38 protein-coding genes are annotated in these 45,723 nt (G+C 55.3%); 13 read left to right on the plus strand and 25 right to left on the minus strand.

The features are described from left to right. Positions 1-47 precede the first annotated feature (47 nt). The 3 genes from prmC to rpmE are packed head-to-tail and all read right to left on the minus strand — an operon-like array spanning position 48 to position 2,266. The gene (prmC, locus tag RE6C_RS19070; RefSeq protein WP_008659161.1) at positions 48-938 is read right to left on the minus strand and encodes a peptide chain release factor N(5)-glutamine methyltransferase; all 891 of its coding nucleotides are present in this window, start codon (positions 936-938) and stop codon (positions 48-50) included. A 3-nt stretch (positions 939-941) separates the two neighbouring features. After that, complete coding sequence (prfA, locus tag RE6C_RS19075; protein WP_008659163.1) at positions 942-2,024, minus strand: peptide chain release factor 1; 1,083 nt, start codon at positions 2,022-2,024, stop codon at positions 942-944. Further along, a complete protein-coding gene (gene rpmE / locus RE6C_RS19080; RefSeq protein ID WP_007328932.1) occupies positions 2,021-2,266 on the minus strand; it encodes a 50S ribosomal protein L31 in 246 nt (81 codons plus the stop codon). Before rpmE ends, prfA begins: the two co-directional genes overlap by 4 nt. A gap of 499 nt (positions 2,267-2,765) precedes the next feature. Between rpmE and RE6C_RS19085 the strand changes: the two genes are divergently transcribed. Continuing rightward, complete coding sequence (locus tag RE6C_RS19085) at positions 2,766-3,758, plus strand: DUF1559 family PulG-like putative transporter (RefSeq protein WP_039962613.1); 993 nt, start codon at positions 2,766-2,768, stop codon at positions 3,756-3,758. Positions 3,759-3,877: 119 nt separating this feature from the next. On the opposite strand, the gene RE6C_RS19090 is transcribed toward RE6C_RS19085, so the two are convergent. Beyond that, positions 3,878-4,327 (minus strand): DUF805 domain-containing protein, encoded by a 450-nt coding sequence (locus RE6C_RS19090; protein ID WP_008659168.1) that lies wholly within the window; start codon positions 4,325-4,327, stop codon positions 3,878-3,880. Between the two features lie 390 nt (positions 4,328-4,717). Here RE6C_RS19090 and glgX point away from each other — a divergent pair, with 390 nt between their 5' ends. Then, on the plus strand, positions 4,718-6,919 hold the full coding sequence (gene glgX / locus RE6C_RS19095; RefSeq protein WP_008659170.1) for a glycogen debranching protein GlgX: 2,202 nt from the start codon (positions 4,718-4,720) through the stop codon (positions 6,917-6,919). Positions 6,920-7,106: 187 nt separating this feature from the next. Next, positions 7,107-10,172 (plus strand): FG-GAP-like repeat-containing protein, encoded by a 3,066-nt coding sequence (locus RE6C_RS19100; protein ID WP_008659172.1) that lies wholly within the window; start codon positions 7,107-7,109, stop codon positions 10,170-10,172. A gap of 68 nt (positions 10,173-10,240) precedes the next feature. On the opposite strand, the gene ispH is transcribed toward RE6C_RS19100, so the two are convergent. Then, positions 10,241-11,191, minus strand: coding sequence for a 4-hydroxy-3-methylbut-2-enyl diphosphate reductase (ispH, locus tag RE6C_RS19105; RefSeq protein WP_039962600.1), 951 nt, complete (start codon positions 11,189-11,191; stop codon positions 10,241-10,243). Positions 11,192-11,432: 241 nt separating this feature from the next. Here ispH and hpnC point away from each other — a divergent pair, with 241 nt between their 5' ends. The 4 genes from hpnC (at position 11,433) to RE6C_RS19125 (ending at position 17,465) form a co-directional block, all read left to right on the plus strand. Next, positions 11,433-12,401, plus strand: a complete 969-nt coding sequence (gene hpnC, locus RE6C_RS19110; RefSeq protein ID WP_008659175.1) for a squalene synthase HpnC — start codon at positions 11,433-11,435, stop codon at positions 12,399-12,401. Continuing rightward, a complete protein-coding gene (locus tag RE6C_RS19115; protein ID WP_039962603.1) occupies positions 12,401-13,417 on the plus strand; it encodes a phytoene/squalene synthase family protein in 1,017 nt (338 codons plus the stop codon). Before hpnC ends, RE6C_RS19115 begins: the two co-directional genes overlap by 1 nt. Beyond that, positions 13,414-14,865, plus strand: coding sequence for a hydroxysqualene dehydroxylase HpnE (gene hpnE / locus RE6C_RS19120; RefSeq protein WP_008659178.1), 1,452 nt, complete (start codon positions 13,414-13,416; stop codon positions 14,863-14,865). The genes RE6C_RS19115 and hpnE overlap by 4 nt, the downstream gene beginning before the upstream one ends. 86 nt (positions 14,866-14,951) lie before the next feature. After that, on the plus strand, positions 14,952-17,465 hold the full coding sequence (locus tag RE6C_RS19125; RefSeq protein ID WP_008659180.1) for an FAD-dependent oxidoreductase: 2,514 nt from the start codon (positions 14,952-14,954) through the stop codon (positions 17,463-17,465). Here the strand turns inward: RE6C_RS19125 and fliO are convergent. From fliO to RE6C_RS19170, 9 genes are all read right to left on the minus strand, one after another. Then, the gene (gene fliO / locus RE6C_RS19130; protein ID WP_039962605.1) at positions 17,434-18,135 is read right to left on the minus strand and encodes a flagellar biosynthetic protein FliO; all 702 of its coding nucleotides are present in this window, start codon (positions 18,133-18,135) and stop codon (positions 17,434-17,436) included. The two genes, RE6C_RS19125 and fliO, sit on opposite strands and share 32 nt — an antisense overlap. Continuing rightward, a complete protein-coding gene (gene fliN, locus RE6C_RS19135; RefSeq protein ID WP_007326461.1) occupies positions 18,132-18,557 on the minus strand; it encodes a flagellar motor switch protein FliN in 426 nt (141 codons plus the stop codon). Before fliN ends, fliO begins: the two co-directional genes overlap by 4 nt. A 16-nt stretch (positions 18,558-18,573) precedes the next feature. Next, complete coding sequence (locus tag RE6C_RS19140) at positions 18,574-19,131, minus strand: hypothetical protein (RefSeq protein WP_008659181.1); 558 nt, start codon at positions 19,129-19,131, stop codon at positions 18,574-18,576. Positions 19,132-19,140: 9 nt separating this feature from the next. Next, a complete protein-coding gene (locus RE6C_RS19145; RefSeq protein ID WP_008659182.1) occupies positions 19,141-19,896 on the minus strand; it encodes an OmpA/MotB family protein in 756 nt (251 codons plus the stop codon). Further along, positions 19,896-20,657, minus strand: a complete 762-nt coding sequence (locus tag RE6C_RS19150; RefSeq protein ID WP_007326458.1) for a motility protein A — start codon at positions 20,655-20,657, stop codon at positions 19,896-19,898. The genes RE6C_RS19145 and RE6C_RS19150 overlap by 1 nt, the downstream gene beginning before the upstream one ends. An 18-nt stretch (positions 20,658-20,675) precedes the next feature. Continuing rightward, positions 20,676-20,921, minus strand: coding sequence for a flagellar FlbD family protein (locus RE6C_RS19155; protein WP_007326457.1), 246 nt, complete (start codon positions 20,919-20,921; stop codon positions 20,676-20,678). Positions 20,922-21,264: 343 nt separating this feature from the next. Further along, positions 21,265-22,704 carry an aldehyde dehydrogenase family protein gene (locus tag RE6C_RS19160; RefSeq protein WP_008659184.1) on the minus strand — a complete coding sequence of 480 codons (1,440 nt, stop codon included), beginning with the start codon at positions 22,702-22,704 and terminating at the stop codon, positions 21,265-21,267. 64 nt (positions 22,705-22,768) lie between these two features. Beyond that, the gene (locus RE6C_RS19165) at positions 22,769-23,911 is read right to left on the minus strand and encodes a phenylacetate--CoA ligase family protein (RefSeq protein WP_008659185.1); all 1,143 of its coding nucleotides are present in this window, start codon (positions 23,909-23,911) and stop codon (positions 22,769-22,771) included. 163 nt (positions 23,912-24,074) lie between these two features. Continuing rightward, the gene (locus RE6C_RS19170; RefSeq protein WP_008659186.1) at positions 24,075-25,316 is read right to left on the minus strand and encodes a carboxypeptidase-like regulatory domain-containing protein; all 1,242 of its coding nucleotides are present in this window, start codon (positions 25,314-25,316) and stop codon (positions 24,075-24,077) included. Positions 25,317-25,532: 216 nt separating this feature from the next. Between RE6C_RS19170 and RE6C_RS19175 the strand changes: the two genes are divergently transcribed. Then, complete coding sequence (locus RE6C_RS19175) at positions 25,533-25,934, plus strand: hypothetical protein (RefSeq protein ID WP_008659188.1); 402 nt, start codon at positions 25,533-25,535, stop codon at positions 25,932-25,934. Positions 25,935-25,978: 44 nt separating this feature from the next. Here RE6C_RS19175 and RE6C_RS19180 read toward each other — a convergent pair whose 3' ends face one another. Both RE6C_RS19180 and mnmG read right to left on the minus strand, forming a co-directional pair. Next, positions 25,979-27,067, minus strand: coding sequence for a class I SAM-dependent methyltransferase (locus tag RE6C_RS19180; RefSeq protein ID WP_008659190.1), 1,089 nt, complete (start codon positions 27,065-27,067; stop codon positions 25,979-25,981). Beyond that, a complete protein-coding gene (gene mnmG, locus RE6C_RS19185; RefSeq protein WP_008659191.1) occupies positions 27,064-29,067 on the minus strand; it encodes a tRNA uridine-5-carboxymethylaminomethyl(34) synthesis enzyme MnmG in 2,004 nt (667 codons plus the stop codon). Before mnmG ends, RE6C_RS19180 begins: the two co-directional genes overlap by 4 nt. A 9-nt stretch (positions 29,068-29,076) precedes the next feature. Here mnmG and RE6C_RS19190 point away from each other — a divergent pair, with 9 nt between their 5' ends. From RE6C_RS19190 to RE6C_RS19200, 3 genes are all read left to right on the plus strand, one after another. Continuing rightward, on the plus strand, positions 29,077-31,404 hold the full coding sequence (locus RE6C_RS19190; protein WP_008659192.1) for a hypothetical protein: 2,328 nt from the start codon (positions 29,077-29,079) through the stop codon (positions 31,402-31,404). 21 nt (positions 31,405-31,425) lie between these two features. After that, on the plus strand, positions 31,426-32,496 hold the full coding sequence (locus RE6C_RS19195; protein WP_008659195.1) for a glycosyltransferase family 9 protein: 1,071 nt from the start codon (positions 31,426-31,428) through the stop codon (positions 32,494-32,496). A 166-nt stretch (positions 32,497-32,662) separates the two neighbouring features. After that, the gene (locus RE6C_RS19200; RefSeq protein ID WP_008659197.1) at positions 32,663-33,571 is read left to right on the plus strand and encodes a glycosyltransferase family 2 protein; all 909 of its coding nucleotides are present in this window, start codon (positions 32,663-32,665) and stop codon (positions 33,569-33,571) included. Between the two features lie 118 nt (positions 33,572-33,689). Here the strand turns inward: RE6C_RS19200 and RE6C_RS19205 are convergent, their stop codons facing one another. The 8 genes from RE6C_RS19205 to RE6C_RS19245 all read right to left on the minus strand — a co-directional run bounded on the left by RE6C_RS19205 (position 33,690) and on the right by RE6C_RS19245 (position 42,661). Next, on the minus strand, positions 33,690-34,493 hold the full coding sequence (locus tag RE6C_RS19205) for an FkbM family methyltransferase (RefSeq protein WP_008659198.1): 804 nt from the start codon (positions 34,491-34,493) through the stop codon (positions 33,690-33,692). A gap of 54 nt (positions 34,494-34,547) precedes the next feature. Continuing rightward, complete coding sequence (locus RE6C_RS19210; protein WP_008659199.1) at positions 34,548-35,243, minus strand: FkbM family methyltransferase; 696 nt, start codon at positions 35,241-35,243, stop codon at positions 34,548-34,550. A gap of 65 nt (positions 35,244-35,308) precedes the next feature. Beyond that, complete coding sequence (locus RE6C_RS19215) at positions 35,309-36,259, minus strand: alpha-1,2-fucosyltransferase (RefSeq protein ID WP_008659200.1); 951 nt, start codon at positions 36,257-36,259, stop codon at positions 35,309-35,311. Next, a complete protein-coding gene (locus tag RE6C_RS19220; RefSeq protein ID WP_039962609.1) occupies positions 36,259-37,092 on the minus strand; it encodes a glycosyltransferase family 2 protein in 834 nt (277 codons plus the stop codon). The genes RE6C_RS19215 and RE6C_RS19220 overlap by 1 nt, the downstream gene beginning before the upstream one ends. Before the next feature lie 128 nt (positions 37,093-37,220). Beyond that, positions 37,221-37,958 carry an FkbM family methyltransferase gene (locus tag RE6C_RS19230; protein WP_236618346.1) on the minus strand — a complete coding sequence of 246 codons (738 nt, stop codon included), beginning with the start codon at positions 37,956-37,958 and terminating at the stop codon, positions 37,221-37,223. 513 nt (positions 37,959-38,471) lie between these two features. After that, positions 38,472-40,211, minus strand: coding sequence for a protein kinase family protein (locus RE6C_RS19235; protein WP_008659206.1), 1,740 nt, complete (start codon positions 40,209-40,211; stop codon positions 38,472-38,474). A gap of 694 nt (positions 40,212-40,905) precedes the next feature. Next, complete coding sequence (locus RE6C_RS19240; protein WP_008659211.1) at positions 40,906-42,264, minus strand: Trx7/PDZ domain-containing (seleno)protein; 1,359 nt, start codon at positions 42,262-42,264, stop codon at positions 40,906-40,908. A gap of 166 nt (positions 42,265-42,430) precedes the next feature. Continuing rightward, the gene (locus RE6C_RS19245) at positions 42,431-42,661 is read right to left on the minus strand and encodes an FmdB family zinc ribbon protein (RefSeq protein ID WP_007333463.1); all 231 of its coding nucleotides are present in this window, start codon (positions 42,659-42,661) and stop codon (positions 42,431-42,433) included. A gap of 127 nt (positions 42,662-42,788) precedes the next feature. On the opposite strand from RE6C_RS19245, the gene RE6C_RS19250 reads away from it, so the two are divergent. Continuing rightward, positions 42,789-43,523, plus strand: coding sequence for an NAD(P)H-hydrate epimerase (locus RE6C_RS19250; protein WP_008659214.1), 735 nt, complete (start codon positions 42,789-42,791; stop codon positions 43,521-43,523). A 39-nt stretch (positions 43,524-43,562) separates the two neighbouring features. Next, entirely contained in the window at positions 43,563-44,246 is a 684-nt protein-coding gene (locus RE6C_RS19255) for an ankyrin repeat domain-containing protein (RefSeq protein ID WP_008659215.1), read from the plus strand. 88 nt (positions 44,247-44,334) lie between these two features. On the opposite strand, the gene odhB is transcribed toward RE6C_RS19255, so the two are convergent. Beyond that, positions 44,335-45,648, minus strand: a complete 1,314-nt coding sequence (odhB, locus tag RE6C_RS19260; protein WP_008659216.1) for a 2-oxoglutarate dehydrogenase complex dihydrolipoyllysine-residue succinyltransferase — start codon at positions 45,646-45,648, stop codon at positions 44,335-44,337. Positions 45,649-45,723 lie beyond the last annotated feature (75 nt).

The following is a 45,723-nucleotide window of genomic DNA, read 5'->3' on the forward strand; positions in this document are numbered from 1 at the left end:
TGGATTGCCGTCGGCGACTTGTTTAGAGAGCCTCAGCGCGGAACGGTTCAGGCTTTTTGCATCGAGAGGATGCGTTCGTGACCGGCGAGGTCTTTGATCAGGTGGATCTCTTTGTAGCCACCGTTTTGCTCGGCCAGCGTCTTGCAAGCACCCGCGATCATGGGGCTGAGTTCGATGATCAGTTGGCCGCCATCGTTCAAACGCTCGACCGAATCGGTGAGCAACCGGGCGATGATTTCGGTTCCATCGGGACCGGACAACAACGCGCCGCGAGGTTCGAATTCGCGGACTGTAGTTGGCAGTTCGTCGTACTCGGATTGGCTGATGTAGGGCGGGTTGCTGCAGATCACGTCGAAGGTTTGGTCGGATTCCAGCCCATCGTACAGATCGCTTTGCAACAACGTGACTCGATCGGAGAGCTTGAGGTTCTCGACGTTCCACTTGGCGATGTCGAGAGCGGTCAAGCTGATGTCGACGGCGGTGACTTGCGTCTTTGGCAGTGACTTGGCAATTGCAACCGCGATCGCCCCGCTGCCGGTTCCGATGTCCAGCACCGTTGGGTTCGGCCGGTCAGACATGCGACCTTTGATTTGGTCGATGGCTTCGATGACCAAGTGTTCGGTTTCGGGCCGAGGTACGAGGACGTTTTCGTCGACCCGAATTGAGATCGAATAAAATTCGCGATAGCCGACCAGTTGGGCGACGGGGGCGCCTTCACCGCGTCGCCGGACGAGTTCGCGAAAGGCGACGCGTTGTTCTTCTTCGGGAACTTGGTCGAACTGGGTGTAGAGTTCGATGCGTTGACAACCACGCGCATGGGCGAGCAGAATTTCCGCATCCAATCGCGGCGACTCGCTGCCCTTTTTCCGGAAGAAGTCCGTGGTCCATTCCAGCAGACGCATGACGGTCCACGGAGTGTCGTTGCTGGTTTCAGCCATAAATTAGTCAATCATGTCGCCGCGGAGTTGATCGCGATCATATTCGATCAACGCTTCGGTAACAGGATTGAGATCGCCCGCGATGATTTGATCGAGTTTGTAAATCGTTAGGTTGATGCGGTGATCGGTCAACCGATTTTGCGGGAAGTTGTAGGTTCGAATGCGTTGGCTTCGGTCGCCGGAACCGATCAATCCCTTGCGAGCCTCGGCTTGCTTGGCCGCTTCTTCTTCGCGTTTCTTTTCGTAGATCCGAGCCTTCAAAACCCGAAGGGCTTTGGCCAAGTTCTTGTGTTGGCTTTTCTCGTCCTGGCATTGCACGACGATGCCTGTTTCGTGGTGAGTCAGTCGCACGGCCGAGTCGGTTTTGTTGACGTGCTGACCACCGGGGCCGGATGCACCGAAGAAGTCCTTGCGGTAATCGTCTGGTTTCAGATCGATTTCGACATCTTCGGGTTCTGGCATCACCGCGACAGTTGCGGCGGAGGTGTGCACACGACCTTGCGTTTCCGTTTCGGGAACACGTTGGACGCGGTGGCCGCCGGATTCGTACTGCAGGTCACGGAAGACGTTGTCGCCTTCGAGGGTCAACGTGACATCTTTGAAGCCGCCCATTTCAGTGGGGCTGGCATCCATCAGTTCGGTCTTCCAACCCACTTTTTCGGCGTAGCGGGTGTACATTTCGAACAGATCGCGAGCGAAGAGCGCGGCTTCATCGCCACCGGTGCCGGCGCGGATTTCCATCACGCACCGTGTACGGTGAGAGTCTTCGCCGCCAACGGTCAACGAAAGCAGGTCTTCCCAGATGGTTTCGCGCTCCTTCCGAAGCGTATCCATCTCGGCTTCTGCCATTTCACGTTCGTCCGAATCCTCGGCATCAGCGACCATCGTCACGCACTGATGGATTTCATCCGTCAGGCGTTTGAAAGTTCGGTATTGATTGGCCAAGCGGTTCAGTCCGCCGTGTTCTCGTGCCGTCGCGCTCATGCGAGCACCATCGGAGAGAACTTCCGGGTCGGACATGTCGCGTTCGAGTTTCTCGAAGCGCGCCAGTTTTTCCTCGAGGATATCGCGGATAGATCCGCTCATTTGGTGGCTTTCTTAGCCTTCTTCTTTTGCAACGATCCGTAGGTACCAGCAGCAAATTTCTTCTGGAACTTGTCGATACGACCGGCGGTGTCAACGTATTTCAGTTTGCCGGTGTAGAACGGGTGGCACTCGCTGCAAATGTCGATTTTCAGCTCGGGACGCGTGCTGCGGGTGGTGAAAGTGTTGCCGCAACCGCAGGTGACGGACGTTTCTTGGTAGTTGGGGTGAATGCCGTCTTGCATGACGTTCAAACTCGAGCCAATGAGGGTGTTACGACGGTGGTTTTCGACAGAACCGTCGGTCAAGTGAATTCGCTGTCGGTCGAATCCCAGATATTACGTTAAACCAGGTGAAATGTTCAAGGGCGAGGGGCTCAAACACGGGCGAAATCCCCTTCGTGCGGTTGGTGTCGCCAATTGCACGCCGAAAGAGGGGGCTGCGTTTTGAGTATTCTGGCCGCGAAGGGTTTGATAATGCGAGTCGATCGCATTAGAGTCCCCGTTCACCTTCAAAAGCTAGCCAGCCATTGAAGAACGCGACGATGCCTCCGAGTCTCTGACAAGCCAAACGAATTCAAGTTTCGTTGATCGATTGCTTGGCAGATTGCTCCTTTCATCGGCCGCGAATTCTCGCCAGCCATGCTTGTTCTTCAACGAAAACCTGTTTTCGGGACAATTGCATGCGCTCGCTCGCACCATCGAAGCTCATCACCGCCCCCTCGATGAATCACCCCCCGCAACGATGCGGTTTGGGTTCACTTTGGTGGAACTGTTGGTTGTGATCGCCATCATTGGCGTTCTGGTCGGATTGTTGCTGCCCGCCGTTCAAGCCGCTCGCGAGGCCGCTCGTCGGATGAGCTGTGGTAACAATCTCAAACAAGTCTCTCTCGCCATTCACAACTACGAGTCGGCCTACAAAAAGCTGCCGCCGGCTTGGACGAACCCTGGTCAAGGATCGGGATGGTCGATGCAGGCTCGCATCCTTCCGTTTCTCGAGGAAGCCGCTTTGTCGGAAGGAGTCGACTTCAGCCGGGATTACGGCGAGTCCTATTTGACGATCGATGGCGTCCAGGTTCCCACGTCGTCTTTTCGGGTCCCTGCCTATCAGTGCCCCAGCGACCCGCGGGATAACCCTCGCTTTGGATCGTCCGGTCCACAGTATTACAAGCTGAACTACGCCACCAACGAAGGTGTTTGGTTCGTGCTGGATGAATCCACGAATCAGGTTGGCGATGGAATGTTCGTTCCCGGTCGCTACCTCGGTTTTCGCGATTGCTTGGATGGGACCAGCAACACAATGGCTTTGGCGGAAGTCAAGGGTTGGACACCGTATGCTCGTGACGCGAAACACACCGGAACGATGACGATGCCAATCGACACGGACGAGATTTGTGCTTTGGGTGGCGATTTCAAAACCGAAACGGGGCACACAGAATGGATTGATGGCCGCGTGCACCAAGCCGGTGTCACGACCGTCTTTTCACCGAACAAGAAAGTTCTGTGCGAGATCTCTGGTGTGGAATACGACATTGACTTCACGAACATGCGAGAAGGCAAGTCGCCTCCGGCAGGTGTTCGCACCTACGCCGCGGTCACTTCTCGAAGTTATCACCAGGGTGGCGTTCATGTGTCGTTGCTGGATGGTTCGGTTCGCTTCATCACCGATTCAGTCGAACTTGAACTTTGGCAATCGATGTCAACACGAGCAGGGCACGAAGTGATTCAGATTCCTTGATCGTCGGGGAAGGATTCGTTTCCCTTGGTCAGAGAGAGGGAGGGCGAAAATGCCTGGACCATCTCGCCTGAAACGATCATGTGCATCCGGCGGAGAAGAGTTGAACCAATCGTCGGGCATCACATGGAAAATGCAAGGAAAACCATTAAGACGGCGATCAGCAACACGATAAACAGCACCAGACCGATGACCTTGCCAGCGGTGTCGAGTGTTTTGGTGTCCGCATAGCCTTCCGGATAGACCATGCAGCGCAGGAAGACAAGCAGGTTGACCAGAGGAATGATCGTCGCAAAGGCCCAGAATCCACTGCTGCCTTGATTGATCATTCGGTACCACGACAGGGCAATCGTGGCCACTCCCGCAATCAGTGTCAGCGGGACTTCAACCGAAACCACCCCGGCCTCGGTCATTGAGTAAGCGACTGAGGCGAGAATCCACTGGACCGCTGTGATCCCAAAATAGCCGAGTGCAAAAGCCAATCGGCCGATACCACCGTACCGCATGCCGGCGATGGCGTGCGAGTCTTCGGAAATTTCGATGGTCGTTTGGTACGGGTTTTGTTCGTTCATGAATCTGTCCAGTGTGTCAGGGCGGAATCCGGACCTGTATTTGTACACAAGGGGAGATCGATAACAGGGCCGCCTGCGGGAGGTCGTGTTTGTAACTCTGCCGCCTGAATGCACGATATCATGGTGCAGTCACACGATTTCAAATTTCCTCTTTGGGAGACGTTTAAGAGCGACTGAAATGAAAGGTTGTCAGATTCAGTCAAGTCTTTTGGCTGAGACCGGAATAGTGTTCTGATCTGCATCATAAGTGGTGCCGGAACAGCTTGCCTTGATGAATCGATCGATTCGTTTGATGCAGGGAGTTTCGTCCAAGGTCAGATTTGATCCGTGGTGGTGGGTTTCGCCTGCCGATTCGTGATCGAGTGCTAGGGTTGAGCGGACAACTGGAAAATGCCTGACCGGTTCGTCACAAGTGGGTTCAGCGAACTTCGCCGAGCACACGATGGTCTCGAAGGACCACGACAGCCGAATCAGGCCAGCGACTCAAGGAGCGATCTCTACATGCTGATGCGACAACCGTGCCCCGATCTTCAGTTCGCCTACTCCCCGCCATTCGGAGCGACGCTCACGGAGAAGGGAGTGCAGTTCTCGGTCTTCAGCCGTTCCGCAACCGAAATGCGGTTGTTGCTGTACAACAAGGTGACCGATCGCGAACCAGCCCAAGTCATCGACTTCGATCGGGGAACCGACCGTTGGGGTGATGTATGGAGCTTGCACGTACCGGGCCTCGAAGCAGGTCAACTTTATCACTTCCAAGCCAGCGGGCCCTGGGAACCTGAAAACGGTCACCGGTTCGATTCCACGGCTCGGTTGATCGACCCGTATGCTCAGGCATTGGCGGGCACCTACCAAAAGCAAACTGATGGCGTTGTGCGTCCGCCGAAGTGCGTGGTCGTCGATGGGACATTTGATTGGGAAGGTGATCGTCACGTTCGTCGTGACGTCAGCGAATCGATCATTTATGAAATGCACGTTCGGGGTTTCACCAAGAGCAAGACCGCCAAGGTCAAAGCTCCTGGCAGTTATCTCGGCGTGATTGAAAAGATCCCGTACCTAAAATCATTGGGCGTCACTTCGGTTGAGTTGATGCCTGTGCACGAGTTCCCCATCAGGGACCCACAGGGCAAAAAACTTTCGCGGCCGAACTACTGGGGATATGACCCGATGGCGTTCTTCGCGCCTCACCGCGGTTACGCACACGACTCGGCTCCTGGTGCTCAGGTCAACGAGTTCAAACAAATGGTCAAAGCTCTGCACTCCGCAGGGATCGAAGTCATTCTCGACGTGGTGTTCAACCACACCTGCGAAGGCAACGAACAAGGACCAACGCTGTCGTTCAAGGGACTTGAAAACCAAGTCTATTACATCCTTTCGGAAGGCCAGCATTACTGCAACTACAGCGGTTGCGGCAACACGATCAATGGGAATCACCCTGTCGTTCGCGAGATGATTTTCCATTGCTTGCGACACTGGGTTCACAACTATCACATCGATGGCTTCCGGTTCGACCTCGCCAGTATTTTGAGCCGCGATAGGAGCGGGAACTTGATTCCCAATCCGCCAATGGTGGAGCTGATCGCCGAAGATCCAATGCTGGCCGACACCAAAATCATCGCTGAAGCATGGGACGCCGCGGGAGCCTACCAAGTCGGTAGCTTTGGCAACCACCGCTGGGCGGAATGGAACGGTCGATACCGCGACGATGTGCGAGGTTTCTGGCGTGGTGATGCTGGAACGCTTGGTCCCCTGGCGACTCGATTGGCGGGCAGCAGCGATTTGTATCAACACGCAGGGCGTCCGCCGTCTTGTAGCGTGAACTTGGTGACCACACACGATGGTTTCACCATGAACGATTTGGTTTCATACAAAGAGAAGCACAACGAAGCCAACGGCGAAGACAACAACGACGGTGACAACCACAACATCAGTGACAACTATGGTGTGGAAGGCCCGACGCGAAAGAAGGCGATCAGCACGATTCGCAGCCAGCAAGTTCGCAACATGTTGGCGACGTTGTTGACCAGCCAAGGCGTGCCAATGATCGTCAGTGGTGACGAAGCCCGCCGAACGCAGAAGGGCAACAACAACGCGTATTGCCAAGATACCGATATCTCGTGGTTTGATTGGCGACTGGTCGAAAAGAACGCTGACTTGGTTCGTTTCGTCAGTGCGTTGATTGAGTTCCGTAAGAACCAGCCAACGATTCGTCGCCGTGAATACTTGACCGGGCAACCGGTTGATGGACGCAAGGTGCCGGACGTGTCTTGGTATGGGCCGTCGGGTGAGCCATTGAATTGGGATCAAGGTGAGTTGGCGATGGCAGCGTACATTGCCGCCCCGAGCCGGATCGATGATCCGGAGGGTCTGGGACGAGACGTGATTTTGATGTTCAACAGTACCGGTGATCACCGCGAATTCCACTTCCCGGCAATTGCTCGGGGAACCCAGTGGAATCTGTTCGTCGATACCGCCGCAGCACCACCAGAAGACATCTACCCGGATGTCGATGGTCCGATGCCTCCGAACAATCGAATCGTCGAAGTCGGCCGTCATTCGATGCGGATTTATGTCTGCAACGCGGCACCCAAGTAGTCCGTTCAAGGACGCAGGATGAAATTTGAATCCACCTTCCGCGGTTCAGTGCCGGGAAGGTTGGAGGATTGGCCGCCAGTCGGCCCCACTTCTCTTCGATGCTTATCTCAAGCTTCTCAGTGATCCGCGGCGGGAGAAAACCCGTCGCGGATCGCTTCGTTTGTGGCCGTTCGGCTATGATCGAGGCATGCAGCCATTGATACTTTTGACGAACTTTGCCAAGGCGACTTTCTCGCGACCGACGACGCTTGATCGTCGCTGTGGCGGTGGGTGCTTGGCGCTGTTGTGTCTTTGCTGTTGGATCGGCTGCAAGCCTTCTACACCGGCCAATTCGTTCGTTTCAGATGATGAGTCGAAATCCACCGTCAGCCAACCATTGAGCCTACGGGAACAGATTGCACAGCAGGTTCGGGATGGCCGACTGTCGGAAGCGATCAAGCTATTGGATGAATTGATCGCAACCAAACCATCTGACGAGATTGCACTCGCGTCGCAGGCCGCCAGCTTGGCTTTTGAAGCGGGCGATGCGAGCGAAGCGATGAGGCGTTTGCGGGAGTTGATTCAAGCTCATCCTCAGAATGTCGAGTTGCGCAGGGACTATGCCGGGCTGCTGGCTCAACGTGGCTATCGGTTTGACGCGAACGAGCAATATCGATTGCTCGCGGGACGCGTTGTTCTGAGTCCTCCTGAATTGATCGGGTTGATCTATCCGCATCGGCCTCAGGTCAATTTCGAATCCAAGCCGGATATCGCCGACCAAGACGCCGTGGATCGCAAGGGAGTGCTGAGCGTTGTCGCCGCGCTGCGCAGTCGTGGCGATTTGCAGGAAGCCATCGAGGTGTTGGCGAACAGTGCGGAAGTCAAACGCGATGATCCGGCTGCCGTTGCAATGCTTGGTTGGTTGTATGCATCGGCCCAGCAAGAATCTTCTTGGATTGATTGGGCGATTGAGGCCAACGTCAAACGGCTTCGTCGTTACCCGGCCTATTGGTTGGCGTGGGGCACCGCACTGCGCGATGGCGTGCTCTCATCGCAAACGGAAGTGACGCAAGCAGATTTTGATCGCCGCAATGACTTCGCCGCTCGCTGTTTCTTGGAAGCGATCCGTCGCGAACCGCACAGCCAAGTGGCATGGGATAGCCTTTCCGCCGCATTGGATGTTTTGGGCGCAGAAGCGGGGGCTAATTCCGCGAAGCAACGTACGCTCGAGGATGCTCGCGAACGACTTGACGAGCGATTGCTGCAGTTGGACGAGACGCAGTGGCTCGCGAATCAACTCTGGAATGCACAATCCAACCCGATGTCTCGACAGGAACAAGCGGAGATGTTCGACCGTTTGGCAGACATGCTTTGGAAGCAAGGTTGTCTCGGAGAATCGCTGGGTTGGAAAACGCTTTTGGCATCCATGCATCCGATAAAGGACTGGAGCACCCTCAGACGAACAACGCAGGAAACGTTCGCGAAACACCCCAAAGGGATCGACGAGCAAGTTTTGTTGGTGGGATTGGAGCCCAAACAATTTGCAGACCAAAGTTCCGTTTGGATGGAAGCACTGGCCAAGCGATCTCGCAGCGAAACTCCGGCCGGCAGCGAATCGCCAACCAGAGTCGAGTCGACCCAAGCTCGTTTGGTGAATGTGGCATCGGAGATGGGCATCCATTTTCAATGGTTCAACGCGGTTGATCCCGTCGAGTCGGAATTTCGATTGCACGAGCCGTTGGGTGGCGGAGTAGCTTGTTTGGACTTTGATGCCGATGGACGAGTTGATTTGTATTTTAACCAAGCTTCTGGCGAGGCAACCAAGCGTGCGGGCGTGAAGGCCAATGCCTTGTATCGTCATCTGGATGGGATGTTCACTGACATCGTCGATGCGTCGATGAGCGGCGATCGCGGATATGGGCACGGGGTGACCGCTGGCGATTGGAATCAAGATGGTTGGCCGGATCTCTTGCTTGCCAACTTTGGTGAAAACGCATTGCTGATCAACCAAGCAGACGGGACGTTTGAAAAACACCTGCTCTCGGAATTGAGCGAAACTGAATCGGTTTCTTCAGAATCGTTCACCCTTTCCGCGGCCATCGCTGATGTGACCGGTGACAATCTGCCAGATATTGTCGAGATCAATTACGTCGATGATCCTGCGGTTCGGAAGCCAATCGAAAGAAACCCGGATGGGACACCGGTGAAGTTGCCCGGTCCATTGCATTTCCAACCGGCGTTGAGCGAGGTGTTTGTTTCAGGCGGAAAGGGTGCCGGACGGCGACAATCATTGGGTGATTCAGAACAAGCTCGCAGCACCGGCATGGGGGTGATGATTGCCGACATCGATCAGAAGCCGGGCAATGAAATTTTTGTCGCGAATGATCAACGAGCCAACCATCTTTGGTTTCATTCTGGCGAGGCAAACGGAGAGCAATGGTGGCAAAACCAAGCCGCGATACGAGGCGTCGCCGTTGGACCTGGTGGAGACAAAAACGCTTGCATGGGCATCGCGATGGCGGACTTCAATGGTGATCAGAAACTGGATTTGCACGTCAGCAATTTCTACGACGAATGGGCCAACCATTTTTGCCAAACCAGTGTGGGCATGTTTGCTGATCGTGCAGTCGCGTTTGGAATCGATCAATTGACGTCACGCACAACAGGATTTGGCGTGCAGGCCTTGGACTACGACAACAACGGCTGGATTGATTTGTTGGTCGCCAATGGGCACGTCGAGGATTTGACTGAACGTGGGACACCCTTTGGGATGAAGACGCAATTGTTGGTCAATCAAGGCAACCGTTTTGAGCTCGCGAAAATGGACGATCCTGATGGCGAATGGGGGCGTGAACGTCTTGGTCGTGGTGTGGCGACGTGCGACTTTGATCGCGATGGGCGTCTGGACGCGGCGGTGACGTACGCGGATTCCGCAGCAGAACTCTTGCGAAACGAAACGGAGGCCGTTGGCAACTACGTCCAGTTGCGACTGATCGGTACCCGATCCGAGCGGGATGCCATCGGGGCTCGCGTCGAGTTGACCGCGGGTGACCGGGTTTGGACAAGTGCGGTCACGGCGGGTGATGGCTACGCTTGTCGCAACGAAGCGATCTTGCATCTTGGCTTAGGTGACGTTGCCACGTTGGATTCCATCACCGTGCAGTGGCCAAGCGGAGAAGTTCAGCGATGGGAAGCTATCGAGAGCAAGCCCATCAATGTCAATCAACGCATTGGCATCGTTGAGGGATTGGAAGAACCGTTCGAAGATCGGTGACAGAGAATTCAGCGGCTTCTGTTTCGCTCGTTGAGCTGGGCTTGAGCCTCTGCCATTGATTCAGGCACTCATTTTGCCGCGGCTTGTTCAGCCGCGAAAGCTCGCAAGGCTTTGGGCAATGGGAATTGCACGTCTTCTTCTCGGACGACTTGTGTGTCCACTGATGCATCGAAGTTTTCTTTCAGCCAATCGATGGTCGCCTGAACCACCGATTCGGGAGCACTTGCACCAGCGGTGATTAGCACTCGGTCGTCGTCAGAAAACTGATCGACCGCGAGGTCTTGTGGTCCATCGACCAGCATCGCACGTTTGCCTTGTTCAGCCGCCAGTTCGCGAAGTCGTTGACTGTTGCTGCTGTTTTGGCTGCCGAGGACAACGATGATGTCGGCATCTTCGCGGAGCAGTTTGACGGCTTCCTGCCGGTTTTGGGTCGCGTAACAGATGTCGTCTTTCGGCGGCGAATGAATTTCAGGGAACCGTTCGCGAAGTCGTCGGATGACACGTCCGGCATCATCGACCGACAGGGTTGTTTGGGTGAGGTAGGCCAGTTGAGTGCCTGGTGCGAATTCCAATCGATCGACGTCGGATTCATCTTCGACCAACACGATCGCTTCGGGTGCTTCGCCCATCGTGCCGAGCACTTCATCGTGACCTTCGTGTCCGATCAAGATGATTGTGTACCCGGCTTTGGCATACTTGATCGCCTCCAAGTGCACTTTGGTAACCAATGGACAGGTAGCATCGAGTGCATGCAACTTGCGAGCTTGGGCAGCCTTTCGAACCTCCGGCGACACGCCGTGCGCAGAGAACAGCAACACGCCGCCTTCGGGGACTTCGTCGATCGTATCGACAAAGACAGCCCCTTTTTCGCGAAAAGTCTTGACCACGAACTGGTTGTGGACGATCTCGTGATAAACGTAGATCGGTGGACCAAATTTTTTCAGTGTCAGGTCCAGCGAATCAATTGCCATGTTAACCCCGGCACAGAAACCTCGGGGAGCCGCCAAAATGATTTTCATGGGTGTCAATTTTTGAGGTCGCTGACGGCGTCAAGACGCGATCGCTCAGCGGGTTTGTTCTTGAGGAGTTGGTCATCCGCTAGAATAACCGCAGAAGCCCCAAAACGTCCAACGGCCCAACTTTTGTTGACTTCAATCAGGTACCTCGTTGCCCCCAGCCACTGCCTTCGACCGCACGGATGAGCCCAATCGAGGATCAGGTTGCGCAGAATCAGATCGCTCGGAGTCGCGACACACCGAGGTGGGGCTTTCGGATGGAAATCGCACCTTCATCATCCACGGCGAAGACGGACGCGGATGTTTCCGGGATGGTTTAGCGGATTCGCGGGCCGAATGTCGGGCGATCGCGAAAGCGAGTCGGGAGAATTTTCTGGTGGCGACCTGTTTGCTACCGCGGGCCATTCGGCAGCCTTTCTACGATTTATATGCCTTTTGCCGCACGGCGGACGATCTTGCCGATGAGTCGGGCACGCCAGAAAAAGCCGTTTTCGCGTTGGCTGAGTATCGACGGGCGGTTGCGGCGATGTATTCCGACGAACGACAAGATGGACAAATTGCCGGCATCTTTGTGGCGTTGGCGGACACGGTGCGCCGTTACTCGATTCCGCGACAGCTGCTGGATGATCTCTTGGACGCTTTCGTCCAAGATCAATCGATCGTGCGTTACCGCGACGAAGAGCAATTGCTTGATTATTGTCGCCGGTCGGCCAATCCGGTCGGGCGAATGATTCTACGACTCGCGGATGCGGATAGCGATGAAAACGTGTTGTTGTCAGACGAAATTTGCACGGCGCTGCAGTTGGTGAATTTCTGGCAAGATGTTTCGCGGGACCGGCTGATCGGTCGGGTGTATATCCCTGAGTCGATCATGCATCGGTTTGGATTCGAAGACGAAACCATCCGCCGGGGATTGGATTCGGGGAAGACCACTCCAGAGGAAGTTCGTGTTGCGATTAAGTTTTTGTGCAAGCGAACGCAAGAACGCTTTCACCGAGGGATGCCTTTGGTGGATCAGGTCCCGGGTTGGCTGAGTGCGGACTTGAAGCTTTTCGTTGAGGGCGGTCTGGCAACCGTCGACGCGATCGAGGCAATTGATTTTGATGTCTTGCGAGTTCGGCCGGTTGTTCGTCGTTCGACGCAATTGCGATTGCTCGGTCGAGCGATGTGGCAACGGTGTTGGTCAGGACGTGTCGGTGGGGGAACATCGTGATGACATCTGATCGCAAACAACTGATATCCAGCTACGCAGCGGTGCGACGAATCTCTCGTCGCTCGGGGAGCAGCTTTTACCGATCGTTTTGGTTGTTGCCACGGGCGAAGCGGGATGCGATGTCCGCTTTGTATGCTTTCGCACGTGTGACCGATGACTTAGGAGACTGCGACGAACCGCTTGCTTTACGAAGGAGATGGCTGCAGTGGTGGCGACAAACCACCGCGATGAATTTGATTGGAGAAGGCAGCCAGCCGATTCGATTGGCAGATGGTGTTGAGGACATGTCATCTACTTCGTCAGTCGATCTGGTTCGACACGCCACGGAGATCATGCCAGCACTGCGACATGCGGCAGATCGTTACCAAATTCCGTCTCGCTATTTGCTGGAGATCGTCGATGGTGTGATGGCGGACCAGCAGAAGAATCGGTTCGATACGTTCGAGCAGCTTGAGCACTATTGTTACCTGGTCGCCTCGGCGGTCGGGATCGCGTGTCTGCATATTTGGGGCTTCCGTTCGCCGTTGCCGATGCAGGCCGCCGTGGATTGTGGTTTGGCATTTCAGTTGACCAACATTCTGCGAGATGTCAGTGAAGATGCTGCTCGCGGCCGGATCTATCTTCCACGCCAGCACTACGAGCAACATGGTTTAGAGGAAGATGACCTGTTGAACCCGAGGAAAGACGCGAGACTGCGGTGTTTGTTGCTGGACGAAACCCGTCGCGCGGCGGAGTTGTTCGGGTCGGGATGGCGTGTTTGGGATTCTTTGCACGATGATGGTCGCCCAATGTTCAGCATGATGTGGCGAACGTATCGGAAACTTTTGCAGCGAATTATTGACGATCCGGATGCGGTGGTTTCACGCCGTGTTTCGCTCGGAATGTGGGATCGAATCGGCATTGTGTCTCATCATTTTGTAGGACCTTTGTACCGAGGTTTGCCCGTGCCACCATTGGAGTTAATGGCGGTTAAAGACGCAATTTCGACTTCGACTCGTGGTGACGAACCGGTATGACGTGTCGTGTTGTCATTGTCGGAGGAGGAATTGCTGGACTATCCGCGGCCGAAGCACTTTCGCGGTCCGGTATTTTTCGCCGCGGTGAATTGCAGGTCGTGGTGGCGGAATCGCGACGTGAAACGGGAGGGAGAGCGGGATCGTTCGTTGAGTCAAGTTCTGGTCAAACGGTGGACTACTGTCAGCACGTTGCGATGGGTTGCTGCACGACGCTGTTGGATTTGCTCGAGCGGATGAATCTGCTGCATCACTTTCAGTGCTACGACGAGCTAACGTTTTATCATCCGGAACACGGCTTCAGCCGTTTCCGTCCAAGCCGTTGGTTGCCCCCGCCGTTGCATCTTTCGTCGGCGCTATCGTCGTTGAAGCATTTGACGAAGAAAAATCAACGCGAAATTCGGGCTGCCTTGTGGCGTTTGATGAGAACGTCCGAGTCCAATTTGATTGACGTTACCGCTTTGGTGTGGTTGCGATCCAATGGGCAGTCCGAAGAGACGCTCGAAAGATTTTGGGACGTGATTTTGGTCAGCGCGTTGGGAGACCGTCCAAAACGCGTCTCTATGGCTGCTGCCAGAAAAGTCATGATTGACGGATTCGCCGGTGCGAGGCACGCCAGTGATGTCTGGGTGCCACGGCGTCCTTTGTCTGAAATTTTTGGCAATGAATTTCGAATATCATTGGCTCAACGTGGGATTGTTTTTGAACTGGGGCATGCTGTTCGTCAATTGAACTGGAATGCCGAATCCAACTACTGGAGCATCGAACGCTCCGGTGCCGAACCCGTCGTCGCTGAACATGTGATCGTGGCAACGCCGTGGCGAGTCAGTCGCCGGTGGTTTCCAGAGTTTTGGGGAGATCAACCGACAGAGGGACGTTCCGATCGCACTGGTCCAGCGACCGCATTCGCGTCTTCGCCGATCACCGGGGTGCATCTTTGGCTTGACCGTTCGTTGACTTCCATGCCTCATGTGGTGATGGTGGGAACCCTGGCTCAGTGGTTCTTTCAGGACCCAATCAAAACAACCGAAGACGCGTCGCCCACAGAAGGTGTCTATCATCAAATTGTGATCAGCGGTCGACATGCCGGCAGCGATTGGCCGAAAGACAAACTGGTTTCCGAAGTGGTACGAGAACTGTCTGAGGCGTTTCCGGAAGCGGGAACGCCAAAAGTTTTGAAGAGTCGTGTGGTGACCGATCCACATGCCGTTTTTTCGGTTAGTCCAGAGACGCAAGTTCGGCGGCCCGCATCGAAGACGTCATGTCCAAGCCTTCATTTGGCCGGAGATGCGATTGCGACGGGTTGGCCCGCGACGATGGAAGGAGCGGCGATCAGCGGCCAATTGGCGGCTAAGTCGGTGTTGGACTCGTCGATTGCGAAAGTCGCTGAGGAGCTGAGTATTCCGAGAGAATTGGAGCGGGGTTGGCTGGCCCGCCGAATGATCCGGTAGCCAGCGTGATTGGACGCTGAGTGACTTTGTTTGCCGTGCGTCTACCCTATTGAACCGACCAACTAATTTTTTTGGAGTAAACCATTGTGGATCAAATGATCCCCGCATCTTTGGCTGAGCGCCGGCGTTGGGTGGTTGCACCCAATGAAACCGATCACCCACCGGGTGAGATGGTGCTTTACTGGATGCACAACGCCGTGCGGGGGCACGAGAATCCGGCTTTGGATGCTGCGATCTGGATGGCACACAAAACCGGATTGCCACTGTTGGTTTATCACGGGTTGTCCGAAAAATATCCCTACGCATCAGACAGACATCACGCGTACATCATGCAAGGGGCGCGTGACGTCCAGCGAGAATTGCACGCTCGAGGAGTTTCCTACGCGTTTCATCTGGAACGCCACGGGCATCGTGGTCCACACCTGAGGGACTTGTGCCGCCGGGCTGCCGTGTTAGTCAGTGAGGAAATGCCCGTTGCACCAATATCATGTTGGGTTGAGCGTTTGCGCAGTTTGGTGACAACTCCGATCATGTTGGTCGACACGAGCTGCGTTGTGCCGTCTCAATTGATCGACAGCGTTCCAACGCGAGCTTTTGAGTTTCGAAGGTTGATTCAAAATGAGCTTGAGAGCCGACTGACTCGCTCTTATGAAGAATTGCCCGCCAACCTGGTGCCATCCAAGTTCACCGAACCGTTGGGGTTTGCCCCGATCGATTTGCAGGACGTGGACTTTGCTGACTTGATCAGCCAGTGCAAGATTGATCATTCGGTCGGCCCGGTCACCGATACGCCCGGTGGGACGCGGGCTGGGTACGCTCGCTGGGATCGCTTTCGAGAAAAATCTTTGAGCCAGTACTCCCGGCAACGCAACCATCCCGACGATCCGCTTGGTGTCAGCCGCCTGAGTGGTTACTTACACTACGGGATGATCAGTCCATTCCGCATCGCGCGGGAAGCCGCTGCGATGGGTGCAAGAAAGTACGTTGACGAACTGGTCGTATGGCGTGAAATGGTGTTCCGATTTTGCCTGGAGCATGTGGAAGACCTCGACACCATGGCCGTGTTGCCGAAATGGGCACGCGAGACGCTTGAGAAACATGCTGATGATCCTCGTGAAGAAGTTCTGGATTGGGAAACACTTGCACGAGGGAAGTCGTCGCAATCGTTGTGGAACTTGGCTCAGAAGAGTTTGCTGAGACACGGCGAGTTGCATCACAATCTGCGGATGACTTGGGGCAAAGCTTTTCTGGCAATGACATCGCAACCCTTTCAGGCACTCGCTCAGTGCATTGACTTGAATCATCGGTATGCGATCGATGGACGAAGCCCTGTCAGCTACAGCGGCATTCTGTGGTCCTTTGGTCAGTTCGATCGTCCTTCGGAACCTGAGCAACCGATTTATGGAAAGGTGCGTTCACGGCCCACTGATGAGCACAGCAAACGCATTGATCAGGCTCAGGTGGCCGAATGGATCAACCGTCCGATGGCAGCAAATTTGCCGCGAGTCGCGATTGTGGGAGCGGGGTTGGGCGGGCTGATGGCCGCACGCACTCTGCAGGATCACGGGTTGGACGTGCGGGTGTTTGAAAAGTCACGCGGTGTTGGCGGGCGAATGGCGACGCGACGCAGCGATTCGGGTGGCGGGTTTGACCACGGTGCCCAGTACTTCACCGTTCGCGACGATCGATTTGCAAGACACGTGAGGAGTTGGATTCAACAGGGGTTGGTTGAGCCCTGGCTTCAACCGATTGTAGAACTGCAACCGGGCGGGAAGGTGGTGGAAGAGAAGTGTGGAACACCCCGGTACGTGGGGGTGCCAGGAATGAACGCGATTGGCAAGCACTTGGCAGCCGACCTCGATGTTCAGTTGCAAACGACCGTTGTTTCGTTGAACCAAGCCGGAGAACGCTGGAAGCTGCAGGTCGAGAACGCTGGTGGTTCTTCCTCCAGTGATCAAGCAACGAGTGTTGAAAGCGGTGAATTCGATTGCGTGATTATGAACTGCCCGCCTGCCCAAGCAGCCTCGTTGTTGGCAGGACACTCGGATTTGGAAGCCACTGCCAAGCAGGTAGAGATGTTGCCGTGTTGGTCCGTGATGGTTCGCGGCGAGGGTTTGTCTGACCTTGGGTTTGTGGGCGCCTTTATCAACGAAGGTCCTCTGTCATGGATTGCACGCAACGACGCGAAGCCAGGTCGCGAACGAACCGACGAATCGGCCAGTTCGTGGGTGTTGCATGCCTCGACGGATTGGTCGCAGGAGCATCTGCAACGGCCGGCTGATTGGGTCGCGAAAGAATTGCTTGGTGCACTGGAGCAGGCGACGGGGCGACGTTTTCAGCGAGTGATCGAGAGCCAGGCTCATCGATGGCGATACGCAAATCCTGTGTCGCCGCTGGACCACGATTGTTTGTGGGACCGAACCACCGGATTGGGAGCCTGTGGTGATTGGTGTGGTGGGCCGCGAGTCGAAGGTGCCTTTCTGAGTGGGATGGCGATGGCGGGAGCGATCTTGCGGCACGCGACAATTGATCGAGCGGCTCCGGAGCGAGACGGTTTTGCTGGCGTTTCTACGCCGAAGCAAACAGTCGACGTGGTTTAGAAGGGACGGGTTCGGAAGCGGCAGGCCGTTCAACGAATCCCGACGCAACTGGTTCGCGTTCGATTTGACGCATCGTTTGCTCAAAGACGGCACGAGCTTCGCCGGAACAACTTGCGATCAATTCGCGAACTTCGTCTGGATCGGTGACTTCTGAGATCGGTGTGACACCAGTCGACGTTTGGCTGAGCACGAGCACCCGACGGCCGCATTTGACTAGCAGCAGTTTGGTTCGTGGATCGAGCATGATGTGCCCGAGAGGGCTGAGTGTGGCGGGCGAAAGCGGTTTGGATGCGGCGGAACCGCCACCGAACCGACGGCTAACCCAGACCAATCCACAGAACAACGCGAGTACGATTGCGAGGCTCGATCCAACCGTGACCAACGGAGCGATGGTTTTCGAACGCGAAGATTCACCGTCCGGGTTGAGTTCGAGTCCGGATGTTGGACTATCGGATGGCAATTGGTAGGCGGAGGATTCTTGTTCCTCCGCACGCATTGAGAGAGCGGGGAAACCACGCCCGACGACTTTGGGTGGTTCCGGTGAAGCGTTGTGCGTAGGAAGCGTGTCGCTGAGGTAGGTCTGATCCGCGACGGCGGTTTCGCCAAAGCAAACAATCGTTATCAAAGCCAACCACAGATGTCGATTCGTACCGGTGATGAAACGGATCATGAGGACGCTCCAACCAATTCAGTCACTCGCACGCAGAAATTGTCGTTCATTACCAAGACTTCGCCGCGGGCGATCAACCGGCCGTTGACGTAAATGTCGACTGGGTCACCGGCTAGCTTGTCGAGAGCAACGACGCTGCCGGCACGTAGACGCAAGACTTCCTCGAGTCGCATTTGCGTGCGTCCCAATTCGATGCGAAGATCCATTTCGACTTCGCCGAGGAGGTCGACATCGTGGGCGGCTTCACCAAGTGAGTTAGGCGAGAGATCGCCAAGAGCGAACGGTCGCGGCACATCGCGTTCGGTGGATTCCTTGTCGCCGGTTGCGGCGGCAAGGGACTGTGACGCTTCATTCAGCAACGCCTCAATATCATCCGTATTGAGTTGTTCGCTGGATTCCGTTTGGTTTTCCGTCTCGCTCACGATCGTGCACTCCGTGTCACTCCTCTCTTAGCTGGAAATCGTGAAACCCGACACCCAGCAGTAGATCTTCGTCCAGTAGATGGTTACATGTCGTCAAAATTCGACGCTGTAGCAAGCCCAATTGGTTTTCGGTGAGCTCGTTCAGTTCGCTGTTTCGGATCTTCATTCGGATTGCGTGGCGAAGACGGCCGTTTTTGGCTTCGAACTCTTTTTCCATTTTTTCGCGGTTTTTCTTGCGAATCAGCCCGTAAAGCTTCAATTCCACTTGGAAAGACCGTTCGGTTTCGATGGGGCTGAAGGTCTCACCGAACGCACCCAAATCAAATTCAATTTCTTGGTTTTCATCGGATTGTTCCTGTTCAGCCTTTTCGGCACCCTCTTGGACCGACTGGATCAGTTCCGCTTCAGCGAGAGCGCTGACCTGTTCTGCACTTGGGACAAGGAAGAAGAACATTCCTGTTTCGAGGACGACCACCATTCCCACGAATAGAACGATCAGACTGGTGTTGCTGCGAGGTTTTACCGGAGCATCTTCGAGTTCAGGTTTGTCGTCGGTTTTGTTTTCGTCGGCCATCGGATTGTCTTAAGCCTGAGGACTTTGGTCGTTGGAGTCGGAATCAGAGGTCCCTTTGGGGTCCTCCACTGTTTCATCGAGCAGGAACACTTCGACACGCGAGTCGTTGCCGAATTTGGTGATCGTCGCGTTGCGAGTGATTGGTTCGGTTGCTTCGGCTGAGGAGACTCGGAAGCGGTCCGAGGCGATCCCTTGCTTTGTAACCAAGTAGCGTTTGACGGCGGCGGCACGACGAATGGCCAGCAACATTGCCTCGTCGGTTCCAACGGTACGAGCGGCAAATTCCGCGGAAACGTGACCGCGGACTTCGATGCGTTGCGGTTTGCCACGAAGTTGTTGTGCCGTTTGTTCCAAAATGCGTTGGCTGGCGGGTGTCAGCAGATCGCTTCCGACTTCGAAGAACACAACGCTGCCCACCGCGGTCATGTGACCCGGTCGAACGATACGAACGTGGTGCTCTTCACCAATCGGGGCTTTTTCAGGCACTCCACCTCTGGCAGTGTCCTTTTTCTTAGCGCGACCGGTTGTCGAGAGCACGGAGAATTCCATCGAACGCGGTTTCGCATCGCCTGGTGCCAACGCATCGAGCGTGCGTTTGTAGCCAAACTGTTGCTGCATCGAATCGACGAGCGCTTGATAGGTTTCTTCTTCTTTGATCTCACTGAGCGAGACCAACATGATGAAGAACGTCAAAAGCAAACTCATCATGTCACCGAACGTGACAACCCATTCGGGAATGCCGATTTCTTCTGGTTCATCGTCCATTACTGCAGTTCCCTTTGTTTGGCTGGCAGATAGGTCTGCAATTTCTGGTCAATTGCTCGTGGACTTTCGCCAGACTGAATGGCCATGACGCCACGGATGGCGATTTCCATGCTGAGTTGTTCGTTGCGACTCATCAGTCCCAGTTTTTCAGCGAAGGGGCTGAAGAACACGTTGGCCACGATGGCTCCGTAAAGCGTCGTGATCAGTGCGACCGCCATACCGGCTCCAATCCCCGAAGGATCGGACATGTCTTGGAGCATCATGATCAGTCCCATCAGCGTCCCGATCATCCCGTACGCCGGAGCGAACCGCCCGAGTTGATCCATGATGGATTTGCCTTCGCGGTGACGCATCGCCATTCCAGCGACTTCGGTGCGAAGAACTTCTTCCACGATCTCGGGTGCCGTTCCGTCAACTGCCATTTGCAGGCCGGTCTTCACCAGTGAGTTATTGATCTCGCCGATCTTTGATTCCAACGCCAGCAATCCATCGCGGCGAGCGATCTCCGCGAGTTCGACGATTGATTTGATCAAAGCCAGACGATCTTCGCCTTTGTTCAAGATCACTTTCAATGCGATGATCGGGCTCTTCAGGATCGATCCCATTGGGAAGCAGATCAAGGCGGCCGCGAATGCACCACCAACCACCACCAATCCCGACGGGATGTCGATGAAGGCCGAGAAGGGTGCGTTGCCAAGCAGGATGGAGACGAGGATCAAGCCGATCGCGAAGATCAGACCGAGCAGACTGGCGATGTCCATTGGATTGGTTTCTTCGAACTAGGAAGTCGTGTGAGGGATGGAATCCGTTGGTGCTGACTGAAGCACGGCTGGCATCGGCGGCAAAAAATGTTTGCGTTGTTGGTAGGCGATGGATCGGTCGACGACCTCGTCCATCGTTTCTTTGACTGCCAGACGTTCGCCGTTGGTCAGCGTGACGAACGTGTCGCCGCGTCGTTCGACATATCGAATCAGTTCGGCGTTCAAGACGAAGGCTTCGCCGTCGAGTCGAGTGAGCTTGATCATGTTTGGCGTACCCCGCGGTTTCAGTGGACCGTTCGCTCCGGCGATTGTGCTCGCCGACCGAAAACCGTGCTGACAATCGAAATTGGTCTGCTGAAAGGTAGGTCACGTTTGTGGGCAAGCCACAACGACTGCTTGATTCTTGAGGTGTTTCCGCAACATGCCGGCGAAATCGGAAAAATCGATCCATTCCGCCCTTCGCAGTTCTGAGAATGACAACGGAGGCATCGCCAAATTGGTTTCTTCATTGGCCCAGCGCAGAAAAAACGCCGCGAAAGCAAACTACTTTCGCGGCGTTCGGAAGCTGTTGATGAGTTCGTGCGACTCAGATCACTTCTGGTGCAGGTCAGACGCTGGTGATGGCCGGCATCGGTTCGATTTGATACGCACGGTTGGTGAACAGGAACTCGATGATGTTGCCTTCGTGCGGTTGCAACCAATTCAGACGGTTGGTTGGCAGCGGGCCAATGTTCAGTCGATCGATGTCGACGCAGCGTGCAGCGTCTTGGATGAACTTCTCGTCCGAGGTGATCACTGTGCCAATCAGGCTGGTGCCGATTCGAGAAAGCATTTGATCCTGCGGGCACTCGACAACGCTGACAAACGGGAACATGTATTCCTTTGCCGCGACACCACGGTCAGGCGAATCGGCGTGGACGACCATCGGACGAAGGTAAGCACAGTGCTCGCGTTCGATCAGCTTTTCGCCATACTCAGCGGTCATGTCTGTCACGCCGCTCTCGGCCAAATCCTGTTGGACCATGGCATAGGTTCCGGTCGCCATGGCGGGGACCGTGAATGCGGCCAGTTGGGCATCCGGATCGCTTGGTGGACGAACATCGACCGGGCCGATTCTTTCTGCAATCGCCGCAGCGATTTCTCGGGTGTGGCGGCTGGCCCAAATACCGGAGCAGTTAATGCAGCTGCGGCCGGAATTGCTCAGCACGCTCTCTACCATGACATCTAAGAACATCTCCCAATCGTCGACGATGTCGTCGCCGAGCAAGATTTTGGAGAACCCGGGTCCGTGAGGTTGAACCTTTGGATTGCCCGCGTGCTGGGCGATTGTTTGGGCACTGCCGAAGATCATGCTGCGTGCACTCTTCGCCATAATGGCTCCACCTGCGTCGTGGCCGCCCGGGTACAAACCAAACGCCGCTGAGGGAACACCAGCCTCGATAAAGGCAGATACCATACGGTAGGGCGTCCAAGGCTCTTGCGAACCTGGCTTAAGTGCTAGCCCGATTTGCATTGGGATCGCAGGTAGCCAAAGCGTATGGACACCCGGCGAGTTGTTCGGAAGGATCGCACCTAGGATCGGTGTCTGAGCTTGGTAGCTGACAGTGACGCCGCGACCTTCTTCTCCGTAGCCTTTGGACAAAATCGATAAGTCCAAACCACGGGTCAGACAGTCGAGGATCTGTTCCATGTTGCTAAGAACGAAACTGTTCTTCGACATATTGGAACGACACATATGCTCGGGCAATCCGGTGCTGGCCGATTGTTGGTGAATAAAGTCATCAACGGATTGTTGCGAATCACCAACCGGCAGTGTCTCATTCTCGAACAGTTCGGCTGCCTTTCGGCACATCTGCAACAGTTCGTTGGTAGGAACCTCAAGTAGTGCTTCGCGGGCCTTGTGAGCCACGCGTAGATCGCGGCCGACGATGCCACCGCCCACTGTGCCAATGCGCGCGATTGGTTCGCCCGTGTCAAAGTGAACGACGTCGTTGAATTCGAGGGACTCGTATTGTTTGCCCCAACGAAGTGGATTCAGTGTGATCATGGAAGTCGAAATGAAATCAGAGGTGGAACGAAAGTGATGTCGAGGGGCCAAGCGGCATCGCGAATTAATAGACGCCGACAGTTGTTGCACTCGCCAGTTCGTGGAACGGACGCACGCCGCTGACCCCATCCCAGGGATAGGTTTCAAATGGTTGTTCGCGTTCACCTTCGTCGCGTTCCATGAATCCGGGAACAAAGAACTCATCCGTCAGCGTGTAAAGCTTCACACGCCCCGTCTCTCCGTAGCCGACTTTGGTGTTGTAGTCGTCAAACTGAACGACCTCAGTGACCGCACGGGGTTGCGGTGCGTAGTAACTGATCTTGTATCCATCCGCGGCAGTAATGGGCTTGCTGCAGGCAAGTCCCATTAAGGTGTTGCCGTAGGTGGGAGTCATGAACACGCCGCCTTCTTCAGGAGGTCCGCCGAGCATTTCTTCCACAGCGAATCGAGTCCACTGAGGGGTGAATTCCGTTCCGCCAGAGAATATCCCCTTGATTCCGACCTCGGCCAGCGAAGTTCCTTTCTCTTCGAGAGCTTCGCCAAGTGATTCCAGCAATTTAGGAGTCGCGAACATGCACTTTACATCGTGGCCAGCGGTCAAAATAGTGACAGCCTGATCAATGCAGTGTTTCTTGTACTCTTCCAGGTGGTCCATCCAACCTTTCTTGATCAGCTTCACTACCCAACGAGGGTCAAGGTCAATGCAGAAACAGATCCCACCTCGGTGCTGTGCTAGGTGTTCCACCGCCAAACGCAGACGACGTGGACCGCTGGGGCCGAGCATCAACCAATTGGAGCCTTTCGGAAAGTGTTCGTCTGGCAGGGTGTCGCTGAAGAGCTCGTAATCCTTCCAGTGGTCTTCGATCACCATCCGGCTTTTCGGGATACCCGTTGTGCCTCCGGTTTCAAAAACATACACGGGTTTGCCCGCGTGACCTTTGGGAACCCAGCGATTGATCGGCCCTCCGCGCAGCCATTCGTCCTCAAAGTGGGGGAATTTCTTTAGGTCATCGAACGACTTCACATCGGTGAGCGGGTCGAAGTTGAGTTCCGCCTTCTTTTCCAACCAGAACGGAGATCCCGTGTTGTCGCTGAAATGCCAATGAACGGTTTTCAGCGTGTGTTCATTGAGCTGATCGAGTGCCTTCGCCGCGGCGGCTTGGACTTCGGGATTGATTGGAGCGGGAGCACCTTCAACAAGACTCATAGGGTCCTCAGGTGGGAATGGGGCGAAAGGCGGGGACAGGAGTTTGGCGTTTTCAGCATTATGCCAGAAAGGGAAGCCGCCGACGATCGGCGCACGAAAAAAGGCCGCGGGTTGAGACGGTCCCGCGACCTTTTTTGAGTGAGTCCGAATCGAACGAATTCGATCAGGGAACGATTGGGCTGGCAGGTTGTGGTGGGAAGACGTTGTCGTTGTCGTCGTCATCCAGCGATGCTGCGATGATGCCCAACCCAGCGAGCGAAGCGATTCCGCCCAGTCCGCCGCCGAAGCCACCGCCTCCGCCGCCACCAAATCCACCGCCGTAGCTTCCGCCACCACCAGCGAATCCGCCGCCACCGATTGGGTTACCGAATGCGTCGACTGGGTTGCCGAAGGCATCCACAGCGGTTCCGAAGCCGTCGTCAACGATCATGCCGTCTTCGACAATGGTTTCTTCAACGACGATTGATTCGCCGATCACGACTTCGTTGCAAGCTTCGATTGCCATTGGCAATGGAGCAACTTGCATCGAGAATTGTGGGCAACAGCAGCAGCATGCGTCGTTGTTGTGTCCGAAGCCGACAAAGGTTTCACCGTTGTTGTTGATCAAAGCGGTTTCTGCATTGGCAGTTGCTTCATCAACCAATTCGAAACCAGCCATTCCCAATCCCGACAGGCCGATTGCCAAGATCGAGTATTCACCGGGATCAACACCAGCGAACTCGAAAGATCCATCGCGATTGCTGACAACTCGGTCAACCGTTTCGCCATCGTGGATCAGGAAGATGTTCAAGAGTCCGGCATCGCTGAGGCTGCGACCCTCGGCACCAGCCATGTGGATGCGGCCTTTCATGCCACCATTGGATTGTGCAACACGGAAGAGGTTCTCGCCAACAACTTGGCTAGAGATTCCCTTCAGGTCAGCATTTGCGATCGAAGTCAGACTGTCTTTGCCAGCTGGTGGCAAGTAGCGAATGATCGACGATTTAATGATCGAGTAGTCGATGCCAGCGGCAGCGATCTCGGCAGTCTTGGGATACATTTCCGAAGAAGCCATGTCATCGCTGACAACATGCATCGCACAGCACGCGAAAACACCATCTGCTCGAGCGGAGAGAGCGTACACGCCAGGTGCAACACCGGTGAAAGTGAAGTCGCCTTCTTCATTGCTCTTCGAACGCAGGGTTTTGCCCGATGCGTCTGTCAGAACGATGGTCGCGTCTGCAATCGTTTCTGAGGATCCGTCTGTCGAAGGAAGGATCAGACGACCGGTCAGTTCGCCGGCAACGGCTGGGTTAACCCATTGAGGAACCGTCAGGTGATCATTCAGTTTGACGTTGGAGTCTTGAGCGACGGCGATGGTCATCGTCATCACTAGCATGCCTGCGAAGGCAGCAAAGCGTTTCATGGTGTGTCTCTGGTTAGGGTGTCTCAATTGCCTAGAATTCAATTCTACTCTGAGTCGAAATGGAATCCGCGCTCAGAAGAACAACAGTTTTGTCCGAATCCCCCCAGAAGTCACGACAAAATCACCGAGAAAATCAGAAATGTGGGAGATTGGGTAAGTTGTGCGAACGAAGTGTAGGCAGGATGAGGGGCAAGGACAAGATTCGTTGTGTGAAAGATGCGTGAATTGCCTCAGCTCAACCCTTACAGCGTTTCTACGCAAAGCTCGCTCGAAAAGGGCGTGTTTTCAGAGTGCGCGACACTTCATCGACGCTCGTTTCTGTACCGCGAAATTCAGTTCGAAAAGCCGTTTCAGGGAACGTTTGTATACAACGGTTGGTGGTTCAGGCAGGTCATCACGATCAATGCGGTGCCCTGTTGGTTCAGAATCAGCTGGCTTCGTATTCACTCTCGCTTTCAGTTCGAATTGCCAGAGGAACTGACTCCGGCCGGCGATTTGTATTCCGCCGCAGAACTTAGCCAGACCGTCCATGGAGAGATTGAGTTCTCTCGAACCCTAGCGATTCGGCGTTTCCGGGTTTGGCTGGGCGAACAGGTCATTTACGACGAGATCCGCTGATCTTGAAAGTGTCCACTGCGGAACGCCGAGGTGAAACCGTTTGATCAGGCCGGTAGCGTGACGGCCGCACAGACTTCGCACCGGTTGCGGGCCAATTGACGGACTTCCAAACGCTCGACGCCCCAGGTTCGAATGAAGTTGCACCAGCGTTCCAGGTGAGTCGCGTTTTCGTATTCGCCCAATTTCATCGTGATCAGCAAACCGCGAAAACTCGTTTCGCGACTGTCCACCATGTTCCGGACTGTGCTGAGCGTTGCATCGGGCTTCACCGTTGAATCGACCAGCAACCACTTGGCTCCGCGAAAGACTCGGCGGGGCAGGTCACCGGCGCGGGCGGGGTAGTGAATGAATCGCGGATGGTCAGCGATTCGAGGATCCATGTCGGCTGGATCCACACCAATGACTTGCATGCCCAATTCCAAAAGGCGGCCGCAGGCTCCGCCGGGGGCACTGCCGACTTCGACGGCCAAATCGCCTGGCCGCATGTCAAAGCCACTCCATGCGATCGATTCGGCGGCTTTGAAGTACGCCCGAGAAATGGGTTCGTACGCGGGTTCGATCGGTTGGACTCCACCGGGCCAGCGCGTCGGCAGCGTCGTTGCTTCATGAGTTCCAAAGAACCACTGCGATGGATCAACCAAGACCACGTCCAAAATCCGTTGGCCGTTTTCAGCGATTTGATTGGGTCGCGCACAAGTCAGCCCAGGGCCGTTGGAAGCTGACCCATCGTGAAGAGCTGCCCAGATTTCATCCGCAACCGCGGCGGAAACTTCGTCGATGCCGGGTTCGAAATCGAAACGCCCGATTGCGGTGCGGTCTCGAGGCCATACATGCAGCTGATCAAACGGCACCGTTTCAGATGAGATGGCTTGCTGCAGTTTCTGAATCATCGCTGACGAGTGATCACTCTTGGCCGATCCCAGTGAACGGGCGGCGGTTCGAATGAAGACTCCGGTCGGCGGCCGTTTGTTTTGATCATGTTTGGCGGTGACAAAACCGGGACGCGAAAATGCGAGCCGCCATCCTTCGTTGGCAATTTGTTCTTTGACCAAAGTCTCGGCGCCGTGGGCGCAGCACATCATTGCAAAGGAACTTTGTTGGTTGGAGCTTTGCGTGTTTGGATCGGCGGTCAAAGGGAATCCGAAGCAGAGGAGGTTGGTCGAGAGGATTCGTTGTCGGACGACGCACGATTGTCATCCGGCTCGGACGATTTGGTTTGAGAGAGCGAGTTGTTTTCGAGGTGGGCGAGAACCAGTGCCAAGTCCGCCGGAGTGATTCCGCTGATTCGTTTGGCTTGGCCCAAGTTCAGCGGGCGAACCTTTGTCAGCTTTTCTTTTGCTTCATTGCGAAGCGGCCCTATCTTGTCGTAGTCAAACGAAACCGGGATCGACTTTTCAGCGTGTCGCGATTGCTTGTGAACTTCGGCTTGTTGCCGGTCGATGTAGCCCGCGTATTTAATGTCGATCGAACACTGTTCGGCTGCTTCACGTCCAATGCTTGCTAGCTCAGGGACTTGTTCAGCGATTACGTCCCAAGTCACCTCCGGCCGTCGCAGGTAGACGTCGCCGCGAACGGTGGGACCCGTTTCCGGTTGGAATTTGGCTTGCTTCAGTAGCTCGGTTCCACGTTCGATCTCGGCTAGCTTCTGGTGGAAACGTTCGCGTCGAGCGGCGTCGATCAGGCCCAGTTCATCGGCTTGAGAGGTCAACCGACGATCGGCGTTGTCCTGCCGCAGCAGCAACCGATACTCGGCTCGGCTGGTGAACATTCGGTAGGGTTCGTCAGTGCCGCTGGTCACCAAGTCGTCGACGAGCACGCCTATGTAAGCGTCTTGCCGAGAGGGTACCCACGGTGTTTGGGAAGCAGCCGTTCTCGCTGCGTTCAGGCCAGCGATCAAACCTTGTCCAGCCGCTTCTTCGTATCCGGTGGTGCCGTTGATTTGACCAGCAAAGAACAGCCCTGACACTGATTTGGATTCGAGGTGGGGCCACAACTGAGTTGGCGGGCAGTAGTCGTATTCGACCGCATAGCCGTAACGCATGATCGCGGCTTTTTCCAAACCAGGAATGCAGCGGAACATTGCGTCTTGAACGTCCCGTGGCAGGCTGGTTGAGATGCCGTTGACGTACACCTCGCAAGTTTGCCGGCCTTCCGGTTCCAAGAACAACTGGTGGCTGGACTTGTCGGCGAAGCGGACCACTTTGTCTTCGATCGATGGGCAGTAACGTGGGCCACGAGAATCAATTTGGCCGCTGTACATTGGGGCCCGATCCAAGTTCGCTCGAATCAGATCATGCACACGTTCGTTGGTGTGCGCGATGTGGCACGCCATCTGAGGCGAGCTGATCGCATCGTTGAGATAGCTGAATGGTTGCGGATCATCGTCACCGGGTTGCTCTTCCAGGCCCGAGTAATCGATCGTTCGAGCGTTGAGTCGTGGCGGCGTTCCGGTTTTGAATCGATCCAGCGTGAAACCCATTCGATTCAGCGCGCCGCTGAGTCCCGCCGTGGTTCCTTCTCCCGCGCGTCCTCCGGCGGATTGCGATTTGCCCGTGTGCATGATCGCTTGCAAGAACGTACCGGTCGTCAGGATCACCGTCGGTGCGTGGTAGACCGCATCCCCGCGAACTCGGACACCGACGACTCGCTGGTTGGCCAAGCGGTCTTGTCCATCGGCGATCGGTTCCGTGATCAGGTCCTCAACGGTTTCTTGCCGGAGGTCCAAATTGTCTTGGGTTTCGATCCGATACTTGATGAAGTTCTGGTAGGCCTTTTTGTCCGCTTGAGCACGCGGGCTGTGCATCGCGGGGCCTTTGCGGCGGTTAAGCATCCGAAATTGGATTCCGGTTGCGTCGATCGCTTCGCCCATCAAGCCGCCCAGTGCGTCGACTTCGCGAACGATTTGGCCTTTCGCCACACCGCCGATCGCTGGGTTGCAGGACATCTGTCCGACCGTATCCAGGTTGGTCGTCAGCAGAGCGGTTTTCGCACCCAGGCGTGCTGCAGCGGCGGCGGCTTCCGTTCCCGCGTGACCGGCTCCGATAACGACAACATCGTAGTCGTAGCGATTTTGAGGATTGTTAGCGGTCAATGGTTGAAGTCCACAGTCGGGAAACGCCGATGTTCGAAACACGGATTGTCAATGCGCGATGACGCTCGAGTTGACGCCAAACGAATTCACGCCAACCCAAATTTTGACCAAACCATGCGATTTGACCAGCACCAAAGTCGTTTGATTCGTCGCTCCACCGCGATTCGGCGGGCATTGGTTGCGGCAATGGTGACGGCAGGATTGGCCGGTGGCACGGTCGCGGATTCGCGTGCCACCTCGGCACAAGAAGTTGCCGATGTGATCATGAATTCGGACTCGTTCCAGATCCCGTTCAACATTGCGACAGCAGGAACAGCGCCCGTCGAGGTGCAATTGTACGTGGCGGTTCCCGCAAACCAACCCAATCCAGCCGATCAGACAGAAACATCTCGCGAGAACGGGTCGGCAACGCAACCGGGGCCATTGCCTCAGCAGAACCCGTACACCCAAGTCGGTGCCCGGACATCGGCGACAGCTGCACCTGGGCAATGGAAGTTGTTGGATCGCCAGCCACCGGACGCTCGGCAGTTTCACATCCGAGAATCCGGCGAAGGAACGTTCTGGTTCGCTACTCGTACGGTGGATGCCAATGGGCGGCCTTTCCCGCCGGGACCGATTGTTCCTGAGTTAAAGGTCGTGGTTGATACGCAAGGTCCGCAGATCGATTTGGAAGCGGATTCCGACGCCGATGGCCGTGTCGTTGCAAAGTTCACGATTCGCGATGCGACGGAAACTCGCCAGCTGACCGTTCACTACGTCACCGATACGACTCGTCGATGGCAAGTCGCCACGGTCGAACGAGAAGGAAACACGGGAAGGTTGCAACTGCATCCGAAGGACGATTGGAAGCAATTGTCGCTGCGTCTTCGTGCTCTCGATCAGGCTGGCAACGAGACCATCGTCAGCGAACTGGTTCAGAAACCGCGGGTCGCGTCCAAGCCCACCACGCGATTTGCATCGGGACCCAATGGATATGGTCCCTCGTTTGGGCATGGCATCTTCCAAGGGTTCGGCGATCTGCCGGGCCAGATGCCCGCTGGAGGCAGCGAGGCAGCTTCGCAAGGGCCTGAGATGTTGCCGTTGCCATCTGGGATGATGTTCGAGCCAGCTGGACCTGTTGCTGGGAATGCACCCGGTGAACAGCCCCATCAGTCGGCAATGGGAGCCGCACGAGGCATCGAAAGCATCGTAACGCCGGAAGCAGAATCGTTGCCCGCACCGTCGCGCCCGCAAACTCCAGCCGAAGCGATGCGACCGCTCGATGCACCCGCACCGCAAACGCAGGGGCCTTCACCAGCGATGGCGACGCCGCAATTGCCCGGCCCTCAAGCTCTGTCGCCTCCTATGCAAACGCCAGCCTCGCAAACGCCACCCGCACAGTCGCCGACGCTGGGAACGGCAAATGGATCTTCGCCGGCAGAACCTGAGACGCCGTTTCACGTGGGGCCGTCTCTGCCAGAGTCCATTCCCGCTCCGGCCGGTCTGAACACCAACGCGCCGTCGCAACTGAACGCTCCCGAGCCGACTCCGCCGGTCGACAAGATTCAGGATTCCAAAGAACCTGTGCAGTCGCCCTGGTCGCCTATCACTGGAGATCGCAAAAGTCGCGACCCATTGTCTCTCGGCCGTTCCACGGACACGCCCACCGAAATGCGATACGAGTCGCAACGGGCCAGTTCGGCGACGATGGAGCGTACGACACTGGATCCGCGTGAAACATTGGACTTGAAACGATTGGCGGAGCGTTCCGTGATCCGCCACAGCGACAGCAATCGATTCAGCTTGGATTTTGAGATCGAGGCGATCGGCGGTCGTGGCGTGGAAGCAATCGAGCTCTACGGAACCACGGACGGCGGTATCACTTGGAATCGTTGGGGAACTGACCCGGACAAGGCCAGTCCTTTTGATATCGAAACCAACGGCGAAGGAATCTTTGGGTTTCAGATCGTGGTCGTCGCAGCGAACGGTTTGACCAGCCCGTGCCCGCTGAGCGGCGATGCACCCGACATCGTGGTGGTGGTCGACCAGACCGAGCCCGAGGTGAGTATCACCGGAGCACGCTATGGCGAGGCCGACCGGGCCGGGTCGCTGGTGATCGCATATCGGTGCCAAGATCAATATTTGATGTCGCGTCCAATCACGCTTTCCTTTAGTGATACACCTGAAGGTCCTTGGACAACCATCGCCGCGGGTCTGCGAAACCTGGGCGACTACGTTTGGCCCGCGGACCCCCAATTGCCGCGCCAGATTTATTTGCGAATCGATGCAACGGACCAAGCCGGCAATGTCGGCAGTTACGTGCTTGATCAACCGGTGGACACTCGGGGGTTGGCCCCGCGAGCTCGCATTCGTGCGTTCCGATCCATTTCCAGTCGATAGTGGCGTTTCGCGTCGAACGCGTTGATCACGAATCCTGCTTTCCAACTGATTTTGATTATGTCTCTTGAGTCATCTTCTCCCATGCGGATTCTGCTCAGCCAAACGGGTGATCTGTCCGACTGCATTTTGACGCTGCCGGTCGCTTGTTCGCTGAAAGAGTATTTCCCCAATGCGCAAATCGCGATTGCCGTTGGTGTCGAAAAAGCGGACTTCTTGGAGCAGCATTCAGCGATCGATGAAGTCGTTGATTTGCCGATCCGCTGGAATCGATCGCCGCGAGGCATTCGCAGCGTGAAACAAAAACTGACTGCCCAAAATTTCGACGTAGCCATCGATTGCGACGAGTCGTTTGTGTCCGCACTTGTGTGTCAGTTGTCGGCCGCCGCACGCCGGATTGGCTGGGACACGATGCCGAGATTCGCACCAAGACGCCGACTGCTCAATGAGTTGGTGACACCTGTGTTTCACCATGTGGTCGATCGTCGGTTGGAGTTGCTCGCTCCGCTCGCGATCGATCGTCCGCAAGCCAGTTTTGACTGGCCAGTCGAATCAGCCGATCACCGTTGGGCAATGCGATATCGCCATCGCTGGGCCGGGCAAGATCTGGCAATCATGGATTCCGGAAGAGTTTCGTCTTCGGTCGGATGGATGTTTGATCGCTACGCCGCGACAGCTCGCTATTTGGCGGACCGGTTTCAAATGCACTCCATCGTGACTTGGCGTACATTCGAAGAACGATTGAAAGCAGAGCAGATCGTAGCGTGTGCCGGAGACGCCGCTTCGCTGGCACCCGACATGGCGCTATCATTGTCAGCAGCGCTCAGTCCATTGGCTCGAGTGGTGATCGCGGAGGACACACCGATGTTGCATGCTGCGGCCGCTGCGGGAGCCAAGGTGGTCGGTTTGTATGGTCCAACTGATGGAGCCGAGTCTCCTTCCGCACGCGGGCCATACCAACAACACGCGTTGGCGATCGAAATCAACTCCCGCGGTGGATCGCCACGAGGCGAAGCCATCAACCGGATCGGCGTCGAACACGTCTGCCAATGGATTGATCAACTTCAAACGCCCGCATTCGCCAGGGCGGCTTAGTCACGCGTGGCTACAATCGTCGGTGGATTCAACAGGGAGTCTCTGTTCGATGACATGCTTTCTCTCAGCGTCAACATGTATGCGGTATTGAAGTTTGCGTGACACTAAAACACCGATAAGCAGTCTGGGCCCCACCGTATCAGGCTATCGTTTTAAGCGAGATCACTTGAATGTTGCTGGCCGTTTGCCGGGTGTCTCCGCATTCATGCGTATTCGCAATGGCGAAGCGTTTCTGGAAGCGACTATCCGAAGCCATATCGGCTACTTCGATGAAATCGTTGCCGTGCACAATCAATGCACTGATCGTACGGTGGAGATACTCGAAAGCCTGCAGGCGGAGTTTGGTGAAGAGCGATTGCGAGTCATTCACTACACCGACCGCGTTTTTCCACCAGGCAGCGATGGGCACATCGAAACTCCCGGTGATTCACCGAATAGCTTGGTGAACTATTACAACTTCTCCCTCGCGGCGACACGCTATCAAGTTGCTACGAAGCTCGACGATGATCATCTTGCTATTGGTTCAGCAACGAAAGACGCGACGGACTCAATACGAAAGCTCGGGTCGGCTTTCAATGAAATGCATTGTTTTTCAGGCCCTAACCTTTTGTTGAATGAAAGCGGCGAATTATCTGTGCCGTTGGATGATCCAATTTCGGGTGGAGGCGACATTGGTTTCTTTCCGGTTAGCGAGGAAACCTATTTCACACACGATCGTCGTTTCGAACGTTTTCATCGTGGCAACCTACCGCGTAAGTTTGTCGGCTTCCTGTATTGGCATTTGAAGTACCTGAAGCCTGACCACGGTTTTGGAAACTACGAGCTCGATCAAAACCCGAACAGTCGCTACGCAAAACGATTGAAAACGGTTGAGTCGGATCGAGCATCGGCTCGACGTGTCGCGGAATTGCAACGTTCTGTGTCCCCGTCGGCTTGGCGACGCGTCAAAGCAATCGTCTCGACAAAAGATCGTCTCCAGAATTCTCGTGACGCAGCGATACTGAGTAGCTTTGCCGACGTCTCAATCACCGACGCGGTCCAAGCTTCTGCAAACTGGGGCCTCGTCACCAGCTGAGGTTGAACAAAGCCGCTGCCTTGTTGGGTGTCAGCTGCATGGTCCTAATGCCCGGCTTGAGCGTGCTGCTCGTACTCGGAGATCGGTTCAAGTCGACTCGCTGAGCCGTGAAGGCCTGCTAGGCGGCGATGCGGCTGTTCTTTGATTCGCTGCAGGAAGACGCAACGTCAACTTCAAAGACCGTGTTGATGCTGTCTCTGTATTTTTCTCGGTACCCTGCCGCCAGAATTGTTTGGCGAACACGTCCTGCTGACTCGACAAGTTCCAAGTTGTCTTGGAAGTCCGGGTGGATGTCGCACAGTTCAACGATGATCAGCTTCGGTTTCCATTGAGCAAGCGTGAAGCCTGAGAAGACATTTTCTTCGTAGCCTTCAACATCGACGACGAGAACATCAAAGGCTTCTGGAATTTTTTGGTCCGCAAGGATCTTGTCGAGCTTGAGGACTTCAGTTTGTTGCTGCTTGCACTCTTTCGCGATTTGTTGTTTGGCCCAAGTGATTCGATCGTACTCTTCGAACGTTGCTTGACTCATGGTGCTGAGCGAGCCGATCTGCTGAAGCGTCGCGCTGGTGTTCTCGTTTCCTGCGGCGACATTGAGGACCGTCACGCGGTTGAGCATGTGACGCAAGCGGCACCACTGCGAAAATTGTTTGGACGGTTCGACATACAATCCCCGCCATCCGGCATCGGCAAGCCACGACGTGTTTGAGAATCGTTCGCCGTCATAAGCACCGACTTCTACAAACACGCCATTTTCGTCCTCAGGAAACGTTTCATCGACGATGCGTTTGAGTTCGGGGATCTGGCATGTCTTGGTTGGCTGGCGAATGCCGAGTGTTGTGCGAATCTTGCCTTTGAAAGCGTTCGCTACCGAACTGCAAAGCCGCCATGTCTGTTTTAGCTGTTTGATTTGATTCGCCATGGGAGTGTTCCGAGATCGAGTCGCTGAGGGCGTGTGAGTTGTGACGTTGGGAGGCTAGGCAGCCAGTTTGGCTTGCGCCGCTTTCGGCATGAATAGCATGTCGCCATGCCGACGAGGCGTGGACATCGCTTGGAATCCATGGGTTTCCATGAATTGATTCAATTCCTTGAATAGCACGCCGCCCTCGTAATAGGGCACGGTGGAGACTTCACAGACAACCGCTTTGACGCGACTCAGAGTCGCTAGTCCGCCTTTGAGGACGAGTAGTTCGGCCCCTTGTACATCCACCACCAAAACGTCGCAGTCATTGGCGAATGGAGTATCGGCCAATAGCCGATCGAGGCTGACGGAGCGTTGAATCTCGATTTTGCCAGTTTCTGTTACCGTCGGCCATCGACTCGTGAGCTGATCCGCGGGTGCAAAAATGGAATTCGACATGCCGTTGTTGCTGAAGCACCGAAGTCCAAGTTCTTCTCCATCACGATCGCTAAGCAATGCACATGCGGTACTGTGTTCAGCAGGACCATCGTGCTGGCGAAGTGAATCAGCCAGTTTGGCATGGATTTCTTCCGAACCTTCAATCCAAAGAATCTTCTGGTAGCCTTTGGATTCGTAGTTACTTCGTTCTTGGCCTAGGTGCGCGCCCACGTGAACAAGAGTGCGATATTCGCTGCTTCCCTTGGTCAACTGCTGAAGCAGCGAGATCGGATCTGTTTTGCGGCGAGCATATTTCAATAAGTAGTTAAACATTTATTTCAGACCGATCGTGGGAAAAGGCACGTGCCGGATTCGGACGCCTTTGTTGTGCTAGCCGCTTAAATTCGGCGCCAGCTCGTTGGGACAATGTCGGAGTCATCAATCTCTGGGTCGTTAAACCACTTTTTGGGGGCTATCGTCAAGTTCGCTTCGGAACCCGAAAGCCACGCACCCCACCAACTGAATGATGAGTTTGCGATGATATGAGACTTAGCGTGGGTCATTAGCCACAAATCTCTTAGTCCCGTTTCCGGAGAGCCAGCTAGCTTCAGTTCATCGTTGACGTAAACGGTTGGTCGAGATGAGCGTATGTTTTGTTTGGCCCATTCAATGTCATCGGAGAATACGAACACCGTCGAGTCTGCGGGCATCTGCTCTATGGCGGCTTCGAAGTATTCGCTGGTGCAACTCCAAAATCGCTGTCTCGCGTTCGCGTTGCTTACATAGTCGCCTCGGCGAACATGTAAAGAAGTTGACATGCCTTCACTGAGTCGCTGCGCCATGTCGCGAGCGGGTTGGTCCAGCGGGACTGGAGGGGTCAATTCAGTCCGAATTTGATCCGCATAAGGCAAGAAGTATTTTTCGGAAAAGAAATAGCCGCGAATTCTGGCCGGGAGTTCGATGTCGAAGAACGCTCGGTCAAACCGCTTTGATTGTTCTTCGTAAGTCGGGGCCGATTTAGATTCGCCTTGGATTTTGTCTAGGACCTGGCTGAAAAAACTAGGTTTGATCCATCTCTGGGCTTGAATCGGAAACGCATCGAGTTCGTAAGATCGATGGCGTTTACTGGAATAGAATTTCAAGTCGAGTTGAAGCGGGCAGTCATGATGGATTGAAAGTGCTCGGCCTGCGGCGTACTGGAGCATTTGGTTTCCGAGCCCGCCGCTGATCGATATCGTGCAAGCTCTGTCCGAAGCACTTGCTGCTTGCGTCGAACAGACTTGCTGGGCGGCCTTGCTGTCGAGGGCCTGCTTGCCATCAGAAAGATGGGGGTGAACTGAGGTGGCCATCACGCGGCGCGCCGAATGCCATAGGGTGTGCGAGTCAGCTTGCTGCGTATTGTGTCGTTGCGAATTGATAAGTTTCTTTGAAGGTCCTCGTTATTCATGTACCCACGCGGGTGGTCGACGTGCAAACAAATGGCTTTGAATCGAATTTGCTTTCCACGAATTCCTAAGTTGTTCAATCGCAGGCCGATCTCGCGATCCAAGCCTCCGTAACGCATTCGTTCGTCGTATCCGTTGACCGCTTCGATATCTGATTTCCAGCCCGAGACGTTGCACCCATTCCAGGTCGGGCGGGTGGTTGTGAGGCGATTCAGGACCGAAGTGAAGGTTTTGTTCTGGACCAGCCGCAGGCATTTCGAATTGAGCGGCAGGCCATGTCCGCGGAGCCAGTTGAGGCGGAATGCAAGACCGGACCGAACATTCGCCTCCGTGATCAATCCTTTGAATGATTCCGGCAGGTTGTTGTAAGTGCCCGACAGGAATCGTTTGGGTTCCGCTTCACGCAAATGGACAGCAAGGAAATCTGGCCGCGGAATGCAATCCCCGTCGGTAAATAGCACATAGTCGCTATTGGCTTGCTCAATGGCTCGATTCAGAATTTCGCATTTGCGAAAGCCATCGTTTTCATGCCAGACATGATGAGTTTTGATGTCGCACGTGCTTCGGAAGTTTTCGACTACGGCGGCCGTTCTCGAATCGGATCCATCGTCAGCGACCAGGATCTCAAAATCGCGTTCTGTTTGCAGTTGATAGCCAACCAGGACAAGCCAGAGTTCTTCCGGGGCGTTGAACGTCGTGATGATCACGCTGATTCGAGGTTTCGTCGGTGTTGCCATAATGTTTCGATCCGCTGAGACGCCCCTGGCGAGGTAATGGAACGCTCGTTCGTATCGAATTGTCGAGTCAGAGGGCAAGATCGACTCGCAATTTTCGAAGAACGTGCCAAGGTTGGATCGCCTACACGTCAATGGTCATGGCGGATAGCGAGGAAGTTGGTGGTTCGAAACTGCTCGTGAGATTCCTTGTATCGACGGATTTTGATCAGGCTTCCGGACGGAGTGATTCGATGCAATGACATGTTCCGCTGCGTGAAGAAATTCCAGAAGTCTCTGAAAAACGTTCGCGTATCGATGTTGCAACCGCCCATTTCAAAGGTGACCAGCCTGATTGCGTTCCTGCTGAATGTTTCATCTGCTCCCTTCAGAGCATCCAGCTCATGGCCCTCGATATCCAGCTTGAGCAGGTCAATGCCTTGGATTCCGTGCTTTTCGCAGTAGCGGTCGATCGTGGTTACGGAGACCTCCTCCGACTTGTCGAACTGGATGCCTCGGTGATTGAGCTCCCGCTTGGTAAGTGACGCCATGCCCGACCCGTATTGATCGTAAAACAGCGTGCGAGATTCTTCGCAATTGCCAACTGCGATGTTGTTGAGTGTGACCCTCGAATCCGTTTCCTGACTGGAAAGTGATTCAAACGTCTTCTGGCCAGGCTCGAAACAATGGATGAGAAAATCAGTTCCTGCCAACGACCTACGAGTTAGGTTTAGAAACTGCCCGTGGTTCGAGCCCACGTCGAACACGACCAAAGGTTCACTCGGTTGACGGGGCAGCAATGGGAATACCGCGGCCTCGCCGCTATTGAGTACTCCAGCACCTGATCCGATGCCCATCATTTTCTGAGAGATGATTGCATTACGATTCAAACAGGCCTGAGCAATTCTTCCACCTGTCAGCTTGTGAAGAACTGTCTTGGGGAGTCGAGCCAATCGTTTTCCAACCGATTCTGTTCCTGAATAGGAAAGTGCAGGAGGGGGGCCTGAGCGATCGGCGGGGGCAGTCGGGTTGGGTTTTTGTAGTGGAGGGTGTTCTGGAGAAAAGCTAGTTTCCAGCGTGGCCGCCGTTGGCTCAAGCGTGATGCCAACATTGCACTTGCTAATCATTTGGGACCAATTCAGTCAGAGGGTTTTGTTGCGATCCAAATCGTAGGTTTGTCCTGTCGTGGTAGCAATGTTGGCTTTGCCGCTTTGTCTATTCTTAACTAAGTTGACATGTGTTTTAAATTGTCGGGTAAAGAGTAGGGGTAGCACTATTTGATGTCCTGGGTCGATTCGACGTGTTTTCGAACGTTCCACCGTTGTTGGTATGATGTAGGTGCACGTTAGGATATTTCTCCAGACTCGTCGGCGAGAAGTTTGGGCGTTCTTTTCGGAACGGGGCTAGCCGGCTTCGCGAAGTGGAGTGGTAGGAGGCTCGTCCGATTTGAAATGAGTGATCGACAAGTTCTTTATGACAGAAGACGACGTGTCGATTCCGCACTGCTTGATAAGCGTCTCTAGGCTGCACTGGAAGATGGGTTTCCAGAAATCGTCATAGGTATAGCCGTTCTCCGGCAAGTTGCTGGGGCGGTCCCCTGTAAATCCGGATGGCAAGCCGATGAGGTCCGGCGACTGCATGAATGAGCTCGGCCAATCCGAAAGAGGCTGAGTGAATTCAAAGTCGACGAAGTACAGTTCCCCCCCGGGGGTCAGGATCAAATTGCCTGGATGGAAATCGATGACAACGCGTTGCAACGCAAAGGTGGCTCGAAGCAATTCGAGCACTTGGCTCGCGTAAGGCTTCAGCAATTTTCCTTGTTTGCGAAGAGAGAGGCCGGCCAAGCAGTTTTCGTACTTCGGAAGCACAAAGCTGTACTCGCCGAAATCCAACACCTCCGGGACCGTCGCTAGTTGAGGTCCCAATGTTTGGTAAATGAATATCTCGCGGTCACAGAACCGTTTGAAGCTAGGTCGGAATGTTTTTCGGACGGCTTCCTGCCCGTTCCATTCGATGAGTTCGGTCTTTGAGCGGTTCGCAGGTTTGCGAAGCGATCGAATGACTGGTTCAGGTGTTTTGTAGTTGCGACGCAAATGATCGACGTGCGTTTGTACTTCTGCATGAAATGACGAGTCGATGATCTCAAGGTATTCCAGGCCTTCGAGTTCGTCATCGCTAGAATGCACACAATTGCTCCACTGCGTTTTGGGCAATCGCTTGTTGAGTAATCGTCGGATTTCCTTTTTGAACAGTACACGCCGGTTTTGTATGTAGGGGTACTGTTCTTTTTCAGCTGGTGTGGGCTCGACCGGGTGGAAGTCAAACAAGGCCAATGCAACGGCTGGTAATCCGCCGGACTGAGGAAACGGGCCTTCATCCCAATTCCCCCCTCGAATATGCTTCGAAGCCCGTTGTGCTGTTTCAGCCGAAAGCTCGTGCTGACCGAGTACTTCCAGGCGGTGTTTTTGGCGGAATAACGAAGTGGCTTCGTCCAAAATCTGGTTGTCGACCGCGGATTGTCGGAACAGCACGACGATGAGTTCGCCGTCCTTGTTGTCGATAGCAGGAGGAAGGAATTGAGCGAGTTCCGGACGGAGTGACGCGTATCGTCGCAATGTGTCCACCGGGGGATTCCAACCTTGGCTCGTCAATAGACGTTCCAAGCCTTGCATCGTCATAGAAGTGTTTTGGAACTGAGCTGGAGCAGCTGCCCGCAATCGATCAGCGTAGTCGTGGTCGCTTTTTTGATTGCTGAGTTGCTCAGATGCCTCTTCGTCGTCCCAAGGCAAGCCTGATCCATTGCCCTTGTGGTAGAGCGCATGATACGCCAGTGACAAAAAGTAGTGCTCTTCGTTCGGAATGTAGCAGAGGTCCCGGTAGAGGGTTCGAGATTGAATGATCTCTTCTGCGAGGTATGGAGGGTAGTACGACAACCCTTTCCAACATGCGTTCTTGGCTGGTCCAGTGCCGTAAACGTCGCAAGGGATTTCTTTGCTGTTGGTGACGAATAGATCATCGACCAAATGCAGGTCATCAACATCAATCAACAGATCAATGTCTTCGCCTTCCGGCCATGCGGGGACATTCTCGAACCACCGCAAGACGGCATAGTTGACGTTGCGATCGTTCAGTGCTCGGAACAATCCCTCGCGACCGAGCGAAGGATTCGCAAACCGTCGGACACCTTTTCTGCGTTTTGAAGGCCAGACATTTCGTGCGAGTCTTTTGAGACTGAGACGACGACTCAACTTGCGCGCACGATGTGCAGTTGCACTGAATAGGTCGTCCACCTTCCGACGCGAAGCTGAATGGTTCATGTAATCGCATTTTTGCTGACTGAAAATTTTTGCTAAGCAATCTCGGAATCTACTCAGGGAGCGATCGGCAGCACAAGATTGACTTCCGGTTCTGCTAAGAGCCAGCGACACTGGGGGCGATTTTCGTTGGATCGTGTGAGCGGCGGATCACTCGCGTGTGATTTGCTAGCATTGCCAGCGGTCTCGGCTGAAGGTGACAAATGTTTGCTCGCGTTGAACCAAAGTGCCGATTGTCTTCAGTTCGTATGGACGCAGCCCGTTCCTTAAGACTGCGTTCCGTCTATTCGTTCTGCGAGCTCCGGCAGCGGATGGGCACCGGTCAAACGCCGGTGGATGGAATCGTTGTCGGACTGAGCAGTCCGGCCTATTCACCGAATCAATGCAAGCAAATCGGCATTGCGGCCGGCGCTGTGGCGCGATCGAGCACAAACCACAGGTAAGCGACTGCGGATGGCTGAAGAAATGAAAAAGCGGCGTCCGTGCCGCGGGGCAGGTGGTTGGCCCGATGAGGGCGATTGGGTTACTTCTGGATTGGAATTTCAGCGGTTCGTTCGCGGCCATTGCGAAGGAACTTCATCTGGACTCGGTCGCCCGGACGACGCTTTTCGTTGACGTGATCAAAGACGTCCGCTTCGCGAATCAAATCCGATTGGCCGTCGTATTCAATCAGGATGTCATCGACCCGCACGCCGGCTTTGTGAGCGGTCGCGTGGAGCCCGTACTTGCCGACGTTGGCGACTCGAAGTGCCATCGGCGATCGCAAATCTAGTTTCTGACGCTCACTTTCGTCCAGAGGTAGTAAACGCATTCCCCCACCGGCGATCCGCCGCATCATCCAAGACGAAACTCGCCATGACGGATCGTCCCATCGTCGCCAACCATCGGGCAACGACAATGTGACGGCTCGCGTTTGATCGCCGCGTTTGGTTTGGATTTCTACTTGAGCGCCTTCGGCAGGGACTTGATTCAGAGCCCACTGCACGTCGGCCATCGATACCAGCGGTTGTGAATGGATGCTCAGCAAATCATCGCCCGCCTGAAAACCGGCTTTCGCGGCGGCGGAATCCTTGGCAACGCTCTTCACTCGAGCGGGGAACCGGGCGTCGAGCACCAGCCCGATCGATTTGGGGTGCGGGTAAGGATGCAAAACTTCTTCAGGGATCGATTGGCCTTTTTGCCAGTAGTAGTCCCGCCGGGCTTCGCCAATTTGATGGCAATGGATGCAACTTTTCGTGACTTGACCGGAATAGTCGAGATGATCAGGGCGGTCTGTCAGCGTGGGGTACTTTTCTGGCGAAGCAAACTCCAACGGGGCGCCGGTCTTGCCCGCCAGTGATTCTCGATTGGCAGGATAGGCTTGGTGCAATTTCAGGCTCTCTCGAAGCGCGGCCGCCATTCCTTCCAAGGAAACATCGCCCAGCCATTCGGTGCGGTGCGACCGCGTTCCAAAACGGCCGTAAACCGTTTTGTCTGCGTTGAGCATGAAAACCGCGAAGGACTGGTCTGTGTCGTATTGAAAGACGTTCAGGTCCAGTCCGTTTGTGCCAACCACGCGAACGCGAACGTATTGGTCAAGCAGACGCTTCAATTCAGGGTCGCTTTCGACCAAGTCATCGTCCAGCTTGACGCACTCTTCGCAGGGCAAGCAGCGCAAGACGACCAGGATTGGTTTTCCAGTCTGGCGGGCTTGTTCGTAAGCGGCATCAAGATCGTTGTAGATCCAGTAACCGGTTGCCAGGACACGTTCACGATCATTGCGAACAATCGTTTCGCGATCCTCTTTCGCGTTCGCTTCATCAACACTCGCGAGCGAGGCGAAGCTGGCGGAAAGGAGGGCGGGGATAAGTGCGACAGCGCGCAATCGTCGAAGGCGGCTCATGAAAACTCTCCTGGCTGGAAGGGACGTCGAAACGGGTGCCTCGGTGAAGGAGGGCCACAGATCAGGCGTCTACAGAAAGCGTCAGATGGGGGCGTGGATTGTAAACCATTCCACGCCCCGTTTGAGAATTCATGGAGCTCGCTAAAACGCAAACTGCTCAGCCGAGTTACATTTGGCAACCGCCGCCGCAGCATCGCGGGGCACCACATGCTTCACCGCCGCCAGCCATCGGCAGGCTCGAGCTGCCGCCGCTCATCGAGGGAGCCGACGGGACGCTGAGGACGCGTGTCAACTCAGCATTGCTGCACTTTGGGCAGGACACTTCTTCACCTGGCGATCGGACCAGGATCTCAACGACATCATCACACGACTTGCATTCGTATTCGTACAGAGGCATCTTCGGTATCCGAGAGGAACACAATCCAAGGGGAAATTTTGGGCACCACGCCCACGACCCCATTGTTTCTCACGGAAGACGTTCCGGCCACTGGGAATGGTCAAAGAAGAAGCATTTTGTATCCCGGATGGGTTCCGAACATCTTTCGGCCCGTCCTGGCTTCGTCCGAAATTCAATGGAAGCGACAATGAAACCGGTATTGCAGTTGTCACCCATGACGTGCCAGCGAATTCGCGAAATTGATCAGGTGGCGATGGAGCAATTCCAAATGCCCGGCATCGTTTTGATGGAAAATGCGGGTCGCGGGGCAGCAGAATGCATTCATCAGATCACGCCGGATGGCAACGTGTTGATCTTGTGCGGGAAAGGCAACAACGGTGGCGACGGATTTACGATCGCTCGGCATCTGCAGTTGGCCGGGCGTGAGGTGACGATCTTGGCGATGGCAACGACGAACGAATTGCAAGGCGACGCGGCGATCCAAGCAAAAATCGCGGAGGCGGCGGGGATTCAGATTCAGGTTATTGGTGAGACTGATGAAACAGAGCTCTTGTCGGCAGCGGATGTGATTGTCGATGGGTTGCTGGGCACCGGAGCCAAGCCACCGCTGCGAGGGCGCTACGCCAAGGTGGTGGAAGCAGCCAATGCGAGCTCCGCGATTCGAATCGCTTTGGACATTCCCACGGGAATGAATGGCGACACGGGAGAAACCGGCGAGGCGACGTTTCGGGCCGATTACACGTTAACGTTTGCCGCGCCCAAAGTTGGATTCGAAAAGTCGAACGCCACCCGTTTCACTGGCGAAGTTCACGTGATTTCAATCGGCGTGCCATTGAAACTGCTGCGTCAATTCAGTTCGTGAGCTTGGCCGGTCTGAGCCGCTGAGACTATGTTAGGGCTCATGCAAAACAACCTTCTTCAAACGCGTCGCGTTCCCGTCCGTTCGTTCTCTGTCTCGAGCGTCTTGATCCTTGGTTCGGCCCTTGGGCTTTTGGGGTGTGAGTCCAAGCGACTCTCGCCGGAGGATTTCCCGCGGCGTGAGCGTGAAGAGGTGCTGGCACCACAGGCTCCCGAAGGCATGGCCACCTCGGAAGATGTTCCGCTTCCCGAGAAGTCACCCGAAGACAATTTTCGCGAAGCCGCGATGATGGGCGATTTGGCTGGTGTGAAACGGTTCGTGGGCCAGGGCGTGGATGTTTCAGCCATGGACGAGAATCAGCGAACGGCATTGCAGATGGCTGCGTTCGACGGTCACACACCGGTCGTCGAATGGTTTCTTTCTCAGAATGTCGAAGTTGACCATCGAGATTCGTTTGGTCGCACGGCACTGATGTATGCCTCGACCGCCGACAATGCAGAAACGGTCAAGATGTTGCTCGATGCCGGCGCGGCTGTGGACTTGGTCGACAGCGAAGAACACTTCTCACCGCTGATGTTCGCCGCGGCGGAAGGCCAGATGGCGGTGGTCGAGTTGTTGCTCGAGGCCGGGGCCGATCCAACCAAAGCCGACATCGACGGCGAAACCGCAATTGACTTCGCCAGTAACAACGGTCACACCGAAGTCGTTAAACGACTGAAACAGTAAGCCGACTGCCGTTGGACCCGTTTCCCATGACAGGAACCGAGGGCAACCTTGAATCGAACGTGCGAGCTGGTTGAAGCCCGCGACCTGATCAGACTTCCAAGAACAATCGGGCTGGGTCTTCGATCGTTTCTTTGATCGCGACCAAGAATCCAACTGCTTCGCGACCGTCGACGATGCGGTGATCGTAAGTTAACGCCACGTACATCATCGGACGAATGACGACTTGGCCGTCTTCCGCGACGGGGCGTTCTTGGATCGAGTGCAGGCCCAGGATGCCGCTTTGTGGTGGGTTGACGATTGGGGTGCTGAGCAGCGATCCGTAGATGCCACCATTGCTGATCGTGAACGTGCCGCCCATCAAGTCGCTTGGCTGCAAACGGTTTTCGCCGGCCAAACGAGCGTATTCGGCAATGCTGCCTTCGACTTCGGCAAACGACATGCGTTCAACGTTGCGAAGGACCGGAACGACCAATCCCTTGCCACCGCCGATTGCGATGCCGATGTCTTGGTAGTTGCGATAGACCATCGAGTCGCCGCGGATTTCCGCGTTGACGGCGGGGTAACGACGCAGGGCTTCGACGGTTGCTTTGGCAAAGAACGACATGAAGCCAAGTTTGACGCCATGCTTCTTCGCGAAGGCGTCTTTGTATTTGCTGCGGATCGCCATGACAGGTGCCATGTTGATCTCGTTGAACGTCGTCAACAGAGCGGCGGTTTGCTGAGCCTGGACGAGTCGCGACGCGATGGTGCGACGCAGCATGCTCATCGGTTTGACTTCTTCGGATCGGTAGCCACCGCTGGTCATCAGTGAAGCCGTTTCTGGTGAAGACATTTGCTGTGCCGGAGCAGCCGGTGTGGCGGGCACAGCCGGTGGTGCGGCGGGTGCGGGAGCAGGCCGCGAAGATCCGTTGCGGATGTAGGCCAGCACGTCTTCCTTCAACAACCGACCACCGGGGCCGGTCGCGGGAACTTGCGATGCGTCCAGCTTGTGTTCGTCGAGCAATCGCTGTGCAGCGGGCATCACAAATCCGCCGCCGCTCTTGGCTGGGCTGGATGGTGCTGGCGCCGATGCAGCCGGGGCAGGTGCCGACGCGGTGTTTCCGGCTGCGGGAGCCGAACCGCCGTTGGAGGATCCACCGTCGCCACCAGCGGGCTGTTCAGCGACTTGGATCGAGGCGATTTGTTGGCCGACTTCGGCGAATTCGTCGGATTGTTTGGTGATCGACTGCAAGTATCCGCTGGCGGGAGCGGGAATTTGCACCGACGCTTTTTCTGTTTCGATTTCGACGAGGTCTTCGCCGCTTTTGACCCAGTCGCCTTCTTGTTTGAGCCAATTGCCGATTTGCACTTCGCTGATCGACTCGCCAACGGTAGGAACTTCGACGGGAATGATGTCGCTCACGGGAACGTTTCAACCACTTGATAGAAAAGCTGGGACGGTACGAGCAACCAGAATAACGAGCCGATCGCACAGTGT

Origin of the sequence: Rhodopirellula europaea 6C, assembly GCF_000338295.1 — a bacterium.
In the GTDB taxonomy this organism is placed as follows: Bacteria; Planctomycetota; Planctomycetia; order Pirellulales; family Pirellulaceae; genus Rhodopirellula; species Rhodopirellula europaea.

Excerpts from the sequence above, each read along its gene's own strand:
- RE6C_RS19150 (WP_007326458.1), bottom strand. The coding sequence starts at position 20,657 with ATGGACATCGCCAGTCTGCTCGGTCTGATCTTCGCGATCGGCTTGATC.
- ispH (WP_039962600.1), bottom strand. The coding sequence starts at position 11,191 with ATGAAAATCATTTTGGCGGCTCCCCGAGGTTTCTGTGCCGGGGTTAAC.
- RE6C_RS19215 (WP_008659200.1), bottom strand. The coding sequence starts at position 36,259 with ATGGCCACCTCAGTTCACCCCCATCTTTCTGATGGCAAGCAGGCCCTC.
- RE6C_RS19175 (WP_008659188.1), top strand. The coding sequence starts at position 25,533 with ATGCGTGAATTGCCTCAGCTCAACCCTTACAGCGTTTCTACGCAAAGC.
- RE6C_RS19145 (WP_008659182.1), bottom strand. The coding sequence starts at position 19,896 with ATGGACGATGAACCAGAAGAAATCGGCATTCCCGAATGGGTTGTCACG.
- RE6C_RS19090 (WP_008659168.1), bottom strand. The coding sequence starts at position 4,327 with ATGAACGAACAAAACCCGTACCAAACGACCATCGAAATTTCCGAAGAC.
- RE6C_RS19115 (WP_039962603.1), top strand. The coding sequence starts at position 12,401 with ATGACATCTGATCGCAAACAACTGATATCCAGCTACGCAGCGGTGCGA.
- RE6C_RS19205 (WP_008659198.1), bottom strand. The coding sequence starts at position 34,493 with ATGGCGAATCAAATCAAACAGCTAAAACAGACATGGCGGCTTTGCAGT.
- glgX (WP_008659170.1), top strand. The coding sequence starts at position 4,718 with ATGCCTGACCGGTTCGTCACAAGTGGGTTCAGCGAACTTCGCCGAGCA.
- RE6C_RS19085 (WP_039962613.1), top strand. The coding sequence starts at position 2,766 with ATGCGGTTTGGGTTCACTTTGGTGGAACTGTTGGTTGTGATCGCCATC.
- RE6C_RS19170 (WP_008659186.1), bottom strand. The coding sequence starts at position 25,316 with ATGAAACGCTTTGCTGCCTTCGCAGGCATGCTAGTGATGACGATGACC.
- prmC (WP_008659161.1), bottom strand. The coding sequence starts at position 938 with ATGGCTGAAACCAGCAACGACACTCCGTGGACCGTCATGCGTCTGCTG.
- RE6C_RS19100 (WP_008659172.1), top strand. The coding sequence starts at position 7,107 with ATGCAGCCATTGATACTTTTGACGAACTTTGCCAAGGCGACTTTCTCG.
- rpmE (WP_007328932.1), bottom strand. The coding sequence starts at position 2,266 with ATGCAAGACGGCATTCACCCCAACTACCAAGAAACGTCCGTCACCTGC.
- RE6C_RS19240 (WP_008659211.1), bottom strand. The coding sequence starts at position 42,264 with ATGAGCCGCCTTCGACGATTGCGCGCTGTCGCACTTATCCCCGCCCTC.
- RE6C_RS19155 (WP_007326457.1), bottom strand. The coding sequence starts at position 20,921 with ATGATCAAGCTCACTCGACTCGACGGCGAAGCCTTCGTCTTGAACGCC.
- hpnE (WP_008659178.1), top strand. The coding sequence starts at position 13,414 with ATGACGTGTCGTGTTGTCATTGTCGGAGGAGGAATTGCTGGACTATCC.
- RE6C_RS19140 (WP_008659181.1), bottom strand. The coding sequence starts at position 19,131 with ATGGCCGACGAAAACAAAACCGACGACAAACCTGAACTCGAAGATGCT.
- RE6C_RS19220 (WP_039962609.1), bottom strand. The coding sequence starts at position 37,092 with ATGGCAACACCGACGAAACCTCGAATCAGCGTGATCATCACGACGTTC.
- RE6C_RS19160 (WP_008659184.1), bottom strand. The coding sequence starts at position 22,704 with ATGATCACACTGAATCCACTTCGTTGGGGCAAACAATACGAGTCCCTC.
- RE6C_RS19165 (WP_008659185.1), bottom strand. The coding sequence starts at position 23,911 with ATGAGTCTTGTTGAAGGTGCTCCCGCTCCAATCAATCCCGAAGTCCAA.
- RE6C_RS19250 (WP_008659214.1), top strand. The coding sequence starts at position 42,789 with ATGGGTTCCGAACATCTTTCGGCCCGTCCTGGCTTCGTCCGAAATTCA.
- RE6C_RS19190 (WP_008659192.1), top strand. The coding sequence starts at position 29,077 with ATGCGCGATGACGCTCGAGTTGACGCCAAACGAATTCACGCCAACCCA.
- RE6C_RS19255 (WP_008659215.1), top strand. The coding sequence starts at position 43,563 with ATGCAAAACAACCTTCTTCAAACGCGTCGCGTTCCCGTCCGTTCGTTC.
- fliO (WP_039962605.1), bottom strand. The coding sequence starts at position 18,135 with ATGATCCGTTTCATCACCGGTACGAATCGACATCTGTGGTTGGCTTTG.
- RE6C_RS19245 (WP_007333463.1), bottom strand. The coding sequence starts at position 42,661 with ATGCCTCTGTACGAATACGAATGCAAGTCGTGTGATGATGTCGTTGAG.
- RE6C_RS19210 (WP_008659199.1), bottom strand. The coding sequence starts at position 35,243 with ATGTTTAACTACTTATTGAAATATGCTCGCCGCAAAACAGATCCGATC.
- prfA (WP_008659163.1), bottom strand. The coding sequence starts at position 2,024 with ATGAGCGGATCTATCCGCGATATCCTCGAGGAAAAACTGGCGCGCTTC.